Origin of the sequence: Paenibacillus lutimineralis, from assembly GCF_003991425.1 — a bacterium.
GTDB classification, from domain to species: Bacteria; Bacillota; Bacilli; order Paenibacillales; family Paenibacillaceae; genus Fontibacillus; species Fontibacillus lutimineralis.
Genome location: NZ_CP034346.1, coordinates 1,558,603 through 1,616,273 on the forward strand (window position 1 = coordinate 1,558,603; position 57,671 = coordinate 1,616,273).

Sequence of the window (57,671 nt, forward strand, 5' to 3'; positions counted from 1 at the left end):
GGTACTTCCAGATAAGCTTAAACATCGCGACTCCGTTCATTTTGCTTGGACTTGGCCTGATTTTGCCAGTGCTCGCCAGAACGAATCGCAAGACCTAGATGCAACATAGATTAGTCAGACGCTGAATGCTCCAGTTGAGCATGTTCTGAGCAACGTCTAGAGACCGAGCCACAAGGCTGCGGTCTCTTTCTTTTTGGACAAACAATAGATAAAATAAGGAAATACAAGGAGGAGGATCTCATAAATATGACTTATCAGCGTAAAAAATTTCTGATCTGGCTGCTACTAGCGATAATCTGTATGGCCTTTATCTTCTATAAATCTTCGCAGCCCTATTATGAGCAGGATCTTCGCCCCTCGTTAGCGGCCCATCTTCCCGATAAGCTGGTTCAGAGCCTGCCTGATATAGAATTTTATTATAACGATCAGTTAATCACTTCGACGATGCCTTATGACTTTATCGAATTCTTTATTCGCAAAGGTGCGCATGTCAGTATCTTCGCTGTGTTAACATTTCTGTCTATTCAAACCCTGCTTGCCCTGAAGTGGAAGCGTGCATCCGCCATTACAGGGGGAGCTATCGTTGCGCTGTTGTACGCGATATCCGATGAATGGCATCAGACCTTCGTCGTGAATCGCACAGGCCAGGCCATCGATGTGGGCATCGATAGTGTCGGAATTGCCATAGTCGTGCTCTGCTACGTTATAGCGGGAGGCTTTTTCCATTATCGTAAGCGTAGGTCCCGCCCAAATATACGCTTCTAATGGGAAGTGACGGAATAGGTAGAAACATTTATTATCATGAATCAATTCCCTTTGAACAGGCACATCTGGGCCGCAGCCCACATACAATGTACAACTGAACTTCATTGTGTGCTGAAGTGGTGTACTAGGATGTGCTTGCCTCTTCAGCTAATCGACGTGGAGGTGCTGTTCATGGAGTTGGTATCCGCAATTGCGCTGTTTATTAAGCAGTTGACCTTGTTAGTCTCATATGTAAAGAATAATGCCTTTCCCCAGCCGCTGACGGAAGAAGAGGAAACGAAGCACCTACAGCGAATGGCTGAAGGCGACGCGATGTCCCGCAATTTGCTGATTGAGCATAATCTGCGGCTTGTGGCGCATATCGTGAAGAAATTTGATAACACCGGCGAAGATCTGGAGGATCTGATCTCAATTGGTACGATTGGCCTGATCAAGGCGATTGAGAGCTTCCGTCCGAACAAAGGAACGAAGCTGGCGACCTTTGCGGCAAGATGTATAGAAAATGAAATCTTGATGCATCTCCGATCGCTGAAGAAAACCCGTAAGGACGTCTCGCTGCACGATCCAATTGGAACTGACAAAGAGGGGAATGAAATTACCCTTATCGATATCCTTGGAACAGAAGAGGACGATGTCGTTGATCGGGTTCAGCTTAAGATGGAGAAGAGCAAAATCTATCAGAATCTTGATATTTTGGATTCCAGAGAACAGGAAGTAATCAAAGGAAGGTTCGGCCTCGAGCACGGAGGCGAGGAGCGGACTCAGCGTGAAATTGCCAGAGAGCTTGGGATCAGCCGGAGTTATGTGTCACGGATCGAGAAAAGAGCGCTCATGAAGCTGTACCATGAGTTTTATAAGAAGAAATAGCGGGGTATTTCTACCATAGATCCAGATCAGTGTAATATTGTGAAAGTACAGTACAATACAATCTAATGCCGGACCGAGCCATGCTCGGTCTTTATTTTATCCAGGGAGCCAAGTGTATTAGTAAAATGAAAGATTCTTTCCCAGCAATCGGAACTACCCGTCTTCATTATATGGAGAAGATTATAAATTAATTTTGAAACGTTTCCAAAATAATAGTTGAAACGTTTCCAATCTGATGTTATTATAATTTCGTAACAGAGTTCGGGGGGGTTATATGGCAAGCATTAAAGATGTAGCTAACTTAGCTGGTGTTGCTGTGGGGACCGTGTCCAGAGTCATTAACAACTCTGGAGCCGTAAAGCCCAATACACGAAGAAAAGTAGAGGAGGCTATACAAGAACTTAATTATATCCCTAATGAAGTGGCTCGAAATTTCAAGATGCAGAGATCCAAGATGGTAGCCCTGTTGCTTCCAAGTATCTGGAATCCTTTCTTTTCTGAATTGGCATATTACATTGAGGATGAATTGGATATTGAAGGCTTTAAGCTCATGCTATGCAATAGCGGTGGCAAACCTGAAAAGGAACTGTATTATCTGGATATGCTTAGGCAAAACAAAGTCGCAGGTATTGTTGGTATCACTTATAACGATATTGAGAATAATATAGGCGATGATATTCCGATTGTAAGTATCGACAGACACTTTAACAAGAAAATAACCTGTGTGACTTCGGATAATTATGAGGGTGGACGCTTAGCCTTAAGAGAGCTTGTTAATGCAGGAGCCCGAAAGCCGGCTTTTATGGGAAGCGTCACGTCCGTCTTCAGTGAAACCATGAATCGGAGAAAAGGATTCATTGATGAGGCGCAAGCTTTGGGAGTCGATGTTGTGATCTACGAGAAACCGGACCCCATTGTGGATGAAGATGCCTATTTTAAAGAGTTTTTAAGTGAGCATAGCGATGTGGATGGCATTTTTGCTATTACGGATATGTTGGCCGCCAGTTATATAGAAAGAGCACGCAAACAGGGCATTCGCGTTCCAGAAGATGTAAAGGTTATTGGTTATGACGGCATACAGGATCATCCCTATTTTCATCCTATCTTATCAACGATCAGGCAGCCCGTGGAAGAGATGGCACGCATGGCGATCAGACTTCTCTACAGCAAGATTGAAGGCATACCCTTGGATAAGCAAGTATATCGTCTCCCCGTTAAATTCAAGCAAGGTGAGACTACATGACTCCATTTGGATCAGAAAAACATCAGCTAACCCGGTATAGATGTTACCAACTGACGTTTTTCTGAACTGAATTGGAAACGTTTCATTTGAAGGTGATACTGTTTCAAAATGACATGTTAATTTAAAAAAATCAGCTCATTCGATGGATTCTTGACATAAATCGATCAAGGTCTATCCAATGGCGTTTTAATTAAATAATTTGGAAACGTTTCAATAAGGCTGATTACTTTTACATGAAAGGGAGTAGTTGAATGAATTCGAGAACCAGCTCGTTGGATCACTCCACGATCAAACCAAAACGAAAAAGATGGAGCCGAGTTAAACGCGACTATGAGCTGTATCTGTTTTTGCTGCCGATTATTATTCTTTATCTCGTATTCAAATATTATCCGATGTACGGAGTTCAAATTGCTTTTAAGGATTTTTCGCCAAGTCAGGGGATTTGGGGAAGTGAATGGGTAGGATTTCAACACTTTATAGATTTTTTCAACTCCTATAACTTCTGGACCATCATCACGAATACGCTCTCACTCAGTTTTCTTTCGTTATTGTTTGGTTTCCCGGCTCCAATCATTATCGCACTGATGCTGAATCAGATGCTCGGTAAGAGATACAAAAAATTTGTGCAGACTGTGATCTATGCACCGCACTTTATTTCTACTGTTGTACTTATCGGCATGCTGAATGTTTTCTTGTCTCCCAATAGCGGGATCGTGAATCATGTCATTACCATGTTCGGAGGAGATCCCATTCTGTTTATGGCCGACGAAGGCTGGTTCCGTCCTCTATATATATTGTCAGGGATATGGCAAGAGACAGGGTTCTCGACCATTATTTACCTCGCTGCTCTTGCTGGAGTCAATCCGGAACTGCATGAAGCGGCAACTATGGATGGAGCGAGCAAATGGAAGCGTGTATGGAATGTGGATATTCCAAGCATTTTGCCAACAATCGTCATTCTGTTAATTCTCGCACTCGGTAACATTATGAGCATCGGCTTTGAAAAGGCGTTTCTGATGCAGAGCGATTTGAATTATGGTACCTCCAATATTATCCCGACCTATGTGTATGAAATGGGGATACAAAAGGCTCAATACAGTTTTTCTACGGCAGTTGGCCTGTTTAACTCACTCATCAATATTATCCTGATAGTCACCGTCAATCGGATCGCTAAAAAGATAACAGAAACTAGTCTGTGGTAGGAGGAATCGTCTTGAATCAATTAATGAAGAGAAAGAGCAGAGGAGACATATGGTTTGACATCTTCAACTATGTTCTGTTGTCCATAGTTATGCTGCTCGTATTATTCCCGTTGTACTTTGTACTGATTGCGTCGTTCAGTGACCCAAACTATATCTACTCTGGTGAGGTTTGGTTGTTTCCCAAAGGCTTCACGTTGGATGGTTACGAGCGGATTTTTAATGATTCATCCATATGGATCGGGTACGCCAATTCGATTCTATACGCAACTCTAGGGACAATAATCGGAGTTGCCGTAACTGTATTTGCGGCCTACCCGTTAGCTCGTAAAGATCTGGTAGGGAAATCTGCAATTATGTGGTTTTTGATGGTTACCATGTTTTTTAGCGGAGGACTTATCCCGACCTACTTGCTAATCAAGGATCTTCACATGCTGAATACGATCTGGGCACTTGTTATTCCTGGGGCAGGCGGTGTGTTCAATGTGATTATCGTCAGGACATTCTTTCAATCCTCCATACCGGATGAAATGTGGGAAGCGGCATCGATTGACGGATGTTCCAACACCAGATTTTTCTGGAGTATCGTCCTGCCGTTGTCCAAGTCGATCCTGGCTGTAATGGTGCTGTATCATGTTGTCGGTTTCTGGAATGGTTTCTTCGACGCTTTGATCTACTTGAACGATGAAAGCAAGTATCCGCTTCAATTGGTACTTCGCAATATTCTTGTTCAGAATCAGGTCAACTCTGGCATGATGATCGATGTGGAATCCTACGCGGCTAAAATGCGCGTTACAGAACTGATTAAATACGGTGTCATCATCGTATCCAGTTTGCCGCTATTGATGTTGTATCCTTTCCTGCAAAAGTACTTTGTTAAAGGCGTGATGATCGGCTCGATCAAAGGCTGATGCTGACATGGTGCTTGAAAGGGGGGATGTGCAGCAAATTCAGATAAATGCCATAGAAAAGCAACGAAGAGAGAGATCTATGATTTTGAACTTGTTGGATGAAAAAAAGGGAGGTTATGTAGATGAATTCATTATTCAAAAGTGCAGGGATTGTTGTGTTAGCTGGAGCATTTGTGCTTAGCGGATGTTCGGGAAACGGAAACAGCGGTAAGGGGTCAAATAATCAAGCAAATAGCTCGGTTCAAGACGCGAATTTCAACAAAACCGGTCTTCCGATCGTGAACGACCCTGTGACAATAAAAATGGTGTCCCCGAAAGCTGCATTGGCACCCGTGTTCTCGGAGATGGAAATCTTCAAGCGGCTGGAAAAGGAAACGAACGTGAAGATCAAATGGGAGAACATTCCTGACACCGATTATGCAGAAAAGAAAAACTTGTTAATCGCGAGCGAAGATTTGCCGGATGCCTTTTACGCAGCTGGATTTACCGATTATGAGCTAATCAATTACGGCAAAGACGGAACCATTATTCCGCTGGAGGATTTAATTGATCAATATGCGCCTAACTTGAAAGCGCTGCTTGAGCGCCGGCCTGACATCAAATCATCAATCACGGCGCCCGATGGGCATATCTATGGGCTTCCGTCCTGGGAAGACAATAATCTCGGAACCAATCCTTTCTTTCACGTCATCAATAAAAGCTGGCTTGATAAGCTGGGTCTAAAAGTTCCGCAAACATTGGATGAATATACGGAAGCACTGCTTGCCTTTAAAACGCAGGATCCGAACGGCAATGGAAAGCAGGATGAAATCCCGCTCAGCTTTATGCACATGCAATGGTGTATGGATATTGCCGGAATTTTCGGTGCATTCGGACTTCCAGATAACCTCGAGCATCGGGTTGTCCGTGATGGAAAGGTGATTTTTACCGCCAATCAGCCTGAATATAAGGAAGCCCTGAAATATTTCAATGAAAAATGGTATAAACAAGGTCTGATTGATCCTGAATCCTTTACCCAAGACGCTGCACAGTATCTGGCAAAAGGGAAAACGAAAGATGAGACGCTCGGATCTTATATCTGGTGGGAAATCGAAGAAGTTGTCGGAACTGAGCGCAGTAAGGATTATGTACTGTTGTCTCCGCTCAAGGGACCTAATGGAGATCAAACCATCGGACGCGCCAATGGCGGTGGTCCAGGGCGTGCTGCCTTTGTAATTACAAAAGAAGACAAAAACCCAGAAATCACAATGCGTTGGATCGATCAGCAATATGAACCTTACATGGCCGCTCAAATCCATTGGGGACCGCTGGACGTTGTATTTAAGAAGGATGAAAACGGGAAATTGGTGAACTTGCCGCTTCCTGAGGGAACATCGGCTGGTGAGTTTCGTCAAAAGGTGGCCCCTGGTTCGGGCGGACCTGGCGTCATTACTTTTGAAGACTTCGGAAAAGTTGTAGATATGGAGCCGCGTGCCCAGCAGCGTGCTAAAGATCTTGAGCAATACTACAATGCCTACATGGAAAAGGAAAACTATCCAAGCATCTTCTTTGAACCAGAGGAATTGGACAAAATCAACAAGATTGAACCTGAATTAATTAAGTTTGTAAATACGCAAAGAGGTAAATTCATTGTTGACGGCAACGTGGATGAACAGTGGGACAGCTATGTTAAGACACTGGAGAAAATGGGCCTGAATGAATTAATGGAAATCTATCAAACAGGACTGGATCGTTATAATGCAAATTTAAAACAATAAATACTAGATAATAGGTGGGGAGAAACTGTGCTTGATGTCATCGCTATTGGAGAAGTATTAATAGATTTTACGCCGGCTGGTCGTTCAGCGAGAGGTAACGAGCAGTTTGAATGCAATCCTGGAGGGGCTCCGGCCAACGTAGCCGCTGCGTTATCCCGCCTGGGGGCCAGATCAGCACTGATTAGCAAGGTTGGAGCGGATCAATTCGGTTCCTTGCTGCACGATACCTTGCTTGGCATCGGGGTTGATGTGTCCGGAGTTTCTTATACAGATGAAGCAAGTACAACGCTGGCGTTTGTTCATCTGGATGACAAAGGAGATCGATCCTTCAGCTTCTTCCGGAAGCCGGGAGCGGACACCTTCTTGCACGTAAAGGATGTTCCGCTGGAAATGCTTGAAACAAGCAGAGTCTTACATTATGGCACGTTATCCATGACCCATGAACCGGCCCGTACGGCAACAAGAACAGCAGTCCTTAAGGCTAAGGAAGCAGGAGTTCTGCTCTCGTTCGACCCGAATGTCCGCTTTGCGTTATGGGAAAGTAAAGAGGAAGCAAAGCAGAACATCCTTTGGGGCATGAAGCATGCGGATATCTTGAAAATATCGGAAGAAGAGCTTTCTTTTATAACGGGTACCAGCGATGTTGAAAAAGGCGCATCGGAGCTGGCGCATCAATTTGATATCGGGTTGATCGTCGTTACTTTAGCGGAAAAAGGATGCTATTATCGTTTGTCGGGTCAGGAAGGATATGTGCCGGGGTTCGAAGTAAAGGTCATCGACACGACAGGGGCCGGAGATGCCTTTCTGGGCTGCTTATTGTATAAGATCCTCGAAACGGGAAGCTCTTTGAATGATCTGACCAACCAGCAAATCGTTAGCATGCTGACTTTTGCTAATGCCGGCGGAGCATTGGTAACAACACGGAAGGGAGCTCTTGGAGCAATGCCGACAACAGAAGAAATCAACCAGATGATAGAATCCAAGAAACAGAACATGGATGAACGTTTTAGACCGGGATTTCATTTTTCACCTCCATCCCACTGGTTGAACGACCCGAACGGATTGGTGTTTTACGAGGGAAGCTATCATTTATTTTATCAGCACCATCCTTACGGTAATAAATGGGGGCCGATGCATTGGGGCCATGCAATAAGCAAAGACCTGGTTCATTGGGAGCATCTGCCGATCGCTCTGTTCCCGGATGAGCACGGCGCCATTTTCTCTGGATGTTGTGTGGTGGATTGGAAGAATAGCAGCGGATTATTCGAAGATTCGCACGGATTGGTTGCGCTCTTTACCCATGCGGATACACATCCGGAGACCGGACAGCCGCGCCAGCGTCAAAGTTTGGCATACAGCAGCGATAAAGGCCATACCTGGCACAAATATGAGGGGAATCCCGTGCTCTCAGAGGATGATCTGGTTGACTTCCGTGACCCGAAGGTATTCTGGCATGCACAAAGCGAGCGCTGGATTATGGTTATTGTGGCTGGAGATCATGTCCGATTCTATCAGTCCGAAAATCTGCGTGAGTGGTCGTTGACCAGTGAATTCGGTAAAGGAGTAGGTTCGCATGACGGAGTTTGGGAGTGCCCTGATCTGTTTGAATTGCCGATTGATGACACCGGTCGTTCCAAATGGGTGCTTATCATAAGCATCGGCGATAATCCCGATTGTCCGGAAGGATCACGTACGCAATATTTTATCGGAGAGTTCGACGGAAAGTCTTTCATTAATGACAATACGGCCGATCATATCATGTGGCTGGATTATGGCAGAGACAATTATGCAGGAGTCACCTGGTCGGATGTTCCTGAGCAAGACGGACGCCGCGTGATCATCGGGTGGATGAGTAACTGGAAGTATGCCAACGAGACGCCTACCGGTGCCTGGAGAGGAGCTATGACGCTACCTCGCGCCTTGTCACTGACCGACCGGGACGGAAGTGTGACTTTGACCCAAATGCCAGTCCGGGAATTGGAGCAACTGCGAAAAGGGTCCATCCGCTGGAATGACGTTACTATTAAACCGGAGGCTCCACTTTTGCAAAAGGTAAATGAAGATTTGCTGGAAATTGAGGCAGATATCGATATCCGGACCAGCAAAGAGGTTCATATCAGGTTAAAATCTTCTGGGCAGAGTGAGGTTGTGATCGGATACGATCCTGAGCGCCAATGGTTGTTCATCGATCGTTCAAAATCGGGGGTTACGGATTTCCACTCATTGTTTCCTACCAAGCACGGTGCCGGATTGGTTGCGTTGAACGATAAGATCAAGCTGCATATCTGGTTGGACCGCAATTCGGTTGAAGTGTATGCGAATCATGGCCTGGTTACGCTGACAGATCAAATCTTCCCTGACGCTCCGATTGAGCAGGTTGAGGTAAGCACGCAATCAGGGCAGGTTGTACTGCATTCGCTTCAGATTCATATGCTTAAATCCATTACTATTCCCGATAGCACTGCTGAGCTGACTGTGGGGAGGGATAATGTATGAGCTGCCCAGCGGATGACCATGGATTAATCATGCATTGGCCTTTTGATGAAGGAGCCGGAGCAAGCGCTCTGGAGAAAGTATCTCAAGTCCGGGATGAGATTCAGTACGTATTTAATCAAGCCGAATTTACCGAACCGACTGATCCGCAGTGGAGACAGGGAGTAATGGGAAGCGGGCTCCTGTTCGACGGTTACTCGACTTCTATTGCTCATACGGTCAAGGAGGGAACCACAACCAACGGGCGTGAACCTCTATCCGCCCTAAGTATCGGAGTATGGGTTGCTCCACGCACCTATGATTGGGGCTATGAAGGGAAGTTGGCGGCTATTGTCAACCGCCATAATATGGACTGCAGGCAGGGTTATCTGCTTGGCATGTTCCGACACGGCAGTTGGTCCTTTCAGGTGGGGCTTGAGGAAGGGAACTGGATGGAAATTTGGTCCCCGGACGGTCATGAGCTGCCCAAGAATGAATGGTCTTATTTAAACGCTGTATTCGATGGGAATCAGGGGGAAATCAAGCTGTATTTGAACGGGAGTGAAATTGCTTCGTCTTCTGTGCCTCGCGGTTCCCGCCTCGCCGAGGCAGCGGGCACGGATTTGCTCATTGGCAAAAATAATCACAGCAGCCAGTGGGGAGGAGTATTCAACCTCCAGATGTTTAGCGGTATCATTGATGATCTGAAAATATATAACCGGGCCTTAAGTGCAGAGGAAGTGGCTGCCTCTTACCGGCATGTGCTGGACGCCTCGCAAGGAGGTGCCAAGCCTCAACTTCAATATGACGAGATCAAGCTGGATCGGACACCTCTTATGCTAGATCGGCACAGACCGCAGTATCATGTCAGCCCACCCGCCCATTGGATGAACGAACCGCATGCGCCGATCTATTTTGATGGGCAATATCATTTGTTCTATCAACATAACCCGTTAGGGCCGTTCTTTTATCAGATTCATTGGGGACATTGGGTAAGCAAGGATCTGGTGCATTGGCGTGATCTACCCGTAGCTCTGGCGCCGGAAAAGGATCAGCTTGCACCGGACGGAATCTGGTCGGGAAGCGCAGCTTATGATGCGGACGGTCTGCCTGTCCTGTTCTTTACGGCGGGGAATGACAGTGCTTCTCCAAATCAGAGCGTGGCGCTTGCCCGGAGTACTTATACCCGGGATGGTGACCCGGATCTGGTTCAATGGATCAAACATCCGGAGCCTTTGATTGTACAGGAGAAGGGAATGGGCGCATTCGGGGATTTTCGCGATCCGTTCGTTTGGAAAGATGATGACGGCTGGTATGCCCTGGTCGGATCGGGGATCGATGGCGAAGGTGGTGCCGCCTTGGCATTTGCGTCAAAAGATATGATGAATTGGACGTACAAAGGGCCATTTTATCAAGCGGACATTCAGAAGTTCCCCTATCTTGGACCCATCTGGGAGCTCCCTGTCCTCCTTCCCCTTGGCACCGACAAGCAGGGTGAGAACAAGCATCTTTTACTGGTAAGCCCTGTCGGAAAAGGCGCCGATGTCGAGGTATTCTATTGGATCGGACAGTTAGACAAAGAACGTCTCTCGTTCATTCCGGATCGGGAGGAGCCTGAACTGATTGATGTTGGCGATTTCCATTTTACCGGCCCGAGCGGAATGGTCGATCCGAAGACCGGCAGAAACATCGTCTTTACGATCGCCCAAGGCGACCGAACGTCCGAACTGGAGTATAAATCGGGCTGGGCTCATAACGCCGGCTTGCCATTGGGCGTGTATTTGCGGGATGATGGAAGGCTGGGAATCGAGCCGATTCAGGAACTTCAATCCCTGCGTGGTGCTAAGCGGATATCGTTCAGTGACAAGTCATTGACCGAGGCTAATGAATTGTTAAGGGACGTTCAGGGTGACATGCTTGAGATTCAATTGGAACTGGAACCGGCTAGTGCCACACAACTCGGAATTAAGGTTCGGCGTACACCGGATGGAGAAGAGGAAAGTCTGCTGTATTATGATTTCAATGAAGCAAAACTCTTGGTAGATCGGACGAAAACGACGCTTCATCCAGGAGAAAAGTGCAGAGGAGTTCAAGGCGGTAAGCTGGAGCTGCCAGGTGAGAATTTGAAGCTTCACATCTATTTGGACCGCTCTATGGTCGAAGCCTATGCCAATGGATTGAAAAGTCTGACGACCCGGGTATATCCGAGCCGTGAGGACGCCTTGGGGCTAGAGATCTGGGGAGACGGCGAACTCGTTGTTAAATCTATGGAAGTATGGGATATGCAGTCTATTTGGTAGAGAAGCGCTTAGGCGCTTCTTGCCTGTAGACTTAGAGAGCAATATACATTCAGGAAGTTTACACTGCATATTAAAAGCGCTTTATTAAAAAGGAACAAAGCTGGCGACCTTTGCGGCAAGATGTATAGAAAATGAGATACTAATGCATCTCCGATCACTGAAGAAAACCCGTAAGGATGTCTCGCTGCACGATCCGATCGGAACTGACAAAGAGGGGAATGAAATTACCCTTATCGATATCCTTGGAACAGAAGAGGACGATGTCGTTGACCGGGTTCAGCTTAAGATGGAGAAGAGCAAAATATATCAGAACCTTGATATTCTGGATTCCAGGAAACAGGAAGTCATCAAAGGAAGGTTTGGCCTCGAGCATGGAGGCGAGGAGCGAACCCAGCGTGAAATTGCCAGAGAGCTTGGGATCAGCCGCAGCTATGTGTCCCGAATCGAGAAGCGGGCTCTGATGAAGCTGTATCATGAATTTTATAAATCGAAACGCTGAATAATAAGTTTATAGCTCTAAGGTTGCCATGTGTAAGAAGCATGGCAGCCTTTTTAATTTTGACAAATGACTTTACAATGCTATACAGCTAACGGGGCAATGAGTATGAGTGATATAAAACTATAATCAAAGAGTTACAACCATTTATAAATACTGTATTCGTATAGTGTTAGCTTAGCGACCCTCAGCTCCTCGGGGTGAACGACTTCTCAGCTCTTTGGCATAAGGGCGAAGATCGAAAATGAATTCCTCAATTCTTGGGATTTTTGGTTTGGTCACCGAAAAACTTTGCTCAGTTGGTGTAAAGTCCCTTTTTTATGCCTGAAAATCCTTGCCTATCAAGCTATCTAGTTAATGCAAAATGCTTAATTACTTTAAGAGCATAGGATAGGGTACTATAAATCTTTCAATTTTGTGAAAAATACAAAAATACCCAAAGAAATAAGTGATTTTATAGAAAATAAAGTAACAATTTTAATGTAAACCCTTTATTATATATAGAAACCTATATTAGGGTCTAAATTCCTCGAATTTCCACTAATTAAAGATTCTTTTGTAAATGAGAGGCATGCCCATAAAACGATGAGTTGAAAGGACGATCCAATGATAGCTCTAATGATGGGGAACGAAGCAATTGCCAGAGGTGCTTATGAAGCAAATTGCAAGATTATTTCGTCCTATCCAGGAACGCCAAGCACGGAAATTGTCGAAAGTATTAGCATGTACGAGGGAATTTATGCTGAATGGGCACCCAATGAAAAGGTTGCTCTAGAGGTTGCCGCAGGCGCCAGCATCGCAGGGGTCCGCAGCTTGACAACGATGAAGCATGTCGGGCTGAATGTGGCGGCCGATCCGTTTTTCAATATGACCTATGAAGGCGTAAATGCAGGAATGGTCATCATTACTGCGGATGATCCGGGCATACATTCTTCACAGAATGAGCAGGATAACCGCATTTATGCTAGCCACGCCAAAATGCCGCTTCTGGAGCCGACCAATTCTCAGGAATGCAAAGATATGATGGTGGAGGCCTACGAAATCAGCGAACGCTTTAATACGCCTGTCATGTTCAGGACAACAACGCGAGTGTCCCATTCTAAAAGCATCGTATCTTTTGACGAAGACGCGGAAGCGGAAGGAGAATATAAGGAGTATAGGAAAAACAAGCTAAATCGGCTGCTCCTCCCGACAATTTCCCGCAAGAGGCATTTGGAAATCGAGGACAATCTGCTCGACATTCAAACGTATTCGAACCAATCGTCACTGAATGCAATTGAATACCACTCACCCGATATCGGCATTGTGGCCAATGGAATTTCCTATCAATACGCTAAAGAAGTCTTTGGGGATACGGTATCCTATTTAAAGCTCGGAATGAGCTATCCGTTCCCGGATAAAAAAGCAAAGGAATTCGCCTCACGCGTAAAGCGGATTATTGTCGTTGAGGAGGGCGAGCCTTTTATCGAAAATGCGCTGAAGACGCTTGGAGTTGATTGCATCGGCAAAGATATCATCCCTCTGTGTGGCGAGCTGAATCCGGAAATTATCCGCAAGGCGATCACACGGGAGGAAATTTCAACTTACGAGCCGGTTTCCGTTCCGGCCAGGCCGCCCCGTCTATGTGCTGGTTGCGCCTACCTTGGATTATACAGCGCGGTCAAGAGTCAGCGGGATGTGATCTCAGCAGGTGACATCGGCTGTTACACGCTTGGAGGAACTGAGCCGATCAAAGCGCTTGACACCGTGCTTTGTATGGGCGCTTCTATCTCCATGGCGACGGGCATGCAACGAACACAAGACTTCAAGCCGATGGGTAAAAAGGTGTTTGCGTTTATCGGGGACTCCACCTTTTTCCACTCGGGAATGACGGGACTTCTCAATGCCGTCTACAATAAAACACCGATTGTCGTCTGTATTTTGGACAACCGTTCCACATCGATGACAGGCAATCAAGAGAATCCTGGAACGGGGAAAACGCTCCAGGGTGATATGTCCAATTTTATACGCATCGAAGATATTGTCCTGGCCCTTGGCATCAAGCCGGATAACCTCATAATTGTTGATCCCACCAACGTCTCAGAAACGCGGCAGAGTATTGAATTAGCCAAAGCGAGTACTGAGCCATTCGTCATTATTTCCAGACACCCTTGTGAACTGATCAAACCCCAAACCGAAATCGATTCGAAAGCCAAATACTACATCACTGAAGACTGTGTGAGTTGCATGAAATGCACAAGACTCGGCTGTTCAGCAATAAAAATTGTGGATAAGAAGGTTGTAATCGACCGGCAGGAATGCAGAGGCTGCAGCATATGTCCTCAAGTTTGTCCCTATAACTGTATTAAGGAGGCTTAAGGAACAATGTCAGAGTCCATTAGCATTATTTTGGCTGGCATCGGCGGTAAAGGCGTCATTACCGTTACGAATGTGCTCTCCCACGGCCTGGTTACGCTCGGCTATGATGTTAAGGTTTCAGAAGTACATGGTATGTCTCAGCGAGGTGGCAGCGTGCATGCGCAGGTGCGCTTCGGAACATCCATTCATTCGCCGCTTATTGAAAAAGGTACCGCGGATTATATCGTAGGCTTCGACCAGGTTGAAGCGCTCCGCTGGGGCAGCTTCCTGAAGCTGGAGGGTCGGATGCTCGTCAATATGGCGGAATTGAAAGATGATACATATAAAGGAATATACGAAAGCAGCTTTTCTCAATACCTGAACACCACCTTTATTCAGGCGTCTACCATTGCCAGGGAAACGGGCAATATCCGGAATGAGAATTTTGTTATGCTCGGTGCGCTGCTCCAGTCGCTCGGCTTCGAATTCGACGTTTGGCGCCCGACGATGGAAAAGTATATCAAGAAGCAGTTCCAGGAGGGAAGTATTCTCTCGTTGCTCGGGGGCATGAGAGAGCAGCTGGCCGCGGAAGAAAAGGAGACTGTCTATGGTCTCTAAAACCGACAGCTTCACTACGAATACGCAAGGAAGTCCATCGCCGTCTGATGTAGCGATCGTCGGAATCGGTTGCCGCTTTCCGGATGCGGATCACTACGACCAGTATTGGGATAACATGATAAGTCATGTGAATTCCGTTCGCAAAATCAGTCGCAAACGCTGGGAGACGGGCCGTTTCGGGTTGAAGAATGAAGCCGATCTAGGCTGGGAGAATGGACAGTTCGTGAAATATTGCGCTTCATTAAATGATTTGGACAAGTTCGACCACAGTTTCTTCAATCTGTCGCCCCGCGAGGTGACCAGTATGGACCCCCAGCAGCGCATGCTTCTGGAAGAGACCTGGCATTGTCTGGAGGATTCAGGCATACCGTTGGAGGAGCTGCAACGTATGGGAACCTCTGTCTATGTAGGAGTAACGGGGAATGACTACAGCCTGGCCGCGTTGACCGGAGGGGAGCATGTGGATCATTACGCGGGCCTCGGTAATTTTGAATGCATTGCTGCCAATCGGATTTCCTATTTTTTGGGCCTGCACGGTGAAAGCCTTTCGCTGGACACGGCATGTTCTTCCTCACTAGTGGCTGTGCATAAAGCCAGGCAGAACCTGCAATCGGGAGAAGCGAAATACGCGATCGCCGCGGGTGTATGCCTGTCTTACCATCCGTGGCGTTATGTCACGTTTTCCAAGTCCAACATGATGAGCCGGGATGGCCAGTGCAAGGCTTTTGATGAAAATGCGGACGGGTTTGTGCAAGGCGAGGGCGTCGGTGTCTTGTTGCTTCAGAGGCTGGAGGATGCGATCGCCGAGGGTAGCCACATTTACGGTGTGATCCGGGGATCGGCGGTCAACCATTGCGGAGCTTCGCAAACCATTGCTGCCCCCAGCATGAAGGCACAGATGGATGTTGTTGAGACGGCCCTCCGGCAGGCGGGACTAAGCGCGGCAACGGTTAATTATATCGAAGCGCACGGCACCGGAACCGCCCTTGGCGATCCCATAGAGGTTGAGGCGCTGACTCGGGTTTTCAGCCAATATACCAATGAGAAACAGTTCTGTACGATTGGTTCGGTGAAGACCAATATCGGGCATCTGGCCAGTGCGGCCGGAATGGCCGGTCTTATCCGTGTTTTATTGATGATGAAGCATAAGAAGATTCCTGCGATGCTTAATTTGTCCAGTTTGAATCCACTGCTGGATTGGGAATACACACCGTTTAGGGTAGCTACAGCGAATGCGGATTGGCGGCCTGTCAATGAACATACCCCGCTTAGAGCGGGCGTGAGCGGCTTCGGCTTCGGCGGGGTGAATGCACACGTGATTCTTGAAAGTTATGGGCATGAGTCGTTGAAACGAAGCAAACAAGCGGAGGAAAGCCATATCTTTGCGTTATCCGCCTTGAACGGGAACAGCTTGCGCAACCAAATCGAAGCTTGGAAGATGCACGTTCATTCGCCAGAAGTTACGGACGAAACCATTGGCGATATATGCAAGACTCTACTTTCGGGAAGAAGGCATTGTACGGAGCATAGGATCGGCGCCGTTGTTCGCGGCAAGGCCGACATTGAGGCATTACTCGCCTCCGCTACCGCCGGCCAGGGAATAGGACGGGCGCAGACCGATTTGCAGCTCCAACTGACTAATACAGTGTACCGGGGGTATTCCAATATCAAGCCGCTGATGGAGCAGGCTTATATTTCGCAGTACTTTGAAGATGCGCTGTCAGCGGTTGAAGCCGCCGGTAAATCGAAGCCCAGAAGCGGTATACGGTTTTACAGATGGAAGAAGGATCGGGCTGCCGCATATTCCTTTATCGTCAATTATGCGCTGACGAAAGCGCTGATTGGCCTGGGCGTTCCAATCAGCTTGGTCGGAGGCGAGCATCAGGGGGAACTTCTGGCCCTGGCCATCAGCGGAATGATAACACCCGCAGAGGCTTATGCAGCGCTGATCGGCGAAGAGGCGGTTGACCATTGGAATTTGCGCCGCCCAGAGCTATCTTACATAGGCAGCAATGTACCTGTGCCAATTAACCGTCTAAACATCGGTACCGAATATCCTGCCCGCCTTAGGGAGCAGCAGGTGGAAGACTGCGACAGCGATTCCCTTCGGCATTATACACAAAAAGCGAGAATTCTGAGCAAGACGCAATTTACGTTCAAGAAGTACTTGAAGGATTGGGATCAGGCTCTGGCTCCTTGGGGGTTGACGGCGGAAGCGCTTCTGAACGATGAAGAGCTTCTTACAGGAGGCGCGCCTTTGCTTGAAAAACGACGCATCCTGCTGCTTCTGGTCGCCTACGGCTCACTCCTGAAGCTGAACCGGAAATGGGATTTAACTGACCGGGTCGGGATAAGGAATGACTGGCTGAACGAGCTGATCCAGCTTGTCGCCGATGAAGTGCTTACACGCGAAATGGCTACCTCGCTACTCCTATCGGAGGACGGAGCGCTTGAAGCTGTATGTGGTCAAATCAATGAACGCCAAGGCTTACTGCATGCAGATTCGCCTTATTCGCATCTCTACGATGCCAGCGATCATCTGGCTGAGATTCTGGATCTCCACGTTTGGAAGGCACAGTTAAAAGAGCAGCTTCGTGAACGAGGGACTTTACAAACCCAAGTGATCCGCATAACCCACTCAGGTATTGAGCAGGCCTCATTGTCGCCCAGTTCCGGAGGACTATACGGATTGAATGCGCTGCTAGTCAAGCTTTGGATCGCTGGAGCGGATATCAACTGGAATCTGCTCTATCCGTCGGGGAGCTACAGGAAACGGCCACTGCCGGGTTACAGCTTCGAACGGACGCAGCACTGGGTGCAGCTTAGGGAATCCACAGGCGCGGTTGGACCGGGAGGACTTGAAATACCTACGGTAAGCGCCATGCGGACGGCTCATCCCATGCTTGATCTGGACAAGTCCAGCCCCGAAAGCGGTTTGTTTGTAAAGACGCTGAAGCGGAGCGATTTCTATGTCGGCGACCATATCGTGGACAACCGGGTGATTTTGCCCGGGGTTGCCTATCTGGAGCTTGCCCGGGCAGCAGGGGAGCTTGCTGCGGGACAGCCGGTGAAGACAATCCGGGATGTTATGTGGGTGAACCGTATGGAGATTGAAGATATTTGTGATGCGTATATACAAATCTACCATGAAGCGGAGTTTATGAGGTTTCAGGTATACACCCTGCTCAACGGGGTAAAAATCAGACATTGCCAGGGTAAGCTTAGCATCGCGGATAGTGGGAACCGTAGGCCTGCCGCGATGGATATTGCCGGGATTCAAGCACGCTGTGCAGCCCGGATTTCCAAAGCTTTTTGCTACAAGGATGTGTTTGAGAACTTCATCGGTTTTCGTTACGGCTCTGGTTTTCAGGCGACGACAGAAGCATTTGGAGGAGAAGGCGAATCTCTGGAAAAGCTGGACTTGCCTCTGCACTTGGTGGAAAGCTTCAATGACTATGAATTGCACCCTTCTATTGTCGATGCAGCGCTGCGCGCCGTGACTTGGGTTGGGGGGATGGAGGCGTACAAGCAGCTCCGGCTGCATATTCCTTTCGCTCTAGGTGAATTCAAAATATACGGAAGACTGACCCCAAGCTGCTATTCTTATGCTCGGCTTGATCCAGAATCTGCCGGCAAGAAAGCGGGAATGAAACGATTCCAAATTTTTATTCTGAACGAGCAAGGTGAAGTGCTAGCGGAAGCCAGGGACTTTACAATTCGGGCGATCCAGCCGAAGCCGCCGATACTCGAAGCGAGTCAAGTCCATTTATACACCGAAAGCTGGGTAGAAACGAAGGTGCGGAAAGTCGAAGGCGGGGCAGTCCATGTCCTTTACTTCGGCAAAGACAATGGGAATGCTGGAAAATTGGCGAAAGCGCTGGAGAAGGAGCAAGGAAAAGCGGCAAGACAAATTCTGTTTGTACAGCAGGGACCTGCTTACGAGTTTGACAGCGGAGGCTCCGAGTACATGCTGAATACCGCGCGCCCTGAGGATTACCTTCGATTGTTTGAAGAATTAGGCAATCAAGGGCTTCGAATCGATTCCATCGTTTACGAATGGGACAAACCAGAAATTGTAGATGAATTCTGTTCTATTTATTACTTGTTTCAAGCAGCTTCGCAGGTCAATCCCAAGCAGTTGGTACGCTTTGTTTTTGTATCCGCAGGAAGTGGAGTGCAAGTTGGGGCTGGCATGCTCAAAGGATTATGCAAGGCTTTCCAAAGTCTGTACCGGATGGTTCAACCATCTATTGTATACGTGGATGACCCTGAGGAGCTGCCGCGGTTGGCGGCGAAGGAACTGTTTGCCAACAAAACCGCATATTGCCCAGTTGTAGCTTACCGTAAGGGTGTTCGTAGTCTGAAGATTATTCATACGCTTGAAGGGTTGCCCTTGCGTTCAGAGGGTTCCAATGGCTTCCGCAGCGGCGGAACATACCTGATTACCGGCGGAATGGGCAGGATCGGGCTGGCCGTAGCGGAGTTTGTACTTGCAAAGTATAGCGCTAACGTTGTGCTGGTTGGGAGATCGGCACTGGATGATAATCGTCGCAGACAGCTCGAGCGGCTGGAAAGTCTGCCGGGGCAGGTCATCTACCTGGATGCAGATTTATCCGACTTGAAAGCAGGCGATACAATCGTCAAGCAGGCGAAGAAGATTTTTGGCGTAATAAACGGTGTCATACACTGTGCGGGTGTACTAGGTGTCAAAACTCTGTCGGAAGCGGTACCCGGTGAACTGCCGGAGGTTCTGCTTCCTAAGATTCACGGGGCTGTGGGTCTTGATGAAGCGACGCGCAATGAAAAACTGGACTTTTTCATTCTTTTCTCATCGATTTCCGCCATTATCGGCGATTTTGGAAGAGGCAGTTATGCTGCTGCGAACAGTTTCATGGATCAATTTGCCGAATGGCGAGCGGAACGGGTTCTAGCTGGAGAACGTTACGGCGCATCCCTGTCGATCAATTGGCCGGTGTGGAGCGAGGGATCCATGCAGCTCTCTCCAGTGGAAGAAGTGCAGTATCGAAAGCAGGCCGGGCTTGAACGGCTTGAAACGAGCACGGGACTTAAGCTGCTGGAACGTTTGGCCGGGACCCCTTTGACGCGCGCCATCGTCACTTGCGGAGATGCCCAAGTGATCAACCGAATGATGGATGTAAAAGAGGGGGCATTGGCCCGGGAAGGAGGGCGCGGCTTGCCGGAATTCAACGCAGGGGTGGCAGATGCTGCTCATCATAATGATCGGAATGGACAAAAAGAACGGGTATTGAACGCTTCTTCTCAACGCGTAAACCATGCGGCTCTAGAACAAACGATTGAAAATTATCTAAAGGATGTTGTATCGAAAGCGACAGGGATTTCGCCGAGTCAATTACAAACCGATGCGAATTTCTCCAAATACGGCATCGATTCAATTATGATTATGGATTTGAATTCCATCCTTGAACGGGATTTCAGTGATTTGCCGAGTACCTTATTCTTCGAATACAACACCATAGGGCAGTTGGCGGGCTTCTTCAAGGAACATCATGAGGAATATTTCCAAACAGTGCAAACAGATCTGTGCGTATTACCGGAAGCGAAAAGTTCATCCGCTGGCATCCCAGCCGCTTCCAAAGATATATGGGGAAATTCAACAACTGAATTGGTGCCAAACGAAGCATTATCGTCAGAACCAGGGGAACGAAAACACTTCATAGATGAAGATTTAGAACCGTTGGAACGGAGTTCAAGATGTGATATCGCGATTGTCGGCATGAGCGGGCAATATCCCATGGCGGATACACTGGATGAATTCTGGGAGATCCTCAGCCAGGGCAAAGACTGTGTAACTGAGATTCCCGCTGAACGCTGGGATTACCGCAAAGACTTCGACCCGGAAAAAGGGAAGAGCAACAAGGTCTATACCAAATGGGGGGCGTTTATGAACGATGTGGACAAATTCGACGCTGGATTTTTCCATATATCCCCTAGAGAAGCTGAACTGATGGATCCGCAGGAGCGGCTGATGCTTCAGTCCACATACCATACGCTGGAGGATGCGGGTTATGCCGGAGGAAAGGTTTCCGGTAAAAAAGTTGGCGTGTTCGTGGGAGTTATGAATTCCCACTACCAGATGCTCGGTGCTGAGCAGTATGCTAACGGGCAGCTGTTGGATGTGCGTTCCTCTTTCGCTTCCATCGCGAACCGCATTTCTTATTATTTCAACTTCAAAGGTCCGAGCATAGCTGTGGATACTATGTGCTCCTCGGCACTGGTGGCAATCCACATGGCATGCGAGAGCATCCGGCACGGTGAAAGCGAGCTGGCTGTGGCTGGCAGCGTGAATACGGTCGTCCATCCCGCAAAGTATATTTTTCTGTCTGACCAAAGATTTGGTTCAACGGAAGGCAAATGCCGGGCTTTTGGGCAAGGCGGAGACGGATATGTTCCCGGCGAGGGTGTCGGGGCCGTATTACTGAAGCCGCTCGAAGCGGCCCGGCGCGATGGAGATCAGATTTACGGTGTTATCAAAGGCAGCGCTATCAATCATGGGGGGAAGGTCAGCTCCTATACGGTTCCTAATCCGAATGCCCAGGCAGAATTAATCGAGGAAGCTCTGATAAAGTCCGGAGTCCACCCGGAAGTGATTAATTATATTGAAGCACATGGCACGGGAACAGCGCTTGGTGATCCGATCGAGATTGCTGGGTTGACCAAAGCGTTCAAGAAAACGACCTCTAAAACGGGATATTGCGCCATTGGCTCAGTCAAAAGCAATATCGGTCACCTGGAATCAGCGGCTGGAATGGCTTCGCTCACCAAAGTGCTGCTGCAAATGAAGCATAAGCTTCTTGTACCGTCCATTCTGGCGGAAAAGCTGAATGACAATATCGACTTCGAGAAAACTCCGTTCTTCGTGCAGCGTTCGCTCCAGCCTTGGGAGCCGATTATCGAGGAGGCGCCATCCGGGATGGTGGTGCATCCATTGACGGCGGGGATCAGCTCTTTCGGAGCAGGCGGAACCAATGCCCACCTCATCCTAGAGTCTTATGAGCCTGAGGAGCGAACACCTGAAACGGAAAGAGAGCAACTGGTCGTGCTGTCCGCTAAGACACCGGACAAGCTAAGGGAGCAGGCGCTTAAGCTTGCGGAATATATCGGACTCCATCGTGAGGGAGGTAACCAGCACGCTGCTTCAGTAGACGAATATGCCTCCGTTCTGGAAGATACGCTCTGGAGCCAGACTGATATTTATGATAAATGCGTACAGGTTATCGCGGAAGTACTCGGCGTGAATCCCGAACTTATCGATTGGGATGAGGATTTATCCAGCCTCAGCGCAGATGCGGTGCACCGTGTTGCTATTGCTACACAGCTCCGCGAGATTTTCCAAGGTAACTATGATGAGGAAGCTTTTTGGAACAGCCGTACGTTACGGGAGTTAATGAACCGGTATGCAGAGGTAGGGCGGAAGCGCCGGAATCCTGCTTCGCCGGACACCGAGAACTATACGCTGCGGCTTGAGGATATTGCCTACACGTTGCAAACCGGGCGTGAAATGTTCGATGAGCGGACGGCCTTTGTTTGCCGCAGCATAGCGGGTCTCCGTGATATGCTAATCCGCTTTGGTACGGGTGAACGAAACATGACGGATGTTTACACCAGCGTCCCTGGAACGCAGCGGGAAATGACCTCAATTTTATTTCATAACGATACCGGCAGTCAGTTTATAGATCGAATTTTAAGTAGCAGGAACCTTCCGCAAATTGCCCAGCTGTGGCTTTTGAAGGTGGATATCCCCTGGAAGCAACTCCATGAAGGAAGCGCTCCATCCCTGATCTCACTGCCGAATTACAGCTTCAGCAAGAAAAGTTATTGGATCGGTAAAGGCTACATGACACAGGCCGCTGAGCAATACGGTTCAGAATCAGCTGGGATAGACATTGCTTCAGAACGTTTGGAAACGATAATGGATCTGATTGCGGTTAGTGATGATGCGCCGGAAGGGCTTCCCCAGGAGGTCGTCCCACCAGAGAGTAGCAAGGTGGAACAAATGATTGAAGAATGCCTGTTCCGGACGCTGGGCGAAGTCATTTACACCGAGGCCGAAGGTATTAACGACGACATTCCATTTTCGGAGTTGGGTATCAACTCAGTGTTGACCCTGGAATTGGTAGACAAGCTGAATCATCGGCTTGGCATTGCCCTGCACTCCAATGACTTGTTCAATTTCAACACGGCGCGACTGCTTGTAGAGCATATCCTAGAGACGTATTCCACTAGAATCGGGCTTGCTCGGCATAACGAAGTTGACCTAAACCCGGAAGCTGCTTTGGAAACCTTGAATCCGGTGGAAATCGGGAATCACGCTTTGACGAACGTTAAAATCAACCTAAACGAACTGGAACTACTACTGGAGGAGAGCTGAAACCATGCTGAATACTACTGAAACAGTCAAGCGGCAGGCTACCGCGGATTATGAAATTGCCATTGTTGGCATTTCAGGTAAATTCTCGGGCAGCCGCGATGTGAACCAGTTTTGGGAAGGTCTCATTCATGAACAAAGTAGTCTGCAGGAGCTACCGCCGGAACGTCCCGAATTGTTTCGGCTTGCACAAGAAGACATGAAGCATATCCGATACGGGGGATTTATTCCTGATGTGGACCAATTTGATCCTTTGTTTTTCCGCATTTCACCCAAAGAAGCGGAGCATATGGATCCCCGGCAGCGGCTGTTTCTGGAGGAATCTTGGAAGGCCGTAGAAGATGCGGGTTACTCCTTACAGGAGTTGTCGGGCACCAAATGTGGGGTATTCGTGGGGATTCAGCAAGGCGAATATCTAGAGCGCTTCCGGGATGAAGCCAACGAACAAGTCCCAACAGGTAACAGCCTATCTGTGATCCCGGCCCGTATTTCCTATCTGCTTAATTTGAAAGGGCCAAGCGTAGCTCTTGATACTGCATGTTCCTCCTCCCTGGTGGCACTCTCGTTGGCCTGCGACAGTCTGATCAATGGCAGCAGTGAGATGGCGATTGCTGGAGGCATCCAAATCATGCTTACGCCATCAATTTATTTGTCCCTTGGAAAGCTGGGCATGTTGAATGCCGATGGAATCTGCAAGCCGTTCGCCGATGGGGCGGACGGCATCGGATTGGGGGAAGGCGTAGGTGTAGCTGTCCTGAAGAAATATTCCTCCGCCATACGCGATGGTGATCATATTTATGGGGTCATCAAAGGCATCGGGGTGAACCAGGATGGTAAAACCAACGGAATCACTGCTCCCAGCGGCTTGGCTCAGGCTTCGCTTGAACGCGGGATTTACGAAAAATATGGGATCGATCCAGCTGAGATTACTTATGTGGAGGCGCATGGTACTGGAACTCGCCTGGGAGATCCGATTGAAGTAGGGGCGCTCACGGAAGCTTTCGGCCCTTTTACCGCGAAGAAGCAGTATTGCCATCTGGGCTCGATCAAAGGCAATATCGGACATACGCTGTCCGCTTCAGGTATGGCAAGCCTATTCAAGGTGCTGCTCAGCCTGAAGCACGGGAAGATTCCCGCGACGCTTCATTGCAGCAGCCTCAACCCGTTGATTGATTTCAAAAACAGTCCTTTCTACGTAGGAAATCGTACTGAGGATTGGCATCGTCTGGATGGGCGTCCACGCATGGCGGCAGTAAGCTCCTTTGGAATGAGCGGAACCAATTGCCATATGGTGATTGCCGAGCATATGGAGCTGGGCGCGGGAGAACGACCGGCTGGAGAGATGAAGCCTCTTCTGTTTGCGCTGTCGGCCAAAAGCGATAGAGCATTAGAAATACAGGCGCGCCGTTTGCTCGTCTATCTACGGCAGCAGGGTGCAGTCGAGAGTATTGAAGATATCTCTTTTACATTGCTGGCAGGCAGGGATCATTATGATTACCGTAGCATGTTTGTTGCCGACAGCAGAATAGAGCTGATTCGAGAATTGGAAGCTTTTCTAGAGCGGCGGCCAAGTCCCGGATGGTACCGAGGGGAAGGCGGCAGCGGGAACAAGAGGGTGAATTCTGAGTTAAAAGTCAAGATAAACGGGCTGCTGAAGCAACTTCGGGAAGGCATCCTTGGGGCAGTGGATCGAGACAAGGCGCTCAATATTATTTCGAATTATTACATTAAGGGCTTTGAGGCGGACTTCAAGGTCATGTTCGCTCCAGTAGATCGTCGGAGAGTGTCTTTGCCCACGTATCCTTTTGAATACATACGCTGTTGGATAGAAGAGCAGGAACTCGGCGGAACAGCCACGACTTCTCTTAAGGGGGGAGAATCTCATCCGCTACTGCACCGTAATGTATCCACAATAGAGGGGATACGCTTTATTAGCGAAACCTTATCCGGCCACCCCAATTTTATTTACAAAACTGTCTTTAACCAACGAATGGTCAGTGAGGCTATACTGCTCGAAATAGCGGCAAAAGCAACGGAGCTTGGCGGCGGAGGCTCCACCGACCTGCTTAAGGATATCCAGTTTACGCACCCGCTTAAGGCTGGATCAGAGGAGCAGAGGCTTTGCGTCGAACTGCAGGGAGCAGAGGACTCTTTTCGGTTTGGTATTTTTTATGAGGAAACGGGGCGGAGAATTGTTGCAGCCGGATCATCCGTAACCGAAATAGTTACCAAGAAAGTGGAAGCAAGCGGGTTTAATATTCGAAGCTTTAAAGCGGGGGCCGCGCAGATCCTTACATCCCAACAGTTCTACAGCGCATTGGCCGATCAAGGCTTGGAATACGATGAACAAGCGCAAATCGCAGAAAAATTGTACAGCAGCCTGTCTGGGTATCTGGTGGCCGTTACACCTTCTGCGTGTTGTAGGGAAGGCTATGTCATCCCGCCGTTGCTGACAGAAGCGATTCTTCAGGTCACCAATCTGGATATTATGCGCATGGGAGGCACGTTGTCCACAGTTTATGCTCTTGGCGAAATTCGATTGATCGGCGATCTGGAAGATGGGCGGTATATTCATTTGACGGGGAGCGGAAACAGCTATGACGCAAGGGTGCTAAATGAAGAAGGCGAGGCTGTTCTGATCATTAACCGGCTCCGGATGGCTCCCCTTGCCACGGACAATTTGTCTCACGGTGGGGACTATGTATTGCTGAAGAAAGAGTGGAGGCAAGCGGAACATCAACCACAGCCGCAGCCTGCAAGACCGGATGGACGTTTCATCATCATTGTAAACGATGAAATGAACGAGGAGGCGTTAGCCGAGATCTACGCATCATTTGATACCGTGCTGGTCATTGGAGGGGGTGGGCTTCGCGATTCGCAGGACGGATTCCTTACTGCCGATTTCTGGGAGGAGGGGGGCAGTGATGCAGCGATTGAGACTATACTTGGGCTGAAGACACATATCCGCGCAGTCATCGACTTCTCTGATCTTCATTCTGAGCCGCATCACCGTTCCAAGCAAAACTACGGAAAAATTAAGCTGCTGCAGGCACTCGTAAAGAAGCATGCCAGAGGCTTGTGTATTCTCCATTTGACGAGCGGTCTGCAAGGCGTAAATGGGCGAACGGAGACGTTGGCAGGAGCGGAGATTGCTGCAATCATACGAACCATTCGTGCGGAATACAAGGAAGTGCGGGCTCAGACGGTGGACATTGGCCGATCGTCGTCGTCGTTGGTACAAGATGCCATTAATACAGTTTATGCCGAGCTTAGTATCGATTCGGCTGAAGCTGAACTCTCCTATAATGATGGAATTCGCTTCAAGCCCGTATTTGCTTCCTTGAAGCAAGCCAATAAATGGGCTTCTCGCAACATGGAAGGCGAAGGTGGTATCACGCTTGACCCCGGTAAGTTTTATGTCGTGACCGGAGGTACCCGAGGCATTGGGGCGGAGGTCGTCCGCCTGCTTGCCAGAAGGGGTGTGAGGAAGCTTGTGCTGATGGGCGTTCAACCTCTGCCTTCCAGAACTAATTGGGATGAGATTCTTACATCGGATATGGCTTCTTCTGGTATTCAATCCAGAGTGAAGCGGATATTGGAATTGGAAGCAGCAGGTGTGGATGTCAAATTCTATTCCGGATCATTGACCGACAAGGCGCGGCTTTCGCCTTTCTTCGCTGAAATCAGGCGGCAATGGGGTGAGATTGGCGGTGTCATACACTGTGCGGGTTCTAATCTGAACAATCACCCAGCCTTTATTAATAAAAAGATCGGTGACATCCGGCAGGTATTCGAGCCCAAAGTTGAAGGCCTGGAAATGCTAGGCGATTTGTTTGCGGATGACAGGCTGGATTTCTTCGTGGCCTTCTCCTCCATCTCGGCCGCTTTGCCTGTACTATCTGCTGGACTTAGCGATTACAGTGCGGCCAACTGCTATTCGGATCTGTATATCCGCCATCAGCAGGAATTGGGGCGCAAGCATTTCCAGTCGATTATTTGGCCAAGCTGGTCGGAAGTCGGTATGTTGGCCGATACTGGGTTCCCGCTAAGCTCGTTGTATACTGGGGCAGGCTTCACCGCTCACAGCTTGGCCGACGGCTTATTCATGCTTGAAGATGCTATGTCGGGGAAAGAGCCTAGCGTGATGCCTGCTATCGTGAGCAGCGAAGCCTTTGATCCCGGAGCGATTCTGCGGCCTGGCCCGGTCACTAAGGTCGATACAGAGAAGCATGTGCCTGAGAATCGGTCCCGGGTGCATACGAACGATGGGGAATTCCCCCCAAATGCAATTAAGCGCGCCACTGCGCAGATTATGCATATTTTTGGCGAGGAGTTAAAGCTGCCGAAGGATCGGTTGCGTGAAGATCTGCCGTTTGCAGAAATCGGCGTTGACTCCATCCTGCTCATTGAAGTCATCAAAAAGCTGGACGACGCATTCCATACACGCATCGACCCAGCCCTGTTCTTTGAGCTTCGCGATATGAAGGCGTTGGCAGAGCATCTTCTAGTTGGGGGTAACGCGGAATTCCAGGAGGAAGCAAGGGAGCCAGGACGGAGCCGAGAGGACGACGGACTGAAGCTGGCTGACGGCTTCGACCGCGTTCCGGAATATGGAACAAACTGCACGGAGAAGCGGAGGAAAGCCTCCGGCCCGACCGACAAAGACAGCCGGATCGCCGTAATCGGTATTGGCTGCCATTTCCCGGGTGCTCCGGACAAGGACACCTTCTGGAACAACTTGAAGCAGGGCGTAGACAGCATTACCGAGGTACCGTGCAGTAGATGGAACGCAGAAGAGCTGTATTCTCCCGTTCCCACTGAAGGCAAAAGTATAAGCAAATGGGGCGGATTTATTGAAGATATTGAACTCTTTGATAACGAGTATTTTGAGATTAAAGAGAATCCCGAGCAGATCAGCCCTCTGATGAGGCAGTGCCTGGAAGTCACCGCCGAGGTGTTTCTCGACGCAGGATATGAGAAATCTGAGATCAGCGGACGCAAGGTGGGGATATTTATCGGTGCCCACCCCGGTTCCTATCCGAACTGGGTGCAGGATTTCAATAAAAATACCATTATCGGCATCGGGCAGAATTTCATCGCCTCCTATGCCTCACATTATTTTAATTTGAAGGGACCGAGTCTTACCGTAGACAGCGCATGCTCCTCCTCGCTGATGAGCTTGCATCTGGCTTGCCAGAGTATCCGTACCGGTGAATCGGAAATGGCTGTTGCCGGCGGCGTTGACCTCATCCTCGACGAGCGACCGTACCTTGTGTTCAGCGCCTCCAAAGCGATGTCGCCCGATGGCAAATGTCACACCTTCGATGTCGATGCAAATGGAATTGTGCCGGGCGAAGGCTGTGGCGTAGTGCTATTGAAGGCGCTGGATAAGGCGCTTGCCGATGGTGACCGCATTTACACGGTTATTGAAGCGACAGCGGCGAATAATGACGGGCGAACGATGGGTGTCACTACCCCAAGCAAGCAGGCCCAGGAAGAGGTCATTGCCGACGCGATTACTCGAGCAGGTATTGATCCGCGAACTATCGGATATGTCGAGACCCATGGCACAGGAACCATGATTGGCGATCCAATCGAATTGAAGGCTCTAACCACCGTATACAAGACGTACACCGATGACATCGGATTCTGCGGCGTCGGCAGCGTAAAGACCAACATAGGCCACTGCCTGAGCGCAGCGGGGATAGCAAGCTTTATCAAGGCTTCATTATGTGTTTACTACAAGATACTGGTTCCGACTCTGAATTGCAGCAAGCCAAATCCGCGCTTCGATTTTGAGAACTCGCCGTTCTACCCTGTCTTGGAGACAACTGCATGGCGCAAACATGGAGATGCGAGACGGGCGGCCATCAGTTCCTTCGGCTTCGGGGGAACCAATGTGCACGCTATTATCGGCGAATGCACGGAAGGGTTGCTATGCGGTTATTCGGAACGTAGAAAACCTCTGCCTGCGACGCGGTTCCAACGCGCCAGGGCCTGGGTTGACGGTAGGAAAGCAGCATGCAATCCATCCGGGGCAGATCAGGATCAATTGTCATTTTTGCAATTCGTAGAAGAATGAACTTGAATATGGGGGAGCGGAAAGGTGTGCAGGAGATGGACGCGTTAAGCGATGTGCGGTTCAGCACAGTAATAAAAAACAGCAATTATATCGTCAGGGATCACAGGGTACATGGCGTCCGAATTATGCCCGGTGTTACTCTGCTTGACATGATCTACCGATTTCTTCAGTCGAAAGGTATTGTGCTGCGTGATATCGAACTGCGAAAGATTCTGTTCAGCGAGCCGATCTCCACAAGCGAGTATTATGATAAAAAAATCCGCATTAGCTTCACGAAAAGAGCTGGATTCTACGAGGTTTTGGCGCAGAGCATGAGGGTAAAGGGAGATGAAGTACTAAGCGGCGATTGGGATGAGAATCTCCGCTGCGAGCTCCATCTCCACCTTGCTTCAACCGCGGAACGCAAGACGATCGACATTGCTGCTATCAAGAATGAAAGCCAGCGTGTGGAGGACATGGATTATGCCTATAGCTATGTGCGCAAAATCGATATCCGGCACAGTGATTTCATGAAGGGACTAGGCAAGCTATATTACGGCAACCGCCGCATTCTAGCGGAGATTACACTAGGGGAGCTGGCTGGAGAGTATCTAGGCCATTATTACATGCATCCGTGCTATTTGGATGCCGCGACGCTGGTGCAAGGCTTCGTGGTACTTCAGGATCTTGATTTCTCCCAGGAGGTCCATGCCTCCATCCCGATGTTTATTGAGTCCTTCCGTTCCTATGAACCGATGAAGAAACAAATCTACGTCTACATCAAGGACGAAGGATATCCTGACGGAGCGATCAAGGATTTAATGTACTTTGACATCGAGGTGTACAACGCGCAGGGGGAGGAAATTGCTACTTTCAAGCGCTGGGGGCTCAAAAAAATCCGTTCCAAGGATTTGATCAGCAGGTTGAAAAAAGTGGAGCCTGCACAAGCCCTTCTAGAAACCGCCGGAGCGCCGGCTACGCTCCTGTTGCCTGAAGTTGCCGCGGCTCCGGCAGACCAGAAAGAAGCCATAGCTTCTTATTTGAAGGAACTGATCAGCAGCTTGTCCGGGATCCCCGGCGCTGGACTGCATGAAGCGGAAGGCTTTTACAGCCAGGGCCTGAACTCGCAGCATCTACTGGAGATCGTCAAACGGCTTGAGGATAGGCTCGGCGACAGCTTGTACCCTACCCTGCTCTTTGAATACGCTAATATCGAAGAATTAAGCCAATATATTCTGGAAGAGTACGGCTCCGTTTTTTTTGCGACATTGGATGGGGGCGTGGAGCACAGGGGTGATGGATATCCGTCTTACCCGGGCACCAGTAGATCAGATGTCTGCCCTTCAGGTACGGAGAGTGCGGCAGTCCAAGCTTACGCGCCGGTGTGGTTTTCAAGCCCGCTTGAAGCCGCTGGACTGGTGGGGAAAACGGAGCAGGTACTGGTTTTTTGCAGCAGCCATGACGAATTGTACGCCCTTAAAGGCACGGAAGCTGCCGAATGCTTCACCTATGTACTTCCTGGTGAGCGGCGTGGCACGGTTGAAGAGCGGGTATACCAATTAGCTTTTTCTCGGGAAGAGGATTATGTATGGCTCGCTGATGAGCTGAAGCGTTCAGGGTGTATGCCTGGGATTATCATCTATACTTTGCATTTGACCGTAGAGGCGAATCGGCTTGATCCGATCTTCTATATGCTGAGGGAACTGTTGCGCCGCAAGATCAAGATGGCGGCGAAGGTGCTTTATGTGTATGCCCGGGATAACGCAACCGCGCACCCGGGAGATGCTGCCATGGCCGGATTTCTGCATTGCGTCCAGTCGGAAACAGTTAAGGTGTCCTATAAATGCGTGGGACTGGATGAAGTCAGCCGTAAACAAAAAGTTCAAATTGTATTGGATGAGGCTTACGGGAGCTGGAACGATGAGCATAGCGTTAGCTACGAGCGAAATGAGCGTATGGTTAAAGGCTACCGTAAAGTGGGTACCGCTGTTCAGTCCTCCGGAGAATCCGTCATTCGCAGCAATTGTACCTATCTGGTCACCGGCGGAGCCGGGGGAATCGGCAAACTTCTGGCGAAGTACATTGCAAGCCAGGGCGGACAAGCTATTCTTTGTGGAAGAGCCGGAAATCCGCCGGAAGGACTTCACGCCCTCCTCGAGTCATACTCGAATCTGGAGTATGTGAGCTGTGATGTGACCGATCTTGCAGCGGTTCAACGTCTTCATCATCACTTGAAGCAGACATACGGGTCGGTACACGGAATTTTCCACTGCGCGGGGATTACGCGCGACGGATACCTAGTGCAGAAGGACAGAAGTGAGCTGGATCAGGTGCTCCGTGTAAAAGTAGAAGGCACAGCGAATCTCGATGAGGTATTTAAGCATGAGCCGCTGGCGTTCTTTGTCGCCTTCTCTTCGGTGGCGGGCATCTTGGGAAATCCAGGCCAAAGCGACTATGGATATGCCAACGGTTATATGGATGGATACATATACATGAGGGAAAGCCTGCGGGCCAAGGGGGAACGCAAAGGCCAATCATTGTCAGTCAACTGGCCGCTGTGGCGTGAAGGCGGCATGCAAGGCGGCAGTCATACCGAGCACACTTTGAGGGAACGATTCGGTATCACACTGCTGGAAACGGAAGCCGGACTCGGAGCAATGGAATGGGCGCTACGTCAGCAGGAAGCAGAACTGCTGATTCTGCCGGGCGATGAGAGCCGGATTGACGCCGTTATTGCAAAGGGAGAAGCGAAAAACCAGCCTCAAGGAGAAGCGTCTTTAACGCCACAATATACGCATGAGTTACCCGCTGAGGATACACTGTCTGCAAATCATAAGCTACCTGAAAAAGATTCGCTGCCCGCGTCACCGGCACATGCTTCGATAACGGCTGCGGAGGCGCTGACGAAGGATGATGATTTAGCAATCATTGGACTGAGCGGCAGATTCCCGGGTGCGGACGATCTTTTTGAATATTGGGAGGTCTTGAAGTCAGGAAAGGATTGTATTACGGAGATTGATCCAGAGCGCTGGAGCCATGAGGAAGTTCAGCGCATTGCGCGGGACAGTTGGTCCAAGGATGCCTCGAAATGGGGAGGATTCCTCCGCGACGTGGATAAATTTGATTCATTGCTGTTTAATGTCGCTCCTTACCAGGCGGCGCTGATGGATCCGCATGAACGAGTTTTTCTGGAGATGGCATGGGAAGCTTTTGAAGATGCGGGTTATACGAGATCGGCGCTGAAAGGCCGCAAAATTGGCGTATTTGCCGGAGCAATGTGGATGCAGTATCAGTTGTATAACAACAGCCGAAACGTGTCCACCTCGACCATTTCTTCGATTGCCAATCGGGTATCGTATTATTTTGGATTGACGGGTCCTTCGCTTGGAATTGACACGATGTGTTCTTCATCGCTTACGGCGCTGCATCTAGCTTGCCAAAGCGTCAAAAGCGGGGATTCTCCCATGGCTTTGGTGGGGGGCGTCAATCTGTCGGTTCATCCTGACAAATATTTATTGTTGTCTCAAGGAAACTTCGCTTCTTCAGACGGCCGTTGCCGGAGCTTCGGCGAGGGCGGGGACGGCTATGTGCCAGCAGAAGCAGCAGGCGCCATCTTGATCAAGCCGCTGGGACAGGCAAAGCGCGATCAAGACCGGATATACGCGGTCATAAAAGGGAGTGCCATCAACCACGGTGGAGAATCCAGTGGTTTTACGGTTCCCAACCAGAAGGCACAGGAAGAGGCTGTAGCAGAAGCGATTGCCCGCAGCGGAGTGGATGCCGCCACGATCAATTATATTGAGGCGCACGGCACAGGAACCTCACTTGGCGACCCCATTGAAGTAAGGGCGCTGATGAAAGCTTATAAGCCGTTCAGCACGGAAGAGTTCCGCTGTGCCATAGGTTCTGTCAAGTCCAATATCGGGCATGCCGAAGCGGCCGCAGGCATTTCGTCTATTGCTAAAGTACTTCTGCAGATGCAGCATGGACAACTTGTCCCTTCAATCCATTCGGAGACGCTGAACCCGCATATCCCTTTTGAAGATTCCGGATTTTATGTGCAGCGCAAGTTGGAGGAATGGAAACCGGTCATCACAACGGCGAGCGGCGTAACGACGGTGCATCCGCTTCGAGCCGGCATCAGCGCTTTCGGAGCTGGCGGCTCCAACGCCCATCTTATTCTGGAAAAGGTAGACGATGGCGCGGCGGAGACAATCCACGGTAGGAACGGAGCAGAGGAAGAGGGGCCGCATATTTTTGTGCTCTCTGCCCAAACCGCAGAACGGCTGCAGGCCTATGCAAGTCGGATGATGGTTTTTCTGGGCGGTGGAAGTAACCAAAGCGGTAAGGAGCTTCAAGATGCATTAGCGCAAGTTAAGGTTGCGGTAGCAGACATTCAGGGTATACCGGCCGGACACATCGGAGAGGACAGCACCCTGGGCGAGCTTGGGCTCGGTCATGTGGAATTCGTTCAGTTGTGCGGCAGGCTTGAAGCCGGCGGGCAGAGGTTGAACGCGTTGGCCTTCGACGGAGACTTTACAATGCATCAGATGGCATCCCTTGTCTCCGGATGGAACGGACAAGATGCCGCTCTATCCGCCTACAAAGGGAGAGGCGGGCATGACATTTCCTTGAGATCCCTAGCCTACACGCTGCAAACGGCCAGGGAGCCTATGAAGCACAGGATGGCCATTATTTATTATTCGCTGGATGAGCTGATTGGGGAGCTGAAGCTTTATCTCGATGGAGGCGCATCTGGACGAATATTCACCGGAGAGGGCGGAAAAAAAGCCGATCTGCAGCCCCAAACAGGATCTTACTCACTTAATCATGCCGGAACGTTGGCCAGAGCTTGGACTGAAGGCACGGCTATCATCTGGAAAGAGTTGTACGGGGCAAAGTTGCCCTTGCTTCTCCGGCTGCCGCATTATCCGTTTGCGCGGAAGCGGCACTGGATCGAGCCAATGGAACATGAGAACGGTGCTGTAAGATCGACAACTCCTGTTGCAAGCGCCGGAATTCATCCGGGCCAGTCTAAACGCCAAAGTCCGGAGGCTAGGCCTGCATCTGCACAGTCGGATTTCCTGAAAGCGGCCAGCCATTCTTATCAACAGGTTGAATCGGCAAGCGGAACATCCAGGCCACCCATGGCTGAAACGCCAGGGGTTCCTTATACGGGCAGCGAGGTAGGGCTGGAGTATATAGATGGCAATATCGCTTTGATTCGAATCCAAGACTCACTACATAACAATACATTTACACATGAGGTTATCCAGGGTATCACTCACTGCTTCCAGCGGGTACAGAACGACGAACGAATCAAGGCCATCGTGGTGGCGGGAAATGAACGGATTTTTTCCATGGGTGGAACCCAGGAACAACTGCTCGACATTTCAGATTCCAAGTTGAGCTTTACCGATGCCCCCATTCTATACCGGGGAATGCTGGAATGTCCCGTTCCGGTCATCTCTGCGATGGAAGGCCACGCCTCCGGCGGCGGCATGTTGTTCGGACTGTATGCGGATGTCGTGGTTATGGCCGAAGAGAGTGTGTATTCCGCGGCTTTTGCCAAATACGGGTTTACACCGGGCATGGGGGCCACATTTATTCTGGAGGATAAGCTGGGCAAGAATCTGGCCACCGAAATGATGTTTACCGCCAAAATGTATACGGGCGAGCAATTGAAGAATAGAGCGGCCTCCGTCCTTTTCAGGACGAAAGCCAACGTGCTACAAGAGGCGATTTCGATAGCGCGGCTTATAGCTGAGAAACCGCGGACAACGGTCAGCGTACTTAAGCGCGAGCTATCAGGCCGGGTTCTGAACTCGCTGCAGTACTGTGTAGAGCGCGAGAATGAGATGCACAGGATTACTTTTACAACACCGGAAGTCAAGGAAAAAATATTGCATTTGTATCGCTCTTATGGGCAGGAGGGTACGGAACGCATTCCGCAAACGCAGAAAGCGGCGGCAGAGATAAGAGAAGTCTTTCCTTCAGGAGCGTCGCGAGCCGCGCCTCCGCTTGACGAAAGTTCCGGTGCAAGTTTGGCACAGCCAAGCTCTCCATCGCAGCTAGCGCCGATGATTCCGCAGGCTCGTGGTGTTTCCCCGGCAGAAATACAGTCCGAGGTTGCACGGATCATCGCCAATCGTATTCAGCTGCATGAGGATGAATTGGATGAAGGAATGAATTTCAAGGACATGGGCGTGGACTCTATCAGCGGCGTCGAGATAGTACGCGACATCAATGAAAGCTTTGGCCTCCAACTGGATACCATCGACATTTATGATTATTCCACCATACAGCTCCTTTCAGCCCATATCATCAACTGGCAGGTGTCGGAGAAGCCTGGCCCGGAATCGCGGGTAGCGGTAGAAAGCAACGAGGAGCGGGATTTGCTGGATCTGTTGACACGGATGAACGAGGATGAACTGGATGTCAATGAAGTGGCCCAGTTTCTGGAGGTGTATCTATGAGTAACGGCGAGTTGATCAAGGGAATTTTGCAGCAGATAAAGGATAATCGGATGGACGCCCGCGAAGGGCTGAAGCGACTCAATGAATTGAAGCAGCAGCAAGTTCCTCCTGTGGAGGTGCGAGTCAAGCCTACGGAGGATACCGTGAAGCTGCTGATTATGGATGTGCTGTGCCGCATCATCAAGATACAGCCAGATGAACTGCAGGAGGATCTTTCCTTCAAGGAAATGGGGATTGACTCTATCAGCAGCGTGGAAATCGTTCGCGATTTGAATGATGCTCTGCATATCCATATGGACGGCATTCAGCTTTATGACTACCCAAACATTTCAGAGCTTTCAAGCTATGTCTGGAACGAAGTACAAATGAACAGCCATATCACTGTGGAAGAGGATAAGCAACAGTCATTGGCGGCTAAGGAGCCTCCTGCGAAGCAGAGGCTGAACCACCGGTACGAATATATGAATGACCTTATCAGTCAATTTTCCAAAAACAATCCGAAACCGACGGCTCAAGAACTGCCGGTTTCTCCTCCGCAGAAAGCGGAGAGTCCTGCACCAGAGCCAGCGGTGAGTGCTTCACGGCCAACAGCGGAAAAGCTTGCGTTGTCACCAGTCGAGAAATCTGCTGTGTCTGAGGCAGGTCAACCACTTGAGTCATTGAAACCAGCTTTGACTCGGCCATCGGCGCTATCATTAAAGCCTTTGCATTCGCCGGACAGGCGGGGAGATGAGAAGCAGAACACCGTACAGCCGCCAAGGCTAAAGCTTAAAGGAAATCACGCAGAGGAAGCGGCTTCCGGCCGGGCACAAGCGACTGCAGCGGAAGCTGGGGACGATGCTAGAACGGTAGAAAGCGTAGCCCAAACGATGATTCCCGCCACAGAACGTGCTTCTTCATTACCAGAGGGAATTGCCATCATAGGGATATCCGGAAGGTTCCCCGGGGCTTCTACAACCCGGGAACTGTGGCGGAATCTACGTGACGGTGTATGCAGCATAGGCGAAGTCCCAGAGGAAAGATTCGACATCCATTCCGCATATGACGAGGATCGCAAAGCCGTTCAAAAGACTTATTGCAAAGTAGCAGGTCTCCTGGACAACGTGGATGAATTCGATCCGCTTTTCTTCAATATCTCTCCTCGGGAAGCGGAAATGATGGATCCACAACAGCGAATATTTTTGGAGGAGGCCTGGAATGCCCTGGAGGATGCCGGATACTCGGATCGGGCGGTGCAAGATACACGTTGCGGCGTGTTTGTCGGATGTGCGCCGAGTGATTACACGAAGCACCTAGAAGCGAACAGCCTTGAAAATACGGCCGAGGCGTTTACGGGAACCTCTTCTTCAATTCTGGCTGCCAGAATCTCGTATTTTTTGAATTTGAAAGGGCCGAGTATTTCTATCGACACGGCATGCTCTTCTTCGTTGGTTGCCGTGCATCAAGCTTGCTCCAGCCTATGGAGCGGGGAATGTGATATGGCGTTGGCCGGTGGCATCCGCTTGATGTTTACGCCAGACAGTATCGTGCAGAGCAGCCAGATGGAGATATTGTCGAAGGAGGGTGTCTGTCGGCCGTTTGATAACGGCGCCGATGGCACGCTGCTAAGCGAAGGCACAGGTGTAGTGGTGCTGAAGCCGCTCGGATCCGCGATTCGAGACAGGGATTATATCTATGGGGTGATTCGGGGCTCCGGTGTCAACCAGGACGGAAGAACGAACGGCATTACCGCGCCAAGCGTAAATTCACAAATCCAGTTGGAGAAGACGGTTTACGAGAAATTTGACATTGATCCCGCTGATATCAATTATGTCGAGTCGCACGGCACAGGCACATCGCTTGGTGACCCCATTGAGGTGAAGGCGTTGACGGAGGCGTTCCGTCATTTTACCGCTGACTCCCATTACTGCGCGCTGGGCTCCATCAAGGCGAATATTGGCCATACCACGATGGCTGCAGGCGTCGCCGGTATTATTAAGATACTACTCTCGCTCAAGAGCCGGAAAATTCCGCCGCTGATTCATTACCGTGAACTGAATGAAAAAATCAAGCTGCAGGGCAGCCCCTTTTATATCAATACTGAACTAGTGGAATGGCCGGTGAACAAGAAAGGCTCTAGAATGGCTGCAGTCAGCAGTTTTGGCTTCAGCGGAACCAACTGTCACATTGTCATCGAAGAATACCGCTCAGTTTAAAGACGCATTGAACGTTGAATGCGACAAGGAAGAGAAGTGGAGGCTAGACGGATGAGCAAGAATGGCATACATAGCGGTGAGCGCCCTTATTATTTGTTTCTCTTTTCGGCACAGACCCGGGAGGGCCTGATTCAGAAATTGACGGATTTAAAAGCGTGGATCATCGAGGAAGAAAATGCGGATGTCGGCGATATCGCCTATACGCTGTCAGCAGGCAGAAGTCATTTTTCGGAAAGGGCGGCACTAATCGCACCGAATATAGCGGATCTGGCGGTTGGACTGGAGCGGAAAATGAACGAGCTGGTCTCCAGTAACCATTCTGCCGCGCATGGCGGTAACAAAAAGCGAGGTGGGAAGGCAGACCAGCGCAGGCTCGATGAGTTGGCTGTTCAGCTTGGGTTGGAGCAAGACAATTCTCTCGAAGCCTTCCATCGGAAGCTTGAGGATATCGCGGGGCTGTATATCGAAGGTTGTGACTGTGATTGGAACGCCATCTTTCGTGACCGGCCGTACTTCAAGGTTCCGCTGCCGACGTATCCTTTCCGCAAGGAAAAGTATTGGCTGGAGCTGAAGGCAGCGAAGCCGCAGCAGCAGTCAGCACTTGAAAGCGCGGGAATTGCGACGTTAGGGCCGGTACTCGACAGTAATCGCTCCACCGTGCACGAGCAGTTTTTTGAGAAGACGCTGACCGGTAAAGAGTTTTATCTGAATGATCATATTGTTTCCGGGCGCAAGTTGCTTCCGGGTGTGGTTCAGCTGGAAATGGCTATGTCCGCCGCCGCCGCTTCATTGCCCGGTGTCAATATCCATAGCCTGAGCCATGTGGTTTGGAGTAATCCCATTCAGCTTGAGGAAGGAATTGAATCGCAAACTGTACAAGTCCGTTTGTATCCTGGCGAGGAAGCATCGGAGCTGAGCTACGAAATTACGAGCCGTACGGGGGAAGAAATGGTTATTCACAGCCGGGGCAACGTCGGTTTTTCGTCCGAACCCTGCGCTGCTTCCAGGCAAACGATAGACATTGACTTACTGAGCCGTGGCAAAACGAAAATCAGTGGCACGCAGGTTTACGATAAGTTCCGACAGCACCAGCTGAATCTGGGGCCTTCATTCCAATCGATGACGGAGATGCTGGCCGGCGAATCGGAGGCTGTTGCTTTTATCGAGTTGCCGCCTCATCTGCAGGGAAATTTTTCGGAGTTTACGCTTCATCCTACGATTGTCGATGGGATTCTGGAGGCGGTCATCGGTCTAGTTAGCGCCACGGATACGGTGGAAGGTACGGTGGGGCTCCCCTATTCTTTTGACAAGATGGAGATTCATGGGGAACTTCCGGCCAACTGTGTGTCCTACGTGCGGAAGTTGGATTCCACGGACGGTGAGCTGGCATTTGATGTGCTACTAGCGGATGAACAGGGACGAGTGCTGCTGAAATTTTCGCACTTCGTGCTGAAGGTATTCTACCAAGGAAAACAACAGAGCGCAGAAGAGCTCTGCTTTAGATATGAATGGAGAGAAATGGAACTAAGCGGGCTTTCCAGCATTGAAGGCGATATTATCATTTTCACAGAGCAGACCCATCAGTACCGTAAATTCGCCGGAGAGCATGCAGGGAAAGTTTATTTGGTTGAGCCCGGGACGGGCTACAGCCAGGACGGAGAAGGGCATTACCGTATTAATCCCATGAATCGCAATGACTATACCTTGCTGCTGGATAGGTTGAAACAGGATGGCTGCAAGCTGGAAACTATACTTTACGAAAGGAAAGGGGACTTCGGGTTAACAGCTAGTTCCTCCCAAGTAGCCTACCAGAGTCAGTTGTTCCTGGCGCAAGCGCTTATGGAGGCTCAAACGAACCGGCATACGCGCGTGATCCAGGTCGGACTGACGGAAGAGCTTGTTTCCCCTGGGCTTGGTGCGTTCAGTGGGTTTAACCGGACGATTTCGCTGGAGAATTCCAAGCTTCATTTCAGTGCTTTATATATAGAAGAGGAGCGCCTTGGCGATCTTTACCGGATCGTTGCTGCGGAACTGGATACCGGTGCAGCAGCCGAGGTCCATTACAGACAAGGTAAAAGATATGTCCGCACCCTGGTCGAGGCCGATTTCCCTAACCTGACGGCAGGATCTCATTCTGGAGTAAGCGCTGGGCTTGGTGAATTGCGTCAAGGTGGCACATACGTCATTACCGGCGGTCTAGGCAAGCTAGGTTGGATTGTGGCAAGGCATCTAGCGGAAAAGTATGCGGCTCGACTGGCGCTGATAGGTAGATCCGCTGTTTCTCTGGAGCAGAAACGGGACCTTGCAGTGTTAAGGGCGCTTGGCGTGGAAGTGATGTATGTGCGCGCCAACCTTTCCAAGGAAAGCGAAACAGTCTCTGCTATTACCGAAATCAGGGCAAAATACGGCGCAATCCACGGCATTATACATACGGCTGGCGTGACGAGGGATGCCTTCATTGCCGCTAAGCAGGTGGAATCCTCTACAGAGGTGCTAGGTGTCAAGATTGATGGCCTACTCCATCTCGATAAGGCAACGCAAAGCGACAAGCTGGATTTCATCGCCTGTTTCTCGTCCATCGCCGCAGTCACCGGCAACTCAGGGCAAAGTGATTATGCCTTCGCCAACGCATTTATGGATTACTATGCTTCTTACCGCAACGCCATGGTGCATGCCGGACGTCGGTCGGGACGTACCATCTCCATCAACTGGCCCTTATGGAAAGAGGGAGGGATGTCGGTAGATGACCAGACGTTGCGCTTCTTTAAAAATACAATCGGGCTGAAGCCGCTGGAAACGGTGGATGGCCTGGCTTATTTCGAGGCTGCTCTGCGCAGCGGCTACGAGCAATTGCTGATCCTTCAGGGCAACCGCAGCAAAATTTGCTACATTCTCAACTTGCAGGATCAAAAGGCAAAGGATTTCGCCTCCGTGGAATTGGACGAAGATTTGCCGTTCAAGGTTCAAGAAACGGTATCGATGTTGTTCGGCCAACTGATGAAGTTGGGTACTACGGCCATTGATCCCGATCAGGATTTGGGCGAGTACGGCTTCAACTCCATCACGTTCACGGATGCGGCCAATGCGGTTAACGATACATTTAAAGTCAGAATGACACCGGCCGCCTTTTTTGAGTATCCAACGGTGCGGGTGCTTTCGGGCTATTTATGCACGAGCTATATAGAGGAACTGACAGCATATTTCGGAAATGACGAAATTAAGGCTCTATCTGGGGAGGACGTGGTTGATAAGAGACCAGCCAAGCTGGTGGCCAACGATACGCTCCAAGCCAAAAGGAGCTGGAAAAGCCTAAATCCGGTTATGGCCGAAACGCGCCGACGTGAGCCTATCGCCATTATCGGAATTAGCGGAGCGATGCCAGGCTCGAAGGATCTGGAGAGCTTCTGGGAGCATTTGAGCAAGCAAAAAGACCTGATCACGGAAATTCCAGTCAACCGCTGGGATTATCGTGAGCTGAACCGTCTGCTAGGAGGAAGCAAGCCAGTCTCAAACAGGGGCGGTTTTATGGAAGAGGCGGATCGATTCGACTCCGGATTCTTCAATATCAACCCGCGGGAGGCCGATCTGATGGATCCGCAGCAGCGGATTTTTCTGGAGACGGTATGGTCGGCAATTGAAGATGCAGGGTACAAGGCATCAGCGCTGTCCGGCAAGAAGGTGGGGCTGTTTGTCGGTGTTTCGACCAACGATTACAGCACACTTTTGCAAGATAATGAGGTTGAGATTGAGGCTTATTCATCCACAGGCAGCTCGCATTGCGTGCTCGCCAACCGGATATCATATTTGTTCAACTTTCGCGGCCCAAGCGAGCCGATCGACACCGCCTGTTCCAGCTCTCTCGTCGCGGTTCACCGCGCTGTGGAAAGTATCCTGAGTGGCGACTGCGATCAGGCGATCGCCGGAGGAGTCAATGTGATTGCTGCGCCAACGCTGCATATTTCCTTCAGTCGCGCTGGCATGCTTTCCCCTGACGGAAGGTGCAGAACCTTTGATAAAAGCGCTAATGGCTATGTCCGTGGGGAAGGAACCGGGGCCATATTGCTTAAGCCACTAAGTCAGGCCGAAGCAGACGGAGACTATATTTATGCGGTCATCAAGGGAACGGCTATCAATCACGGCGGCAAGGTCAGCTCCCTTACGGTGCCGAACCCGAAGGCTCAGACCGAAGTGCTGGTGGAGGCATACAGCAAGGCGGGCTTTTCGCCAGATACCGTTGGATACATCGAGGCACACGGAACAGGGACGAGCCTAGGAGATCCGGTAGAGATCAACGCGTTGAAGGGCGCATTCAAGGAGCTGTACCAAAAGTACGGTATACCGGTGGAGCAGGAGCACTACTGCGGGCTCGGGGCCGTCAAGACGAATATCGGACATCTGGAGGCCGCAGCGGGCATCGCCGGAATATTGAAGGTTATACTGGCCATGAAGCACAAGACATTGCCGGGAAATGTTCATTTCAATACGTTGAATCCATTCATTGAGTTGGAGCATTCCCCATTTTACATCATAGAGCACACACAGGAATGGAAGTCGATCGGCCATGCCCCGAGACGTGCGGGTGTCAGTTCGTTCGGATTCGGTGGCGTCAATGCGCATGTTGTACTGGAAGATTATGAATCTGAATTTGTGCCGACCCAAAGTGATAACGCCAACGTGATTGTGCTCTCAGCCAGGTCGAAGGTTCAGCTGCAAGAACAGGCAAGGCGGCTTGTCGCCTACCTGGATACCTACAGCGCTAAGAAAGAACTGACGCTGCATAATATCGCCTATACGCTGCAAAACGGGCGCGAGGACATGACCGAGCGGATTGCGTTTGTTGTATCGGATCGCGCCGAACTAATGCGCGTGCTTACAGAGTACGTAGAATGTCCGGAAAAAGCGTCGGTATTCTACGGACATGTGGCCGGTTCAAGCACATCAAGGCATACTTCGAGCAAGGTGGGGAAAGGCACGGCAACGAGCCATGACAATGTGAAGAGTCTTGAGACACTTATGGAACGTTGGCTTATCGGTGAAGCGGTGGATTGGAGTGGACTGTATGAAAGACGAGAAGGTAGACGCATTCCGTTGCCAGCTTATCCTTTCGCACGGGACATCTGCTGGGCCCGCAAGGACAGCCGACCGATAACACCGAAGCTGGCTGCTGCCGAAGCTGCCTCCGTGCTGCATCCGATGGTAGACAGCAATGTGTCCACGATGGAGGAGGAGAAATTCTGCAAGACGCTGCGTCTGGAGCAGTTTTTCCTGAAGGATCATATCGTTGGAGGCAAAGTTCTGCTTCCCGGGGTTGCTTATCTGGAAATGGTGAGGGCGGCGGCGGCATTGGCCGGAATCGAACCGGTTACAGGACTCAGCGAGGTTCGTTGGATCAAAGCGATCGAGCTAGAGGATGCACGAAAGGACATCTATATAACGTTCGAACTGTCGGCGCAGCTTGAACTGGTGTACCAAGTGTTCAGCGAGTATGAAGGATCGCGAATGCTGCATTCCACAGGAAAAGTGCTGAAGGAAACGCCAGCGCCTGCAGAGCGCATCGATCCAGACCGTATTAAGGAGAGAAGCGTCTCGATACTGGAGCATCATGAATGCTACGATCATATTTTCAAAGGCGTTGGTTTTGATTACGGACCAGCGTTCAAGGTGACACAGCGGGCGTACTGCTCGGAGAATGAGGGCTTGTCGGAGCTATCCCTGCCCGAATATTTGGAGCTGGACTACAGCGAATATGTGCTTCACCCTTCGCTAATCGACGGGGCTGTAAGATCCATTTCCTGGGTCGGCAACCGCACGGAAGATGATCTGACGCTGCGCGTTCCTTATGCACTAGATCGCATGGAACTGCTCGGTTCTGTGCCGAAGAAGTGCTATGCCCTAGCCAGACCATCCGAGGGAACAACAGGAACAGATGATGAAGGCACGCGTAAATATGATATTCAAATCGCCGATATGGACGGGCTGGTAGTTGTACGGTTGTTTGGCTTCTCCATCAAGCAGTTTTCCCAAAAAAGCGCAGGAGAGCAGCTGCAGCCGGATCTGACGCTGTATGCACCAAAATGGATGGAAGTGGCGTTAGGCAAAGAAACAGCGCTTCCCCAAGTTATTCTCTTATTCGGTACGGATCCTCTCGCGGAGTCGCTACGCGGACAAGCAGCATCGGTTGGCATGGCAACGGGGTGCTGTATTCTGGTTCGGAGCGGAGATAGCTTTTACGAAGATGAAAACGGCGATTTCACAGTAGAGCCTGCGAAGGAAGATGATTACCTCCGCTTGTTTGCAGCCTTAAGCAGACGTGGGCTGGCTATCAGCCATGTTCTTCATGCTTGGAATGTACAGGAGGAAGCGAATTTGGGCGCAGTCGTACATGCGCTATCCCCACAGCAGGCTGAAACGGAGGCGGTGCTTGATCGTGGGCTTTATTCGCTCCTTTACCTACTGAAAGCAACGTCGGCGATGAAGAACAAAGCTAAAATCCGCTGTCTTTATGCCTACGGCAGCGTAAATTCGATGCATACGGCGCCGCTACATGAAATGGCTGCGGGCTTTGCCCGTTCCCTTGCGGCGGATCATCCATTATTCCAGCTCAGTCTTGTGGAAGTCAGTGGGAAAGCGGCGAAGCGTCCAGCAGAATTCCTACTGCAAGAGCTGCTTCCGTCGCATTTGGCGAACGGGACAGAAATTAAGGCGGACGGAATGAACCGCTGGGTACGGAAGTTTGTGCCTCTGTCTCCGATGAGTGCCGCAAAGGAAAGCCGCTTTGAAAACGGAGGCGTATATGTCATTACGGGCGGGACCGGCGCTCTGGGCATGATTCTCGCCACCGAACTGGCGGCCCGTTATCAAGCGAGACTGGTGCTTGCCGGAAGGCATGATACGGATGAAAGCGTATGTTCCAAGCTGGAGCGACTTCGGATTCTCGGGGCGGAAGTAATATACATCCGTGCGGATGTAGCAGTCAAGGATGAAGCTGAGCGGCTGATCATAGAGGCGAAAGCTACCTTTGGTGCGATCAATGGCATTATCCATTGCGCGGGCATCGGGGAAACGGCAAAAGCTGCCGAAAGCGGAAAGACCAACTTCTCCCGGATTCTGGGGCCCAAGGTAGATGGAACGCTGAATCTTGACTTAGCCAGCAGTGGCGAGCCATTGGATCTCTTCGTTCTGTACTCTTCGACCTCTGCTCAGATTGGAGATATGGGTGCCGGCAGCTATGCCGCAGCCAATGCTTATATGGACCGTTACGCTGAGTATCGGAGCCGGCTTAAGGCAGAGAACCAACGCCATGGTCAAACCGTATCCATCAATTGGCCGATGTGGAAGGATGGGCGATACCGCCTTGAAGTGGCGCAAGAGCAGGCTCTAGCCGAATATTACGGCATGCTTCCGCTAGGAAGCGGAGACGGATTTGCCATCTTGGAGTCGGCGCTTAGAGAAGGAGCTGCGCAGGTTTTTGTTGGCTATGGAGATCAGCTGAAAATCGCCCGCGCCATCGGTGCCGCAATTGAGGAGCGGCAATCGCCGACTGTGGAGAACATATTCGAAGTTGGAAGGGAATTGAAGGAACCAACAGAGGAGTATCTAGCCTCACTGCTGGCGAAAACGCTGGGTGTTTCCAAGGATCGAATAAGTGCGGATTCCCCGCTGGACGCATTCGGTCTGGATTCCATCATGATTCTTGAATTGAATGAGGCGCTACAGCAGGAGTTTGCGGCCCTTCCAAATACGCTGTTCTACGAATTCAACACAGTCGAAGCGTTGGCCGGGTATTTTATGACCCATTACTCCGCCCGACTGGCAACTATGTTTGACCTGGAGCAGCCCCGTAAAGCGGACAAAGCGACTCATTCTTCTGCAGCCGCGAAATTCGTCGCTGCTGAGAATAACGAGTTCCCAACAAACGGGCGTTTCCAACCTAAAGCGCATGTCTCGCTCTCGCAACCAGCTACGGCGGCAAATGGTCTTATGGATATTGCAGTCATCGGTATGGATGGACGGTTCCCGATGGCAGGAAGTATTTCCGAGCTATGGGAGAACCTGAAGGACGGCCGCGACTGCATCACAGAGATTCCACCTGATCGTTGGGACTACACTCAGGATTATGATGTGGAGAAAGGCAAAAAAGGAAAAATCTATACCAAATATGGCGGTTTTATCGAAGATGTCGATAAATTCGACCCGCTGTTCTTCCAGATGACGCCTCGCGATGCGGAGCTTACCGATCCACAGGAGCGATTGTTCCTAGAATGCGCCTACCATGCGGTGGAGGACGCCGGGTATACGCGGGAGAGGCTTGCTCACGGCAAGGTCGGCGTATTCGTTGGGGTCATGTACGGGCATTATCAGCTAATCGGGACTGAGGGATATTCATCGGGTAATCTCGTCGCGCCGAACTCTTCCTTCGCTTCGATTGCGAACCGGGTTTCCTACCTGTTCAATTTCCAAGGGCCGAGCATGGCGGTGGATACGATGTGTTCCTCGTCGCTCACAGCGATCCATTTGGCATGCGAGAGCATCCGCAGTGGAGAGAGCGACGCGGCTATTGCCGGCGGTGTGAATGTGACGATCCATCGCAACAAATATGTTTTCCTTTGCAGCCAGCGGTTCGCTTCTAGCGAAGGAAAGTGTCGTGCCTTCGGCGAAGGCGGTGACGGCTATGTGGCCAGCGAGGGCGTCGGAGCAGTACTGCTTAAGCCGCTCAGCAGGGCGATTGAGGACGGCGACCATATCTACGGTGTGATTAAAGGAACGGCAATAAATTCCGGCGGCAAAACAAGCGGTTATACCGTTCCGAACCCCAACGCGCAGGCAGCGGCAATCGCCGATGCACTCCGCAAGTCGGGTGTCGATCCCCGTACGATCACCAGTCTGGAGGCGCACGGGACGGGAACCTCACTGGGCGACCCGATTGAAATTGCCGGGCTGACAAAGGCGTTTGGGCAGTACACGAGTGATAAGCAGTTTTGTTCGATCAGTTCGGTCAAATCTAATATCGGGCATCTGGAATCGGCGGCGGGGATTGCCTCTGTCGCCAAAGTAATGCTGCAAATGAAGCACAAAATGCTTGTTCCTTCCATCCATACGGATCAATTGAACAGCGGCATCCGCTTTGAGGATACCCCGTTCTATGTTCAGCGGACGCTGGGCAGCTGGGAAAAGTCCCCTAAACTTGGCCTAAGAAGAGCGGGCATCAGTTCCTTTGGGGCCGGAGGCTCCAATGTCCACCTGATTGCCGAGGAATTCGTGCTACGGCAGACTGCCGTGGAGCTGGATGGGAAGAAGCTGGTCGTGCTGTCCGCCAAAAATGGCGAGCGGCTTACCGAGAAGGTTCGAGATTTATCCCGCTTCCTAAGCGGGCCGTTGGATGAAGAATACACGCTTTCCAATATTGCCTTTACGCTCAGCGTGGGCCGCGAAGAGATGGAGGAACGTATTGCCATTGTCATCCAATCGCTAGATGAACTAAAGGTGGGTCTGCAAACCCTTCTAGATGGGAAAAGCACTGAAAATGTATTCAGAGGAAATACATCCGCAGCTTTCGAGAACGGGGCATCGTTCATCGGCAATACGCCTGAAGATCAGGCTTATATCGCTGCCTTAGCCGGAAAGAACCGTCTGGAGCAAATCGCAAGATTATGGGTGCTCGGTACCCCGTTGAATTGGAGCCTGATTTATGGTGGTCATAAGACCCGCAGGGTATCGCTTCCGCTGTATCCATTTGCCAAGGAACGATATTGGCTGGATCGTTCGGCGACACAAGCGCCGGGCAGCTCGGCTATAGTACCGGCTACGGAACCAGGAATTTCTGTGCTACACCCACTACTGGACAGTAACGTATCCACCTTACGCGAACAAAAATTCCGCAAGCGGCTTTCGGTGGACGAGTTCTTTTTGCGGGATCACATCGTTAATGGTCAGATCCTTCTTCCGGGGGTCGCTTATATTGAAATGGCAAGAGCAGCGGGAGAAATTGCCGCTGAAACGCCCGTCACCGCAGTGAAAGATATCGCTTGGCTGAAGCCTGTCGTGATGGATGAGGATTTCAAAACACTTGAAATCGTACTGGAGCCTGAAGGCACTAGTGTCCGCTATGAAATTTCCGACGGTGAAGTAGGGGGTACGGTGCATTCCAGGGGTGTTCTCGAATTTGATGAAAATGATGTGGCAGGAGAGGATCGTTGGTTCGATATTGAGGCGATTAAAGGCCGCTGCCTAAGCCGCATTGGCAAGCAGGAATGCTACGGGAGAATTTTTAAACATATTGGATTTGACTACGGGCCTTCCTTCCAGGTTACAAATGAGGTGCTAAGCGGGGAGCTGGAGACGCTCGCACGACTATCTCTGGACGAGGAATTCAGAGGATCCCTGCACGAGTTCGTATTGCACCCTGCGTTACTGGACGGAGCCGTCCGCTCCGTAGCTGCGGGTAGGGACGAGGAGGGGCGGATCACACATATTCCGTTCTCTCTTGGCAGCACGCGTATATTCGCACCCATTCCTTCCGAGTGTTATGTGTACACCCGAGTGAAGGAGCAGCCGGGGGGCGACAACCAGGGACTCAATATTTTTGATATTGCCATTATAGATTTAAATGGTAACGAACTCGTACGGCTGGAGGACTTTATCGTTCGGCCCTTTGGTGGCAAGCCGGAGCGCCAGGATCAGGAGGAACTGCTGTATTATACGCCAGTTTATGAAAGGGCCTCGCTGCCTAACAGCATGGCCGCCGGACTGCGAAACGTACTTGTGTTTACCGGGCATGAGAGTGATATCCTTCCTGAAGGGAAACTGCCGGCCGGGGCGGATGCCTGTATTTGGGTGATACCCGGCGGAAATTACCGGGGCTATGACGGAAACAGCCTGGTCATTAATCCTTCCCATGAAGAAGATTATGAAAAAATGCTGGAGGAACTTCGGATTAACGGCTTTGAACCAACTCATGTGCTGCATCGCTGGACATGCACAGAAGTGTCGCCTCCCGCGGCGGAACTGAATGTCGATCGAATCGATACAGTGGTGGAGTCGATGCTGGCATATGGAGCGATGTCTGTGGTGTATCTGTTCAAGGCGTACATGAAAGTCTACGGGCAGCGGGCACTCAAGCTCTTGTTTGCCTACAATGGCGGGGAAGATAGCTTCACGGCATTGCATGAAATGCTAGGTGGCTTTGCTAATTCCATTGTAACCCTGCACCATAAGTTTCAAATTGTTACCGTCTCGGTTGAAGACTCCGCCTGGTCTGACCACAATGAAGCACTCTACAAGGAGTTGTTCTCCGCAGCGGGTGGAGGACATTCGGAAATCCGCTATCAATCTGGGGAGCGGCTGGTTCGCAGAATCACGCCGTTCTCCCCTGGTGAAGCGGTGGATGTTGAACCAATGTGCTTTAAAGAGCAGGGGGTTTACCTGATTACCGGTGGAGCAGGGGCACTGGGCATGATTTTTGCCAAATATCTTGTCCGCCGCTTCAGAGCCCGGGTGGTTTGCACGGGCAGACAGCCGCAAAGCCCTCGAACGGAGGCCTTGATGGACGAACTGAGAGCGCTTGGCGGCAGCGGAACTTACGTGCAGGCTGATATCTCTAATACTGCAGACGTTGCGGCATTGATGGAACTCATTACCACCCAGTTCGGTGTCCTCGACGGGATCATCCACTGTGCGGGAACGGGTGCTTCGTTACCGGTGACAGAATCAACAAGCGACACGGCCCATAAAGTCATGAGCGCCAAAGTTCAGGGTCTGCTGAACCTTGACCTTTTGAGCAGAGAATTAGATCCAAGCATCGTGATCCTCTTCTCTTCGGTATCCGTCGAGCTTGGCGACCTTGGGGTCGGCTACTATGCTATGGCAAACAGCTTCATGGATCGGTATGCACGCATACGGAACACGCTAGCGGCTGAAGGGTTGGTCAACGGAAGAACTCTCTCCATTAATTGGCCACTCTGGAGCGGGGGAGGGTTCGAGATTCCAGAGAGCGAATCGGCTTTCTATTCTACTTATTTAGGAATGAAGACCATAGATGAGGAGATGGGCATCGCCGCGTTTGAAACGGTGATCCAAAGCCCTGCGGGCTCCGGTTGTGTCATTGTAGCCGCTGGCGATCCGAAGAAGATTGGACATGCGTTTAAGGTGGATGCAAATAAGTCGGCGCCTGCCGCCAATCTGGAAGATAAAGAGGCCATTGTCGATATGCTGGTTCGGATGCAGGCCGGCGAGCTTAGCGAATCAGAAGTGGAACAGTGGATGGGAGGGATACGATGAAAGACGCCAGCCTTGAAATAAGTCAGATTTTAAAATGGATCAAGCAAGGGGAAATTGATCCGGAGGAAGGATATGCCCGGATAAAAAGCTTGAAAAGCCCTGTTTCGGCAGTGCCATGCTCCCAACCGTCCGGTAGCTCTGATACCGGCAAGGGGCAGGAACTGATGAATTTTGCAGTTCAATACTTGAAACAGTTGCTCTCCCAAGTCATTGGCTTGGAGCCAGATCGGATTAATGCTAAGCAAAGCCTGGAGGATTACGGGGTCGACTCGGTGGCGATTATGGAGATCAATGCGCTCCTAGACAAGGACTTTGCTAACCTTCCGAAGACGCTGATGTTTGAATATGGGAATCTGCACGATCTCGCTACCTATTTTATGCAACATCATCGGGAGTTACTGGAGGCTATGTCAGGCTTGCCTGATAAGAAGGCCGCCTCCGAGCCCCAGAGCGCCCCTGCACATGTAAAAGCGGAGGAGCCAAAGCGATTTCGGACCTTTGCCGAACCTGGCAAGAAGCGTAATTTTTCCAAGGAGAATCCGGTTCCCGAAAAGGATGACGGCATCGCCATCATAGGCATTAGCGGCGTCTTCCCAAACGCTAGAAACCTGGATGAGTTCTGGAGCAATCTGAAGAACGGAGTGGACTGCATTTCAGAAATTCCGGCAGAGCGTTGGGATCACAGCCGCTACTACGATCCAGAAAAGGGTAAGAAAGGAAAAGTGTATAGCAAATGGGGCGGCTTCATCGACGAATACAACTGCTTCGACCCGCTGTTTTTTCAGCTGACGCCACGGGACGCTGAACAGCTTGATCCTCAGGAGAGGCTGTTTCTGGAATGTGCGCACAGCGCCATTGAGGATGGCGGATACACTCGCCAATCCCTCTGGAACACGAAGACAGGTGTATTTGTCGGCGTCATGTACGGCCATTACCAGCTGTTTGGCGCGGAAGAAACGGCAAAAGGCAATACGATGACGCTCAGTTCCTCCTATGCTTCGATTGCTAACCGGGTATCGTACTTCTTTAATTTTGGAGGACCGAGCATTGCGTTGGATACCATGTGCTCCTCATCCCTGACAGCGGTGCATCTGGCATGCGAAAGTATTCACCGCGGAGACAGCGAGCTAGCCATCGCTGGCGGGGTGAATGTAACCATTCATCCCGATAAATATCTATTCCTCTGCAATCAGCGCTTCGCTTCGAGCGAAGGCAAATGCCGCGCGTTCGGCAGCGGGGGAGACGGATATGTCCCGGGCGAGGGAGTAGGAGCGATTCTGCTCAAGCCGCTTGCCAAGGCGATTGAGGACGGAGACAACATTCACGGGATTATCCGGGCGTCGTCTATCAACCATGGAGGCAAAACGAACGGCTACACTGTTCCTAATCCGAATGCGCAATCGAGCCTTATTTCCGAATCGCTACTTAAGTCGGGGATTCATCCGAGGGCGATCAACTATATCGAGGCACATGGTACTGGAACGTCACTGGGTGATCCGATTGAAATCAGTGGGCTTACCAAAGCGTTCCGCGCCTATACCACGGATAAGCAATACTGTGCCATCGGCTCAGTGAAAAGTAATGTCGGGCATTTGGAATCCGCAGCAGGCGTGGTCTCCATTATTAAAGTGCTCCTGCAAATGAAGCATAGGCAGCTTGTGCCATCGCTCCATTCCGAGGTGACTAATCCGAATATTGATTTTGAGGATACCCCATTTTACGTCCAGCACAAGCTGGAGGAATGGGAACCGGCGGTTATCCAGGAAGGCGGCTTAAGGAAGGAAATGCCAAGGTATGCATCCGTCAGTTCTTTCGGCGCGGGCGGCACCAATGTGCATATCATTCTGGAAGAGTATGCGCGGGAAGAGAACCAGACACCGCCAGAGAAGGAAAAGGGGGCAGACAAGCATGTATTCGTCCTATCCGCCAAGAACGGGGATCGGTTGAATGCATATGCCAAGCGTGTTCTTGAATTTATCGAACGAAATGCGATTGTCCAGGATGAAACGGAGGCGGCAGTGAGTCCAGCGGAGCTCAAGAAATATGTCACCGACGATATCATCGCCTGCTTCCTGCAATCTGCCACTTTGCCGCCGCAGATCAGCGCTATGGAGAGCATCGAGGAATACGGACTTTCCATAGAAGAATGGATTGCCGTTACCGAGAGGATTTATGAGTTCTTTCCTGTTCGTATGCCGCATGCGCTTCTTACCGATGGCGGATCGATTGAAGACCTTGCCGATTATATACTGGACCAGATCGGCAGCGAAATTGCCTCCAAATATCAGGTAACATCCGTGCAGCCGGAGGCTGGAGAGAAGTATGGTTTTAGGTTGACGGATATGATTTACACACTTCAAACGGGTCGTGAAATGATGGAGGAGCGCTTGGCAATCATCGTCTCGGACATCGCCGATCTGAAGGGCAAACTGGAGCAATTTCTGGCGGGTAAACGCGGTGTGGCTGAGATATTCAGCGGAAACACCAGCATCGGCGGCGAAATCCGAGATGTATTCGCAGAGAATGAAAAGGGCGAGGCGTTTCTGTTATCGCTTGCGCATTCCGGTAATCTGAGCCAGTTGTGCAGGCTGTGGTGTTCTGGGATTCCATTTAATTGGAGGCTTCTCAGTCCTGCTGCTCTCCCAGCCAGAATATCGTTACCGACCTATCCGTTTGACCGTACGCGATATTGGTTCAACACGACGGAATCGGTCGCTGCCATCTCTGCTGTAAAGACTGAGGCGCTCAACACAGTTCTCGACTCCAATGAATCCGTTTTTGAGGAACAGTGTTATAAGAAAACGTTAACGGCGCAGGATGCCTATCTCCGCGATCATGTGGTCCAGAAGCGGATGGTGCTTCCCGGCGTAGTTTACTTGGAAATGGCTTGGCGCGCCGGAATGATGGCGACGAGGGATTGGAAGCTGCTCTCCTTAAGCGATGTAAGCTGGCGGAGAACACTTGAGCTGCCTCCGGACAGGGAGTCGCAGGAGGTATTCATAGGACTAGCATCTGAAGACGGCGGAATCGACGCAAGCATCTATTCTATAAATCCGTCCGGTCTGAGGACAGTATACTGCACTTGCACTTTGCAGTATGGCGACGGTGCTTCGGAGTCGGAGAGGGACATCCCCGAAGCGGTGGATATCGAGCAGTTGATCGCAATTTCCAGCACCAGCGTTTGCGGCGAAGATTGCTATCGGGAATTTTCACGGCATGGTATGGATTACGGTGTTAATCTACGGGTAATCGACGCGCTTTACAGCGGGGTATTCGGAACGCTGTCCAGAATGCGGCTCCCGGAACATACCAGTCTTCCTTTGAAGGACTATGTGGTTCATCCCGGCTTTGCAGATGGTGCAATGCAGACAGCGCTGTACTCTGTGCTTGTCACCGGAGAGCAGACGGGTACCTTTGTCCCCTTCTCCCTCCAGTCAGTCACGGTATATGGCGCGCTTACGTCCGTTAGCTATTGTTTGGTAAGCCCTATCTCTGAGGGAGTGAAGGAGGGGATGCACTTTGATCTCCTGCTCATGGATGAATCGGGAACGCCGACGATCCGCTTCCAATGCTTGTCTGGGAGGGATTTGACAGCTGCACAGACTGTCCCTCAGGCAGAAACGGCAACGTCCGCTTTCGACGGCTACGACTTGCTGAACCAGATGCTCACCAAGCTGCTGGATGGGGAAACCGAAATTGATGAAGTTGAACGAATGCTGGAGGGAATCTAAATGAGATCGATAATCGAAGGGGTAGCCAGCGGAGCCATTTCCAAGGAGGAGGGACTTCGGCAGATTGCGGCGTACAAGCAGAAACACAAGCAGGATCTCCTGTATTTCACCCAAACTTTGAGAGAGGAGCCGCTGCCCACTGTCCGGGCGAACGATCTTGGTCACGTACTGGTGCTGGCAGCGGACAAGCGCCTACAACCGCTTGTGAGCGACGCGCTTGATTCGAGACCATCCTCATTTACATTTGTCACCCCTGAAGAACTTGGTGCAGGGGTTGACGGCGGCCATTCGTCCTTTGGACTTGAGCAAGCCTTTGCGCAGCTACTTGCAGAGATGGAGAAAAGGGGGCAATTTCCCGGCAGCATACTACATATGCATTCGCAGGAGGCAATGGATGAACGAGGTCATGGTTCGGCGATGGAAAGTGGGTTTTACTCTGTTTTTGCGTTGACCAAAGCTATTTTTTCTTTCAAAAAGCGCGCCAAGGTCAGTCTCTTGTTTCACTATAGGGAATCGGAGGACAGCGCTGTTCATGCTGCAGTCGCGGCCTTTGGCAAAAGCGCGATGATTGAAAATCCCGACCTGCTATTCAAAACGGTCTCGACCGATTTTGGCCGGGAGGCATTCAACGCCGATTCTCTTCAGATGCTTCTCCTGGAGCTTGGTCATATGCAAAGAGGGCACCGGGTTGTCCATTACCGCAATTCCCGCCGCCTCGTACCGCAGCTGGAAGGGCAGGAAGCGCCCGCGTCCATCGTCCAAGCGTCAACTTCGGAAGCGCCGGCCTATCTAATCACCGGTGGACTAGGTGCGCTTGGTTATATGCTGGCGAGTCATTTGGCGGAAACACAGCAGGCCGGACTAGTTCTGGTCGGCCGGACGCCGTTAAATGAGGCGGCTGAGAAGAAGCTGGAGGTACTCCGCCGGGCGGGCAGCAAAGTTACATACGTCTCTTGCGACATAGCCAACCTGATGGAAATGCGGCAGCTATCCGCGACTGTCAAAGCTCACTTCCCTCGTCTGCATGGCGTTTTACATTGTGCGGGAAAGACAGAGGATTCCTTTATCCTCCGCAAGTCGTGGGATTCTATGGCGGATGTACTGGCTCCTAAGGTCGCAGGCACCATTAACCTATATGAAATATTCCGAAATGAGCCTTTGGAATTCATGATGCTATTTTCCTCGATTTCCTCGGTCATCGGGAACATCGGACAAAGCGATTACGCCTATGCCAACAGCTTCATGGATTGTTTCGCTGACGAGAAACGCGGTTTTGCAGGCTTCAGGCTGATTTCCGTCAACTGGCCACTGTGGGAAGCAGGCGGCATGGGCACAACAGCGGATAGCCTAGAGATTTTGCACAAAAATTTGGGGATATCACCGCTTCCGACCTCCCAGGGAGTAAGAGCGATGAGTGGACTCAGCCGTAGTTGGAATGCAAATGCCCTTGTGCTTTATGGCGATGGGGCGAAGATGGAAGAAGCCGTCCATCAGATGAACCATCCGGCTAATATCGGTGTCCTGGAAGAGGCTGCTACGAAGCCACAGTTGCATCCACAGTTGGATGCAACTGAGCTGAAGCAAGGAGCCGAGCAGTATTTGAAGCAAATTTTCATCAAGGTGACCAAAATTCCTCCGCATGCACTGGGTCTAGACGATTCGTTTGAAAAAATCGGATTTGATTCCATTATGGCGATGAGTATTAATGAAGAATTGGAAGCTGTCTTCGGAGATTTGTCCAAGACGCTGTTGTTTGAATACCAAACCCTTCGGGAGCTTGGTGAATATTTCGCGGAGCATCATGCGGGGGTTCTCGGCAAACTGATTGTTCCTCCTGCTTCCAAGAAACCTGCGGCTTCTGTGGCTGTAGGTATTGGTCAGAGCCCAGAGTTGCGGACAGCCAAGCTGCAAGCTCCCCGCAAAGTGATGCCTTCGCCCGCTTCGCCAAGTAAGACCGAGAGCGGGCAACGCACGCGGGAAATGCAGGATATCGCCATTATTGGGCTTAGTGGCAAGTTTCCAATGTCACCCGACATGCGGGCGTTTTGGGATAATTTGCTCCACGCTCGGGACTGCATTTCCGAAATTCCGGGGGATCGCTGGAGCATCGATGAATTCTATACGACGGATAAGAATGAACTTGGCAAAATGTATTGCAAATGGGGCGGCTTTCTGGATGATGTGGACCGCTTCGATGCCTTGTTCTTTAATATATCGCCGCGCGAAGCCGAAATTATGGATCCGCAGGAGCGGCTGTTTCTGGAATGTGCCTACAGCGCTATCGAGGATGCCGGGTACACCAGGGATTCCCTGGGAAGTCACAAGGTCGGCGTATTTGCCGGTGTTATGTACGGTCAGTACCAGTTGTTGGACGCCGAGGTTGACGGGCGCAAAATCGCTTTGTCTTCCGTTTATGCGTCCATCGCAAATCGTGTGTCTTATCATCTCAATTTGAATGGTCCAAGCATCGCCCTGGATACCATGTGTTCCTCATCACTGACTTCCATCCATCTGGCCTGTGACAGTATCCGCAAAGGGGAAAGCGACTTGGCCATTGCTGGTGGTGTAAACGTATCAATCCATCCCGACAAGTACATCTTCCTCAGTCAGCAGAAATTTGCTGCGAGCGACGGACGCTGTAGAAGCTTCGGGGAAGGCGGAGACGGCTATGTGCCAGGAGAAGGCGTTGGAACTGTTCTGTTGAAGCCGCTGGATCGCGCTATCAGTGATGGCGATCATATCTACGCGGTCATCAAGGCTAGTTCCATCAACCATGGTGGCAAGACTACCGGATACACCGTGCCCAATCCGTCTATGCAGGGGGCCGTTATCCAGGAAACGCTGCAGGCTGCGGGAGTGAACCCTCGCACCATCAATTATATTGAGGCGCATGGCACGGGAACGTCGCTGGGTGATCCGATTGAAATCAGCGGCCTAGTCAAGGCCTTTAAAGAAGGAACTGGCGACAAGCAATTCTGCGCTATCGGCTCCGTCAAATCCAACATTGGGCACTGTGAGTCTGCAGCAGGAATTGCTGCGATATCTAAAGTACTTTTACAGATGAAATATGGCATTCTAGTACCCTCCCTGCATTCGGAAGAACTGAATAGCCACATCCATTTTGAGGAAACGCCTTTTTATGTCCAGCGGGAAGTTTCCGCCTGGGATCGGGTTTCCCTGGGGGAGGGAACAGGCCGCAAGGAATATCCGCGCCGAGCGGGCATCAGCTCTTTTGGGGCGGGCGGGGCCAATGCGCATATCATTTTGGAGGAATACATACCTGCACAGTCTGGCGCAGGCGATTCGGCTGAGGAAGACGTGGAGCATATCATCGTGCTATCCGCCCGCTCCGAGGAGCGGCTGAAGGCCTATGCCGGGAAGTTGGTCGAGTACGCTCTTGAAGCAGAGAAAGAAGGTATCCTGCTGGCGGACATCGCTTATACGCTGCAAGTCGGCAGAGAACCATTCTCGGAAAGAGTGGCGTTGATCGCGGGTTCCACCGCTGAGTTGAAGGAACTACTGAACGAATATCTTGAGGGCGAACTGAATCATGGCAAGCT

At 50.7% G+C, this 57,671-nt stretch carries 18 protein-coding genes and 1 pseudogene (2 of these 19 only partly in view); all 19 read left to right on the plus strand.

Annotation, left to right across the window (positions count from 1 at the left end):
- Nucleotides 1–98, plus strand: the end of a protein-coding gene (locus EI981_RS06530; protein WP_126996513.1) for an amino acid permease. 1,330 nt of this gene lie to the left of the window's left edge; only the last 98 of its 1,428 coding nucleotides appear in the window; the start codon falls outside the window, past its left edge; its stop codon occupies nt 96–98.
- 148 nt (nt 99–246) lie between these two features.
- Entirely contained in the window at nt 247–765 is a 519-nt protein-coding gene (locus EI981_RS06535; RefSeq protein ID WP_126996515.1) for a VanZ family protein, read from the plus strand.
- Between the two features lie 171 nt (nt 766–936).
- The gene (gene sigK / locus EI981_RS06540; protein ID WP_126996517.1) at nt 937–1,632 is read left to right on the plus strand and encodes an RNA polymerase sporulation sigma factor SigK; all 696 of its coding nucleotides are present in this window, start codon (nt 937–939) and stop codon (nt 1,630–1,632) included.
- A gap of 274 nt (nt 1,633–1,906) precedes the next feature.
- On the plus strand, nt 1,907–2,875 hold the full coding sequence (locus EI981_RS06545; RefSeq protein ID WP_126996519.1) for a LacI family DNA-binding transcriptional regulator: 969 nt from the start codon (nt 1,907–1,909) through the stop codon (nt 2,873–2,875).
- Between the two features lie 251 nt (nt 2,876–3,126).
- Nucleotides 3,127–4,077 carry an ABC transporter permease gene (locus EI981_RS06550; protein WP_126996521.1) on the plus strand — a complete coding sequence of 317 codons (951 nt, stop codon included), beginning with the start codon at nt 3,127–3,129 and terminating at the stop codon, nt 4,075–4,077.
- Between the two features lie 11 nt (nt 4,078–4,088).
- Nucleotides 4,089–4,985 carry a carbohydrate ABC transporter permease gene (locus EI981_RS06555; RefSeq protein ID WP_126996523.1) on the plus strand — a complete coding sequence of 299 codons (897 nt, stop codon included), beginning with the start codon at nt 4,089–4,091 and terminating at the stop codon, nt 4,983–4,985.
- Between the two features lie 122 nt (nt 4,986–5,107).
- Nucleotides 5,108–6,742, plus strand: a complete 1,635-nt coding sequence (locus EI981_RS06560) for an ABC transporter substrate-binding protein (protein WP_126996525.1) — start codon at nt 5,108–5,110, stop codon at nt 6,740–6,742.
- Between the two features lie 27 nt (nt 6,743–6,769).
- Nucleotides 6,770–9,238: a PfkB family carbohydrate kinase gene (locus tag EI981_RS06565; RefSeq protein ID WP_126996527.1), complete on the plus strand. Its 2,469-nt coding sequence runs from the start codon at nt 6,770–6,772 to the stop codon at nt 9,236–9,238.
- Entirely contained in the window at nt 9,235–11,514 is a 2,280-nt protein-coding gene (locus EI981_RS06570; protein WP_126996529.1) for a GH32 C-terminal domain-containing protein, read from the plus strand. The genes EI981_RS06565 and EI981_RS06570 overlap by 4 nt, the downstream gene beginning before the upstream one ends.
- Nucleotides 11,515–11,602: 88 nt before the next feature.
- Nucleotides 11,603–12,013 (plus strand): annotated as a pseudogene (locus tag EI981_RS06575) (sigma-70 family RNA polymerase sigma factor); the annotation flags it as partial.
- Between the two features lie 618 nt (nt 12,014–12,631).
- On the plus strand, nt 12,632–14,368 hold the full coding sequence (gene iorA / locus EI981_RS06580) for an indolepyruvate ferredoxin oxidoreductase subunit alpha (protein WP_227011733.1): 1,737 nt from the start codon (nt 12,632–12,634) through the stop codon (nt 14,366–14,368).
- Between the two features lie 6 nt (nt 14,369–14,374).
- A complete protein-coding gene (locus EI981_RS06585; RefSeq protein ID WP_126996533.1) occupies nt 14,375–14,965 on the plus strand; it encodes an indolepyruvate oxidoreductase subunit beta in 591 nt (196 codons plus the stop codon).
- Complete coding sequence (locus EI981_RS06590) at nt 14,955–23,375, plus strand: SDR family NAD(P)-dependent oxidoreductase (RefSeq protein ID WP_126996535.1); 8,421 nt, start codon at nt 14,955–14,957, stop codon at nt 23,373–23,375. The genes EI981_RS06585 and EI981_RS06590 overlap by 11 nt, the downstream gene beginning before the upstream one ends.
- A gap of 4 nt (nt 23,376–23,379) precedes the next feature.
- Nucleotides 23,380–29,454, plus strand: a complete 6,075-nt coding sequence (locus tag EI981_RS06595; RefSeq protein WP_126996537.1) for a beta-ketoacyl synthase N-terminal-like domain-containing protein — start codon at nt 23,380–23,382, stop codon at nt 29,452–29,454.
- Entirely contained in the window at nt 29,451–35,909 is a 6,459-nt protein-coding gene (locus tag EI981_RS06600) for an SDR family NAD(P)-dependent oxidoreductase (protein ID WP_162616110.1), read from the plus strand. The genes EI981_RS06595 and EI981_RS06600 overlap by 4 nt, the downstream gene beginning before the upstream one ends.
- The gene (locus tag EI981_RS06605) at nt 35,906–38,104 is read left to right on the plus strand and encodes a beta-ketoacyl synthase N-terminal-like domain-containing protein (protein WP_126996550.1); all 2,199 of its coding nucleotides are present in this window, start codon (nt 35,906–35,908) and stop codon (nt 38,102–38,104) included. The genes EI981_RS06600 and EI981_RS06605 overlap by 4 nt, the downstream gene beginning before the upstream one ends.
- A gap of 18 nt (nt 38,105–38,122) precedes the next feature.
- On the plus strand, nt 38,123–50,380 hold the full coding sequence (locus EI981_RS06610; RefSeq protein ID WP_126996552.1) for an SDR family NAD(P)-dependent oxidoreductase: 12,258 nt from the start codon (nt 38,123–38,125) through the stop codon (nt 50,378–50,380).
- Entirely contained in the window at nt 50,377–54,111 is a 3,735-nt protein-coding gene (locus EI981_RS30315; RefSeq protein ID WP_126996554.1) for a beta-ketoacyl synthase N-terminal-like domain-containing protein, read from the plus strand. The genes EI981_RS06610 and EI981_RS30315 overlap by 4 nt, the downstream gene beginning before the upstream one ends.
- A protein-coding gene (locus EI981_RS06620) for an SDR family NAD(P)-dependent oxidoreductase (RefSeq protein ID WP_126996556.1) crosses the window boundary here: on the plus strand, nt 54,112–57,671 show its 5' portion. The gene runs 5,713 nt beyond the window's last position; the window shows 3,560 of its 9,273 coding nt (coding positions 1–3,560); the start codon lies at nt 54,112–54,114; its stop codon lies beyond the right edge, outside the window.

Bases quoted from the DNA above. Each gene is read 5' to 3' on its own strand.
- EI981_RS06535 (WP_126996515.1), top strand. From the start codon at position 247: ATGACTTATCAGCGTAAAAAATTTCTGATCTGGCTGCTACTAGCGATA.
- sigK (WP_126996517.1), top strand. From the start codon at position 937: ATGGAGTTGGTATCCGCAATTGCGCTGTTTATTAAGCAGTTGACCTTG.
- EI981_RS06545 (WP_126996519.1), top strand. From the start codon at position 1,907: ATGGCAAGCATTAAAGATGTAGCTAACTTAGCTGGTGTTGCTGTGGGG.
- EI981_RS06550 (WP_126996521.1), top strand. From the start codon at position 3,127: ATGAATTCGAGAACCAGCTCGTTGGATCACTCCACGATCAAACCAAAA.
- EI981_RS06560 (WP_126996525.1), top strand. From the start codon at position 5,108: ATGAATTCATTATTCAAAAGTGCAGGGATTGTTGTGTTAGCTGGAGCA.
- EI981_RS06570 (WP_126996529.1), top strand. From the start codon at position 9,235: ATGAGCTGCCCAGCGGATGACCATGGATTAATCATGCATTGGCCTTTT.
- iorA (WP_227011733.1), top strand. From the start codon at position 12,632: ATGGGGAACGAAGCAATTGCCAGAGGTGCTTATGAAGCAAATTGCAAG.
- EI981_RS06585 (WP_126996533.1), top strand. From the start codon at position 14,375: ATGTCAGAGTCCATTAGCATTATTTTGGCTGGCATCGGCGGTAAAGGC.
- EI981_RS06590 (WP_126996535.1), top strand. From the start codon at position 14,955: ATGGTCTCTAAAACCGACAGCTTCACTACGAATACGCAAGGAAGTCCA.
- EI981_RS06595 (WP_126996537.1), top strand. From the start codon at position 23,380: ATGCTGAATACTACTGAAACAGTCAAGCGGCAGGCTACCGCGGATTAT.
- EI981_RS06600 (WP_162616110.1), top strand. From the start codon at position 29,451: ATGAACTTGAATATGGGGGAGCGGAAAGGTGTGCAGGAGATGGACGCG.
- EI981_RS06605 (WP_126996550.1), top strand. From the start codon at position 35,906: ATGAGTAACGGCGAGTTGATCAAGGGAATTTTGCAGCAGATAAAGGAT.
- EI981_RS06610 (WP_126996552.1), top strand. From the start codon at position 38,123: ATGCGACAAGGAAGAGAAGTGGAGGCTAGACGGATGAGCAAGAATGGC.
- EI981_RS30315 (WP_126996554.1), top strand. From the start codon at position 50,377: ATGAAAGACGCCAGCCTTGAAATAAGTCAGATTTTAAAATGGATCAAG.